Genomic DNA, 57,671 nt, shown 5'->3' with positions numbered 1-57,671 from the left:
CATTGAAAGAAGACAAGTTTGCATATGAGCTCTTACGCTTTGAAAAGGAAGGAACTTACTTTGAGTTTGAAACCAACTCTAAAGAAACGCTTGAGAAGTTTATTTCTATAAAAGCATTTGGGGTGTCACAATCTGATTCTAGCTTTGAGTACACCTTAACTGATGATGAGATCGCTACGTATGCAAAAGAAGCGTATGACAATGCTAAAGCAAAGGCAGAGGCTATCGCAAAGAAAATAAATCGTAAAGTGGGTAAAGCATTATATATCCACGACAATAGTTCAAATAAAATGTCTGAGTCACTTTATTATGGTGCTGATTTCTCAAAAAGAGACTACCAAATTTCGGTTTCTTTTGAATTGCTATAAACCTTTAGTTGGTTGTTTGTAGAGAAGACCTTGCGTACTATTACCGGTATTGTTTTTAGGAAACTTGCGCAAGGTTCTTCTTATTTTTAAAATAAATAGTATGCTATTTTTTATCTTTGAGTTTAAAACTAAAGCATGATTCTATTTTTTGGAACAAGAACAGGAAAAACAATTCAAAGAGAATTGAAAACAAGTTCTTGTACCTTCTGTCAACAGAGAAGCACACTACACTTTTCTGAAAGCAGCACTTATTTTCATCTGTTTTGGATTAAACTTTTCAAGATAGCAACCACAAAAACAATAGCTTGCTCGCACTGTAAAAGAGTGTATTACGAAAATGAATTCTCAGTAGAAATGCAGCAAGAAATTAATTTAAATTAAAAAGCCAAGACTAAGTCTTGGCTTTTTTGTTTTAATCCAAATCAAACCGAAGTCCTAAGGAAATATTATGCTGATCTACAAGTGCATCTTTAAAAATAGGATTTAAATCATACTTTACATATAACTGCGTATTTCCAAAACCTGCATAGGCACTAAGTCCATAAATTAAATTACTGGTATTATAATCTCTTTTTAATTTATCTTTTACGTTCTTCCCATCAACTTCATATTTCAATTTTTGGCGTGTCCCCAAATTAAAACCTCCATATCCCCCAATACCGAAACGGAATTTCTTGTACACATCATATCTTATCGTTTTATCCGTTTTTGTCAATTTAGACGGACCAAATTCAAAATGAATAGGGAATACCAAATTATCCATCCGTAGTTTTGCCTTATCTAAATCGTACTGAAAATCCTCCAGTGTTGTTTGCCCATCATTAACCACAAAATATTGATTATTCTTAGCTTTTAACCCATTGAATTGGAAAGAAAATCCATAATTAAAGCGCATAAAATTGCTATTCTTAAATACACGTGTTCTCCATTGCCAACCCATCTCAAAAAAACGACTCCCTCCTATTTTGTATGGAGAATCTTCTAAAGATTGATCCTCAATAATAGCATTATTTAGACCTACAGCGATAACAAAATCTGAATAGGTACGTCTATCATATTTTAAATCTAACTTTTTCTTATCCGTATCTATGTTGATACCGAACAACCGGTCTTCGCCATCATCCTTTGAACCCCAATTAATTTCCACCATAGAACCACTGGTACCTAAGGAGTCTAAAGCCAATACTTGACCGCCATTACGTTCTAATAGCGCAATTTCATGATCTATAATACTTAATCTATTTTCAATATTCAAAGCACGTTTTTTTGCCGCATCTTCTTTTAATTGCTGGGCTTCTATTTCTGTAATTTCTTTAGCATCTAGCTGCTTCATAATCGAAGCAATTTCTACCTTAAGGGCATGTTTTTCCTGTACTGTTATTTCTGATTTCAACTGATTTAAGGAAACAACTTTGCTCTTATAGTCTTCTTGCCCCAACACGTTTTGTGCCAAAAGACCAAAGTATAATATTGCGATATATAGTATAGTGATTTTCATGTGATGATTATTTTTTTGATTATTAATTAATGAACAAACTCCTCCCTGTTCCTTTTCTAAATACAGCTGATATCAGAAAAGAAAAAATAATATTATAAATAGGTGTTGATTTTTAGTTATTACGATCTGCGACTGCAGTTCTTACTTTAAAAAAGCCATCTTTTAAGGTATCAAACAAGTGATCTCTAAAGGATGTATCCAATTCATTTTCAGCTTCATCCAATAGTGCCATTGCATCTACCTTGTTTGATGTTGATTTAAAAATTTTATCCGCTAATATTTCACGCTCTGCTTTTCTTAATAATGCATCTATCTCTGCATCGGAAACTACCGCATTATTGGATTCTAAAGCATCTACCTGAGCTACAAGATCTTTTATTTTTGAATTGATGATTTCATCTTTATTGAAAACATTTTCATTAACCTCTTTAATACTGTTATCTTCTTTCAATACTGTTTCTGCAATTTCAAGATCGGAAGCAACAACAGTAGTCGTTGACTTATGGAGCGCATTTTTTAATACATCCGCTTCCTTTTCTTCTTCTAAAGCAACTGCATTTAAAGAATTCTCCTTGCTTTTATTCGCTACAGGCGGTAAAGCAAATTGTTCTATTGGCGCTTCAAGATCTTTCCTTTCATCGCTATTTGTGTTTACAATAGTCGTTTCAGGAAGAACTGCATTGTTTTCTGTGCCTATAAAAAAGACAAAAGATGCAATTAGCAACCCAATAAGGCAAGCTGCAACAGCATACCAAGCAAAACCTTTTGATTTTTTTACTGGAGCAGATGCTATCTGTCCAGAAATTTTATCCCAAGCATTTGCAGATGGCGTTATCATACGCTCATCTAACTTTTCTTTTATATGTTCTTCAAATTTAATTGGTGCCATAACTTACTATTTTTTGTTCCTTCATTTGCTCTTGGAGCGTTCTTCTTGCTTTAAATAATTGCGATTTTGAGGTGCTTTCAGAAATATTCAACATTTCCGCAATTTCGCTGTGTTTATAACCTTCTACCGCATACAACACAAAAACCATCTTGTATCCTTCCGGAAGCTTATCAATTAGTAGCTGTATTTGTTCTGCATCTACTTCTGATGAGAACGAAATTTGAGATGTCGTATTTCTCTCAAAAACATCATCATCAAACACTACAAATTGTTTTTTACGTAAATAGGTAATTGATTCTCGAATCATGATTCTACGAATCCAACCCTCAAAACTACCTTCAAATTTAAAAGTGTCTAAATACTTAAAAACTTTTACAAAACCAGTCACCATAACATCCTCTGAAAAAGCAGAATCTTTAACATATTGCCGACAAACACTGAGCATTTTAGGCGCATTCTTCTCATAAATATGCTTCTGAGCTTGCGCGTTTCCAGCTACAGCTTTTTTAATCAGAAGTTTTTCGTTAGTATAAAAAGAAATAATCTTCAACGTGTTATAGTTTTAGTTTCTATAAAGATAGACGAGACAGCTTTGGAAAAGGTTGCCTAGGAATTGAAAAAAAATGAAAAAAAATTCTAAAATACTGATTTACAGCTAAATAAAAATATTATATTTTTCTATCCACTACATAATTCACCATGAGTTGCAGTGAATTTTTATAATCCGAATCTGGATACGTGTCCAATATTGCTAGTGCTTGATCTTTAAACGCTATCATTTTTGTTACCGCATAATCAAGTCCACCGTTATCTTTTACAAAATTGATAACCTCTTTTACGCGTTTTTTATCTTTGTTGTGGTTCTTTATGGAGTTAATGACCCACTTCTTGTCCTTTTTAGAACAGTTATTTAACACATAGATTAAAGGAAGGGTCATCTTTTGCTCTTTAATATCTATACCAGTAGGTTTACCGATAGCGGCATCCCCATAATCAAACAAATCATCTTTTATTTGAAAAGCCATTCCACAATATTCTCCAAACTTCCTAAAAACCTCAACCTCTTCAGAATCGGGTTTTACAGAGCATGCCCCCAAACTACAGCAAGCCGCGATTAAGGTTGCAGTTTTCTGACGGATAATTTCATAATAAATATCTTCGGTAATATCTAAGCGACGGGCTTTTTCTATTTGCAGTAATTCTCCCTCGCTCATCTCACGTACGGCTACAGAAATAATTTTAAGCAAATCAAAATCACCATTATCTATGGAGAGCAATAATCCTTTAGACAGAAGGTAATCCCCAACCAAAACCGCTATTTTATTCTTCCAAAGTGCATTGATAGAGAAAAACCCTCGGCGTTTATTACTTTCGTCTACCACATCATCATGTACCAATGTAGCAGTATGGATCAGCTCAATAACAGAAGCCCCACGATAGGTCCTTTCATTTACCTCGCCATTATTAATCAATTTAGAGGTAAGAAAGACGAACATTGGTCGCATTTGCTTTCCTTTTCTATTAACAATGTAGTGGGTAATTCTATTTAGAAGTGCAACTTTAGAAGTCATGGATTCATAGAACTTCTTTTCAAAAAGTTCCATTTCCTCTATAATGGGTTCTTTTATTTGGTCTACAACTTTCACAAATAATAATCCTGTAATTAGGGTTTGGGTTAGTTCTTTGTAAAATTAGCTAAAAAATACAAGCAGGCTAATCTGCACGGCTTTAATTTATAGAGAAATAAGTCAGAAATGAATTTTAGAACGTCACCCCTGAAATCAGGGGTGAAACTTTCACTAACACTAGGGGGTTGCATAGGGAGTATTATCTTCTATATTTGCCAAAGGAAATAATAATTAAACATTTTAAAATGAAGAAAAAATTTATTGTATCGTTAGCTATTTTATTAGTTGGAGGTTTAAGTGCTACACAAGCTCAGAAATTAAAAAAATTCGGTAGCTCTGTTGAGAAAAAGGTTGGGCCAAAAACTATTAAAGTTCCTTATACCGATGTCATTTCGTATTTAGGATATGCTGAATCTGGCAATGAAGATGAAGTTAAAGACAACAAAAAGTTTTATTACATCTATGTATGGGTTCCTTTAGCTGCTCCAGAATTAGGAGTACGTATGGTTTCGCCAACAGACGGAAAAACTAAAGGTGCTACAGCATCAAAAGAGTATACTGAAAATGCAAGCTCTGAAGATTTCTTTGACACGTATATTACCTTAGAGCGTTCTGATATTATTTCTAGTGACGGACTTACAGATAGCAGTGCAAAAGCAGCTAACTGGGTTACTTTAGCTAGTAATGACGATAGTTCTGAGATGCCTAAGCAACCAAGTGGAAGCAGCTACAACTCACTTTTAAGATACAAAAGTGAAATGAGTAATCCTGCAAAAGCAATTACCGCTGGATTATACAGAGTTGGTTTTACTACGTACAAAACAGGTGAAGTAAAAGGAACATTTATGGCTGAAGTTGCTGCCCCTATTAAATTACCAGGAGTAGTAATGGCTAAAACAATTGAAGAATTAAATGCTAAGATTGCAGAATAATTTAAATTGTTTAAAGTATTAAATAATAAAAAGGGGGTTGTTTTAAAACAACCCCCTTTTTTTATGATTTATTTGCTAATTGACCGCAAGCGGCATCAATATCTTTTCCTCGAGATCTACGTACTGTAACAGCAATATTATGCTGCTCTAAAGTATTCACATACATATCAATAGCGGCATTTGAAGCTTGCTGAAATTCGCCATCATCTATAGGATTATATTCTATTAAATTTACTTTAGAAGGCGCAAACTTGCAAAAATCGACCAAAGCATCAACATCTTTCTGACTGTCATTAATCCCCTTCCAAATTACATATTCGTAAGTAATTCTACTTTTTGTTTTTGCATACCAATATTGTAACGACTGTCTTAAGTCCGTAAGTGTAAAATTAGCATTAAACGGCATGATAGAAGTTCTAATTTCATCAATAGCGGAATGCAATGAAACCGCTAATTTAAATTTAACCTCATCATCTGCCATTTTACGAATCATTTTTGGCACCCCTGAAGTAGAAACCACAATACGCTTCGGAGACACCCCTAATCCTTCGGGAGATGTAATCTTATCTATTGCCTTTAAAACGTTATTGTAGTTCATTAAAGGCTCTCCCATCCCCATGAAAACAATATTACTCAAGGGGCGATTGAAATACAATCTACTTTCATTGTCTATTGCCACTACTTGATCATAAATCTCATCGGGATTTAAGTTACGCATACGCTTTAAGCGTGAGGTAGCACAGAACTTACAATCTAAACTGCACCCTACTTGACTAGACACACAAGCTGTTGTTCTTGTTTTTGTGGGAATTAAAACGGACTCCACAATTAAATCATCATGTAAGCGCACCGCATTTTTTATAGTCCCATCATTACTGCGCTGCATGACATCTACCTTTATATGGTTGATGACAAAATTCTGAGTTAACATGTCTCTAGTTTCTTTAGAAACATTAGTCATTGCTTCAAAAGAGTGCGCCCCTTTTTGCCAAAGCCATTCATAGACTTGATTGCCCCTAAAAGCTTTGTCACCATTGGCAACGAAGAACTCTCGCAATTGCTCTTTGGTTAAGGCACGTATATCTTTTTTTTTAATTGTATCCACGTAATAAAGGTAATTATTTTTAAAAATTGCATTAAAAAATAAATCCCGCCAAGACTAATTAGCTCAAGCGGGATTCATTTAACAAATAAAGGATCGTTATATGATTAACATTGCATCACCATAAGAATAGAATTTATATCCTTCTAAAATAGCTTCTTTATATGCTTTTTTCATTAAATCATGGCCCATAAAAGCAGATACCATCATCAACAAAGTAGATTTTGGTAAATGAAAGTTGGTTACCATACAATTTGCAATACTAAATTCATAAGGAGGGAAAATAAATTTATTTGTCCAACCTTCGTATGTGTTTAATGTATGTTGTGAAGAAACACCGCTCTCTAGACCTCTCATCGCTGTAGTTCCTATTGCACAAATACGTTTTTTATTTTTCTTAGCATTATTAACTATTTCCGTTGTTTTTTCGTCAATAATTAATTCTTCACTATCCATTTTATGTTTCGATAAATCCTCTACCTCAACTGGGTTAAAAGTACCTAATCCTACATGTAATGTTAATTCCGCAAAATCTATTCCTTTAATTTCTAAACGCTTTAATAAATGCTTAGAAAAGTGCAACCCTGCTGTTGGTGCCGCTACTGCCCCTTCATGCTTTGCATAAATAGTTTGGTAACGCTCAGCATCTTCTGCTTCTGTTTCTCTTTTTATATATTTTGGTAATGGAGTATCCCCAAGTTCTTTTAGTTTTCTCCTAAAGTCTGTGTAAGAACCGTCATATAAAAAACGAAGTGTTCTACCTCTAGAGGTTGTATTGTCAATAACTTCTGCTACCAAAGTATCATCATCACCAAAATACAATTTATTACCAATACGAATTTTACGTGCAGGATCTACTAAAACATCCCAAAGACGTTGCTCTTCGTTTAATTCTCTTAATAAAAATACTTCAATACGCGCACCCGTTTTTTCTTTATTCCCGTAAAGTCTTGCCGGAAAAACTTTGGTGTTATTTAATACCATGACATCACCTTCATCGAAGTAATTAATCATATCCTTGAACATTTTATGTTCAATTTTACCTGTTTCTCTATGAATTACCATCAACTTGGATTCGTCTCTATTTTCTGCAGGGTATTCTGCTAATAGCTCCTCTGGTAATTCAAAATTAAATCCGGATAATTTCATGTATCAATTATTTGTTATTGTTAATGCGGCTGCAAAGATACAATCCTGAATAGGGCGTTGTCAAGTAAAACACCTTTTATATTTTCAAATAATGAGTACTAAAGTCTCTTTACTAGTGATTTACTAGTAAAAGCACCAAAAAATTCATCATTTTTTTAATTGTAATGCTTTCTATTGCTCGTGAACACCAATTCCTAAAGTAGCCATGTCTTTCCAAAAATCTGGAAATGACTTAGAAACTACTTCCGAATTGTTAATATAAACAGAAGTTTTTAAGGCTAAAGGGGCAAAAGCCATCGCCATGCGGTGATCGTTATATGTATCAATCGCAACATCCGCATTAATAGTCGTAGCCGTATCTAAAGTTAAAGTTTTATCTGTAACAGAGATCATAGCACCAAGTTTAGACAGTTCTACATCTAAGGCCTCCAATCTATCTGTTTCTTTAATTTTTAATGTATGCAAACCCGTAAGATGACAAGACATTTGCAAAGCGAAACAGGTCACTGCAATTGTTTGGGCAATATCAGGGGCATTAGCTAAATCCCACTCTAAGATTTCAATTTGTGGCTCCTTTACTTTATGAAGTTCAATCTTATTGTTTATAAAAACAGTATCTACACCAAATTTCTTATACACCTCTGCCAAAACACTATCTCCTTGTAGGCTATCTTGTTTATAAGAGGATAATCCAATTTTAGAGCCTATTTCTGACAAGGCAGCGATACTATAAAAATAGGACGCAGAACTCCAATCTGACTCAACTACTAAAGTTTGATTTTCGACCGTTTTTTTTGGAGCTACTTTGATGCTATTTCCTTCAAATGAATTTTCTATCCCCAATTGAGTCAAAAGTGCCAATGTCATTTTTATATAAGGAACAGAGGTAATTTTACCTAGCAACTCTAAGCTTATACCATTTTCTAAACTTGGCGCTGTTAACAGTAGCGCAGAGATGTACTGACTACTAATATTTGCAGGTAAGGAAACTTCATTTTTAGTAATATTTTTTCCTGTAATTTTTATTGGAGGATAACCCTCATTACTCACATAACTTATTTCGGCTCCTAATGCTCTTAAAGCCTCTACCAAAACACCTATTGGGCGCTCCGTCATACGCTTAGACCCAGTTAAAACAACTTCTTTCCCCTCTTGCGTTGCAAAATAAGCAGTTAAAAAACGCATTGCTGTACCCGCATGATGAATATCTACTTCACCACTTTCAATACTTAATCCTTTTGCCATTACTTGGGCATCATCAGAATTAGAAACGTTTTCTATCTTAATATTTGGATACAAAGCTTGTAATAATAAAATACGATTAGACTCACTTTTAGAGCCTGTAACTTTGATATTTCTTAAGATATGATTACTCTCTGGAGGTGTTAAATGTAATTTCAATATAGTATGATTTAGAAATTTTCTAGACTGGAAAAATTAAGCGGTAAAGATACTACTATTTCAATTTTTTATTGTCATGATGTCTATCGTGATCACGCTTTGTTTTGAAATCTAACTTTTTATCAAAAGCTTGTTGCAAATCTATTCCTGTTTGGTTTGCCAAACATAGAACAACAAAGACAACATCGGCTAATTCTTCACCAAGGTCTTTATTTTTATCAGATTCTTTTTCACTTTGCTCACCATATCTACGAGCAATAATACGCGCTACCTCACCAACCTCCTCTGTTAATTGAGCCATATTTGTTAACTCGTTAAAGTAACGAACTCCATGTTCTTTAATCCAAGTATCTACCGCTTTTTGTGAATCTGAAATATTCATGATTTATATATTTATTCTTTATTTTTTGTATCCATACAAATGGTTACCGGACCATCATTCAAAAGTTCCACGTTCATGTCTGCTCCAAAAACTCCCGTTCCAATCTTCTTACTTAAGTCTTGCTCTAGCTTTAAAATAAATTGTTCATAAAGTGGTACCGCAACTTCTGGTCTTGCTGCTTTTGTATACGAGGGGCGATTCCCCTTTTTGGTCGCAGCATGTAGGGTAAACTGACTAACCACCAAAGCATCCCCTTCTACTTCCAAAAGAGACCTATTCATAACACCATCAGGATCATTAAAAATACGAAGATTTGCTATTTTTCTAGAAAGCCATTCTATATCCTCCTTGTTATCTGCGTCTTCAATACCCAAGAGAATAAGTAATCCAGCATTAATCTTAGAAATTAATACCCCATCTACGCTTACACTAGCTTTTGTAACCCTTTGTAATACTGCTCTCACTTTTTCTCTCCGTAAATATCTGTTCTATAATTTTCTTCTTCACCTTTAACCATTTGCACATAACTACGATATCTGCTCCATGCAACTTCATCATTATCTAAAGCATCTTTCACAGCACATTTAGGTTCTTCAATATGCAAACAATTATTAAATTTACATTTTTGTTTTAATGCAAAAAATTCTGGGAAATAATTTCCTATTTCTTCTTTTTCCATATCAACAATACCAAACCCCTTGATTCCAGGTGTATCAATAATTCTAGCACCAAAGTCTAAATCGTACATTTCAGCAAATGTTGTGGTATGTTGCCCTTGAGCATGCTGTACAGATATCTTTTTAGTCTTCAGGTCCAATTTTGGTTCAACCGCATTGACTAAGGTAGATTTCCCAACACCTGAATGGCCCGAAAACATACTGGTTTTACCCACCATGAACTCTTTTACTTTATCAATATTTTTTCCAGTGGTAGAAGAAATACCGATACAGGTATATCCAATACTTCTGTAGAGCGCAGCTAGATATTTAATTTCATCTAACTCCTCGTCTTTATACGTATCTATTTTATTGAATAAAAGAATAGCCGGAATATGATATGCCTCTGCGGTCACTAAAAAACGATCTATAAAACTTGTAGAGGTTGGTGGGTTGTTTAACGTAATCATCAAGAATACTTGATCTAAATTTGCTGCAATTATATGCGTTTGTTTAGATAAGTTTACAGATTTACGAATAATGTAATTTCTACGAGTGGCAATATCGTTAATAATCCCAACAGTTTCATCACCAATAGTTTCCACTTCAAAAGTAACATTATCTCCAACAGAGACTGGATTGGTACTTTTAATTCCTTTTATCCGGAATTTTCCTTTAATTCTGCATTCGTAAAAGCTACCTTCTTCGGTTTTTACAGTGTACCAACTCCCAGTAGATTTATATACGACTCCTTGCATTTACTTCTTTTTCGATTTTGAAACACAAAATAACAACTTTTATGCGTAACACAGCACAAGAAACCAAGTTGCTTTTGCTCTTATCAAATGTAATAAAGATATTTACAAATGCTACTGTTATTCCATTATCCGAACTCTACCCCCGGCAAATGTATTTTTATTTACTTGATCTGGGTTTCCATAAACATCAACATCTCCTCCTGCTTTAATTTTAATATCGATTTTTTTAGAGGCATAAACTTCTGCTTCTCCTGCTGCGGTAATTTTTACCGTTGCCGTTTCTGTTCTTAATTCTCTTCCTTCAAAGATGCCTCCCGTATTTAAAACTATCTCTTGATTTTTCGCCATCCCTGAAGCATTAATACTACCGCCAGTAACGGCACGCACCTTAAGATAATCAACATCTAGCCCCACTTTTATTTGAGCACCTTCTTGAGTCTTAAGCTCAATCATATTCTGCTCTATAGTCGCGTTTGAAGTTATTTTAGCGCCTTCATTCCCATCAATTAAACTCAGGTCTGTATAATACACCTCTACGAATGTATCTTCTCCATGGAATTTTTTTTCCAATTCCATACGAACTTTAAGCACTCCATTGTTATTCACTAATTTAATATCGTCTACATTTTTCCCTTTGATCAACACTTTATTCTCTTCAGATTTTATAAGATTCACCTCAATAAGATCAAAAACCTTTATCTCATGGAAACTCCCCATATCTCTATCTACAATTCGTTGCGAGAAAGCACTAAGGGTCATTATAAAAAAGGAAGCGAGTAGTAAATTTTTCATATCGTGATTATTTTAATTTTTATAAAGACAAGAACTTCTTTCCAATGTTACACTTTTAACACTGAAGTTGTTCAAAATTATTCTATTTCAGCGAAAAGCTTAAATTAATTCCATAAAAAAACCCACTTAAAGAAGTGGGTTTTGATTTTATAACTTGAGTAGCACTTAAGAGTTTATAACTTTCTCTTGGTGATTGATAGATTCTTGATGAATTGCTTTAAACATTTTTAAGACAAACTCTTCACTTAAGCCTTTAGATTCTCCTTCTAGAATCATAGCTCCTAAAATTTGGTTCCATCTGTTTGATTGAAGAACAGCAACGTTTTTTTGTTTTTTCAATCCTCCAATGCCGTCAGAAATTTTCATTCTCTTCCCAAGCATTTCAATTAATTGAGCATCTACAACATCTATCTGAGCTCTTAAATTACTCAATTCGCTATTATATTCTGCTTCAGGATCAGACTCTTTTCTAATTTTCAAATCACGCATGATCTGAATTAATTTTTCTGGAGTCACTTGCTGTGCAGCATCACTCCATGCATTTTCAGGATCAAAATGTGTTTCAACCATCAATCCATCAAAATTAAGATCTAAAGCGGTTTGACAAACATCAAAAATCATTTCTCTATTTCCTGTAATATGAGATGGATCATTAATTAAAGGTAAATCTGGAAATTTATTCTGGAACTCAATCGCTATTTGCCATTCTGGAATATTTCTATATTTTGTTTTCTCATAAGTAGAGAAACCTCTATGAATTGCTCCCAAATTTTTAACACCAGCAGTCTTTAATCTTTCAATACCACCTAACCAAAGCGCTAAATCTGGATTTACCGGATTTTTTACCAATACAATTTTATCCGTTTCTCCTAAAGCATCAGCAATTTCTTGCATGATAAAAGGACTTACAGTAGAACGTGCACCGATCCATAACAAATCAATATCATGTTCTAAAGCTAATTTTACATGTGCTGCATTAGCAACTTCTGTACAAGTTTTCATACCTGTTTCTGCCTTTACTTTTTGTAACCACTTTAAACCTAAAGCTCCTACACCCTCAAACATTCCAGGACGAGTTCTTGGTTTCCAAATACCAGCGCGGTAATAATTTACATCAGTATCTTTTAATTGATGTGCAATTTTCAGTACTTGCTCTTCAGTTTCCGCACTACATGGCCCTGCTATTACTAGAGGATGATCTAGTTTCATATCATCCAACCATGTTCTCATTTGTTTTGAATTCTCCATCTCTTCTTGTTCTATTTTTTATTAAGTGGTATTCCGTTTAATATTTCTTTTATTCTATTGGTACTATTCATTTCATTGTAAATACCTTCAAAATCATCTTCCAAAAGCATTTGCTTAAAGGCTTTCAAATTTTGTATGTACTCTTCTAATGTCTCAACAACATTAGCTTTATTATGTTTAAAAATCGGCGTCCACATTGCCGGTGAACTTTTTGCTAAGCGGACCGTACTTTCAAATCCACTGCCTGCCATATCAAATATATCTCGCTCGTTTTTCTCTTTCTCTATTACCGTTTTTCCCAGCATAAAAGAACTGATATGCGACAAATGTGATACATAGGCAATATGCTTATCATGCGCTTCCGGATTCATATATCGAATTCGCATTCCCAATTGCTGAAAAATAGCCAATGCTCTTTCTTGCAATTTGAAGGCTGTCTTTTCAACCTCGCAAATTATATTTGTTTTCCCACGATACAAATCATTAATTGCTGCCGATGGTCCAGAAAACTCAGTTCCAGCTATAGGATGACATGCTAAAAAATTTCTTCTTTTAGGATGTGATGCTACAGCATTACAAATTAACGCTTTTGTAGAGCCTGCATCCAACACAACTGCGTCATCATTTACGACATCCAACACTTTAGGAAGCTCCAAAACCATAACGTCTACAGGCACTGAGACGATTACGATATCCGCTATTGACAAATCATCATAAGTGGCTTTTTTATCAATTAAATGGATTGCCAAAGCTTCTTCGATATGTTTTTCGTTAGTATCGATACCATAAATGACTGCATCAGGATTATCTGCTTTTATATCCTTAGCCATTGATCCACCTATTAATCCGATACCTACAACAAATACATTCATTTTATTCTGATCACTATTTTATTTCGCTCTTACCTTAAAACCGACTAATTGCTTCTTTTATTTTATCCTCAGTTACACAAAGTGAAAAACGAATATACCCTTCTCCATTGCTCCCAAAAATAGTTCCTGGGGTGATGAAAATATTTTTCTTATAAAGTATATCATCAATAAACTCCTCTGCAGAAACTGCTCCTACCGGTAATTTTGCCCAAACGAACATGCCCACCGCATTTTCATCATACGTACACCCTAGCTTATCTGCTAACTGTAACATTAAACGCTTGCGTTTTTCATAAACCTTATTCAATCCATCAAACCAATCTTGACTACTTTTCAATGCTGCTATAGCTCCTTTTTGTATGCCGTAAAACATACCAGAATCCATATTACTTTTCACTTTTAAAACAGCACTAATATGCGCCTCACTCCCTAGAACTACACCTACACGCCATCCAGCCATGTTAAAGGTTTTACTTAAAGAGTTTAGTTCTAAAGCCACATCTTTTGCCCCAGCTATATTTAGAATACTTTCTGGAGTATCATTTAAAACAAAACTATACGGATTATCATTTACCAATAAAATATCATTGTGCTTAGCAAAAGCAACCAGTGCTTCAAATTGTTCTTTGGCAGCTGAAGCCCCTGTAGGCATATGCGGATAAGATACCCACATTACTTTTACTTTAGATAAATCTTGTTTCGCTAAGGCTTCTAAATTTGGAAACCATTTAGAAGCAGCAGTTAAATCATAATATTTTGGCACCGCTCCTACTAACTTAGTCACCGATGTATAGGTAGGATACCCAGGATTTGGTATCAATGCCTCATCTCCAGGATTCAAAAATGCCATGCTAATATGCATGATTCCTTCTTTAGAACCCATTAAAGGAAGTACTTCTGTTGAAGGATTAACTATAACACCGTAGTACTTATTATAAAAATTAACAATAGCCTCACGAAATTCTGGCAATCCTTGGTAACTCTGGTATTGATGTGCACCATCATCCGTTACAGCTTCTTGTATTGCTTTTATGACCTCATTTGAAGGTGTTAAATCTGGACTACCAATGCCCATATTGATAATTGGCTTTCCCTCTGCCATTAATCCCCGAACTTCTCTAAGTTTTTTTGAGAAGTAGTATTCTTCTACGGTATTCAGCCGATCTGCAGTTGTGATCATACTCTAGCGTTTTTGTATTCCCCTAATATTTTAAATTCTTCCGTCATTATCTCTAAAAGCGATTTTGCCTTCGTAAAATCCTGATATCCATCAAAAGTGACGTCCACAAAAAATGCATATTTCCATGGGCGCTCAATAACTGGCAAGGATTGTATTTTGGTTAAATTTAAATTACAATCACTCATCACATTTAACAACGCCGCTAAGCTACCACGTTTATGATCTGCAATAAAACGAATAGAAGCTTTATTAATTTCTTCTGGTGGTAATGCTTTAATTTCTTTATTTAAAATTAAAAAGCGTGTAGAGTTATTTGTAATGGTTTGAATTTCATTCGCTATAATTTCCAAATCATATAACTCCGCTGCGGCTTTAGGAGCAATTGCAGCGATATTCATTAATTTTTTTTCTTGAATTTGCTGCGCAGTTTCTGCTGTATCTACCGCTTCTACCAATTTAATATGTGAGTAGGATTTTAAAAAATCTTTACACTGCAACAGGGCCATAGGATGAGAATGCACTTCCTTGATATCTTCAATTTTCTGACCTGGCAAGACCATTAAATGATGATGAATATTTAAAAAATGCTCTCCAATAACATGTAAGTTGTTATGATGAATTAATGCGTAATTTGGAATAATAGAACCTGCAATAGAATTCTCTATGGCCATAACAGCCTGATCTGCTCTTCCTGATAAGGTTTGACACACCAACTCGTCAAAAGACATGCATTCTACCAATTCAATATTCTCACCAAAGTAATCCTTAGCCACTTGATGGTGGTTAGAACCTTTTACTCCTTGTATGGCTATTTTTAATTTCATACCTAAACTCCTAATTATTTACACATTACAATACCCCCTGACAACTCAAAAAAAATCAAAAAAAAAGCCCCGTTATATACGGGACTTTTTTGAAATATATATTTTGAAATATACTACAACAGTCCCGCACCTCTCTTAAAAAAGAAGTAAAAAAAGAAACCGTTCCAGAAATATTGTTTTGTCATAATTGTAATAAACTTTGGCTAAAGTAATACTTATATTCAAAAATCAAAATATAGTAGGTTCTTTTTTTTAATCTTTTATTTTTTAAAACAATAAGTACCGATACTGTGAGATTATACCCCTTTTGTTATGAATAAATGATATCTAGAAAAGCAATAGTACTCTTTTCTTAACCTAGTGGCGGTTGTGAAGATTCTAAAATCTCATGAATTACCTCATCTAAGACTTCCTGAACATTAGGATTGGTGCAATTAATTAGAATAGAAATAACTATGCTCTGCTCTGGATATACAAAAAAATTAGAGTAGCCTCCTACACCATTACCGATATGGCCATAATAAGATCTTCCCTTAGCATCTTGACTCACTTGCCATCCCAAACCGTAATACGTTAGTTCTTCATGAAGCGACTCACTAGTTATAAATTGTTCTAAAATAGTGTCATCTAACACTTTCTTATCTAAATAAGCTTGCCCTAACTTAGTAATATCTGTTGCCGTTGCTAAATACCCACCCCCTGCTAACTTATAATAATTATTAGCAGCTACTGCAGGTTTAAAGCCTATGGCACGCTTAGAATAAAAAGTGGTAAGCGCTAATTCATTCGTTTCAATCCGATCTATTCCGGAAGGATCTGCAGGGAAAATACTTTTAAGCCCAAGAGGTTGCAATACCTTTTTAAAAACATAATCCTCAAATGGTATTCCGCTGGCTTCTTGCATCGCCAATGAAATTAATACCCAATCGTAACTATTGTAATGATATCCTGTTCCTGGCTCAAAAAGTAAATCTGAATCTTTAAACACCGCAATACTTTCTTTAATAGAATGGGGTTTATTCAAGGCATATTCTTTCCCTAAATACCCTCTAATGCCTGCCGTATGGCTCGCTAGTTGACGGATTGTAAAATCCCATTTCTTTTTTGGATAATAGGGTACATACTTATAAAATGATGCATCTAAATCTATACCCCCTTCTGAAACCATATGCGCTAGAGCAGTTGCCGCGATAGGTTTAGAAACACTCGCAATCCTAAAAACCGACGTTTTAGGTTGTATTCTTATCTTTTCTTCAAGATCTGCAAACCCGTATCCCTTTTGAAAAAATACCACTCCATTTTTCAATACAGAAATGGCTAAACCTGGAACTTTTTGGGAAGCAATTAACGTAGACAGCAAATCATCTGCTTTAGCCAAACCTCGTACCTGAACATCATCTCCAACCACACGCTTGAAAGCAAAAAAATCTTTAAAATAAGATAGTAAAGGCTTTTTCAATATTAGTTTCTATAAATAAGTTCCCCTTTATACAATTCCTCAACTTCAACAACCGCTGGTTTGCTATAACTTATAACATCACCAGTACTTAGTAATTTTCCTTTTAAGGATTCTTGCGGATTTACCAACATATCATTAGACCCTCTATGGTTTATATTGACATTGTTTGCTATTAAATTTTCTGCCTCTAATCTAGAGTCTCCTGCGGCAAAGACCACGCTTAAATTATTTGTAACCCCAGAAACCTTAAAAAATGCAATACCGTTAGAAACAATATTAACCGAAGTATTATTCACTTCAATATCAAATTCGCCATCTGTAGTTTCGGCTTCCGGTACACCAAAACTTTCGGACAATAACGATAATGATGGGTATTCTAATGCCCCATCACTTTTAATTAAGAAGCCTGTACTACTTCTAATCTCAGAAATATTTGGTGAAGAAACATACAGTGTGGTTAGTCCATAATCGCGCACTAGATTACAGCTGTTATCATTATACGCCACTAATCTGTTATCAATTACTTCTACACGAATATCATTAATTAAATTCTCACCGGTTTCTAAAACAACCTTTTGTTCATCAGCCTGTTTGATTACTAATTTTACCCCTTCAAAAATAGTTATTTGAGAAAAATCTTCTAAAGACAATTCCTCCTGAATGATATCTCCTGATTTTTGGAAACAATCCGATGCGTTTTCACTATTACACCCTAATAGCAGTGAAAATACCAAAAACAATATGCTATACTTTTTTATCATTTAATTTTCTATAATCGAATCCCAATACCAAATTCTACCGCTTCGGCCTTTGCTCCGTGTGACTTTAAACTTAAAACACCATACATCTTATCTCCAAAATAGCGCTTTAAACCCATTCTATTATACATTCTTCCTTCAAAATCAAAAGGATAATACACGTAATATCCTAACTGACTGATGACAGACATTTTATTGATAAACAATTCATGCCCAATAAAAACACCTACACGCCTATAATCATCGTCAGCATTCACATTATTCTCAGGGAAAGCAATGGACTGGTATTTAATAAGCTCTTTTAAAAATTTAGAAAAATATACATCTGCCCCTACTTGAATGGCGCTTAGATCTGACACACGTTTATCTGCATAGCCAGAAAAAATATAAAACGGATACTGACCTAAATTAATAACATCACTCTCATTAACTCCTGTTCTAAAGGCTAAATTATACTTTAAAGGTTCTGTTATTTTTTGTTTTTCCCCTTTCAAATACGGTTCCTCTTCTCCTGCATATAAATCATAGGTGATCCCCGCATTTAAAGCAAAAGTATTGGTAGAAGTATTGGGTGCTTTTACATTCGCATTAGAATAATGCATTACTGAAAATCCCGCTTTGAAACCAACACCTTTTACAATATTTTCCTTATGAAAATTCAACATTAGATACGTAGTACTCAAAAACTGAGAACCGAAAGCATTGTTTCTAAAATTAGTCTCTTTATCATACGGATTGGTCATATATGCTAATCCTTGACCAATTCTAAATTGCAAATTGCGATTTAAAAAATAGAAATTATAATGCGCATAGGCAGCATAACTTTTCCCTAAGGTCTCATTATTATAATCCTGATAAATAAACGAATATCCTAGATCCGGATAATTATAACGTTGTTGCCAGTATTCTTCTCCGTAAGTTTTACGGTTTAGACTAAGAATAACACCTCCGGGATGCGAATCTATGAGGTGCGTAATGTCTGGATTATGCCGTAATATTGTACCGTAAAACTGACTAGCATCTAGTGTATATTTTTTATTCTCCTCTACATTTTGAGCATAGCACCCTAGAGTTAAAAAAATAAAGTAAACAGAAAATTTTAATTTCATTGGTTGGTATAATGGGTTCAAATGTAAGAATTCACTTTAAACCCATAGCTAATTTAAAGCGTATAATTAAAAAACTTCTTTTGCTATCGCTCTTATATTATTAGATTTTCCCATAGAATAATAATGCAAAACAGGAATCCCAGCAGCTTTTAATTCTTTTGATTGTTGAATTGCCCATTCCACTCCAACTTGTCTTACCTCAGCATTATTTTTACAAGCTTCAACAGCCTCTACTAAATCGTGTGGTAAATCTAAACTGAATATTTGTGGCAATAATTGCAAATGACGCTTCACAGCTATTGGTTTAATCCCTGGAATAATAGGTACGTTGATCCCAATTTCTCTTGCCGCTTCTACAAATTGAAAGTACTTCTGATTATCAAAAAACATTTGTGTTACTACATAATCTGCACCAGCATCTACCTTTTGTTTTAATCTAATTAAATCCGATTTAAAAGATGGAGCCTCTAGATGCTTCTCTGGATATCCTGCAACACCAATACAAAAATTAGACCTGTCTTCTCCCTGCACATCATCATGAAGGTACCGTCCTTGGTTTAGGTTCTGGATCTGACTTACCAGTTCTGAAGCAAAGCAATTTCCGTCTTCCGTAGGCTTAAAATATTTCTCCTCTTTCATGGCATCACCACGCAAGGCCATCACATTATCAATCCCTAAATAATGACAATCAATTAACATATACTCCGTTTCTGCTTTGGTAAAACCGCCACAAATTACATGCGGAATAGTATCTACATCAAACTTATGTTTTATAGACGCACAAATACCAACTGTACCCGGTCGCATACGTGTAATTTTCTTATCGTAAAGTCCGGCTTTATCCACATAAATATATTCTTCCCTTGAGGTGGTCACATCAATAAATGGAGGATTAAATTCCATCAAAGGCTCAATATTAGCATATAATTCTTGAATACTATTCCCTTTTACTGGTGGAACAATTTCGAATGAAAACAAGGTGTTTCCTTTGGCATTTTTTATGTGGTCTGTTACTTTCATAATCCCCTCCTGTCCTCCCCAAAGGGGACTTCACTTTTAATATTAATATTCTTAATCTGGGCGTTTTAACAGGCTATCCGCTGTATCTTTTCTTGCATTTTCAAGCAAAAAAGGATGCCGCTTCTATCCTTAACGCAGCTTATCTCAAGCTTAACAATTTTTCTTTTACCGCAGTATAATCTTCTTCATATTCCCAATAGATCCAACGTCCATCTACATAATCCGTCAAGATATATTTCTCGCTTAACGATTTTATTCTGTTTACCGCCACCAGCTTTTTGGCAAAACCTTGAACCGTACAATGTGCTTCTATTTCCGTATTATTTTCATCATACCCATGACTAATCATAAAACTACCTAAGCTAAGTTCTATAAAATTTTCCATGCTAATCGTCTGCTATATTTGTTGCCAACCAACGTGAAGCATCTTCTAAAGGAATTCCCTTCCTTTTCGCGAAATCTGCCACTTGGTCTTCTTTTATTTTTCCAAGGCCAAAATAACGTGCTTCAGGATTAGCAAAATAATAACCACTAACGCTTGATGCTGGCCACATAGCTAAACTCTCCGTTAATTTTACTCCTATTTTATTTTCCACATCAAGCAATTCCCAAATGGTTAATTTCTCTAAGTGATCTGGACAAGCAGGATACCCAGGAGCAGGACGAATCCCTTTGTAAGTTTCATTAATTAAATCTTCGTTACTTAAAGTTTCATCTGAGGCATAACCCCAATGTTTTATTCGCACTTCTTTATGCAAGTATTCCGCATAGGCTTCTGCCAAACGATCTGCTAATGCTTTTACCAAAATGGAATTATAATCGTCTAGGTTATCTTTATAGGCATCTGCCATTTCATCAGCTCCAAAACCTGTGCTTACACAAAAGCAACCCATATAATCTTGTATTCCTGAATCTTTAGGGGCTATAAAATCGGCCAAAGCATAATCAGGCACCCCTTCTCTTCGTTTTAATTGCTGACGAAGGGTTCTAAAAATCCTCCTCTGCGCTTCGGGCATCTCCTCCGAAGGAGAAGAAGAAACAACTTCAATATCATCATCGTTGATAGAATTAACAGGAAATAATCCGAAGATACCTTTTGCTGTTAGGCGTTTTTCTGAGAATATTTTTTTCAACATCTTCTGAGCATCTGCAAAAAGCTCTACTGCTTGTTCACCTACCACATCATCTGTTAATATATCTGGGTACTTACCATGCAGTTCCCATCCTCTAAAAAATGGAGACCAATCTATAAAAGGTTCTAATTTCTCTAACGCTACTTCTTCAAAAACCTGAATTCCCAATTGATTAGGCTTTGTGATTTTAGCAGTCTCCCATGCTATTTGAAACTTATTTTCACGGGCCTGAGCTATGGTTTTATATTCTTTCTTTTTTGTTCTGCTTAAAAACTTATCTCTGAATGATTCGTAATCAAGTTTTATATCTTGTTTATAATTAGATGCTGTTTCTTTCTTCAATAAATCTCCTACAACCGTAACTGCTCTAGAAGCATCGTTTACATGAACCACTGCTTGGCTATATTGCGTATCTATTTTTACTGCAGTATGGGCCTTACTCGTTGTTGCTCCACCAATTAATAAAGGCACTTTAAAATTTTGGCGTTCCATTTCTTTCGCTAGAAAAACCATTTCATCTAAAGACGGAGTTATCAATCCGCTTAAACCAATAATATCAACATCATGTTCTATAGCTGCATTGATAATTTTTTCTGGCGGCACCATAACCCCCAAATCAACAATCTCGTAATTATTGCAGGCTAGAACTACACTTACAATATTTTTTCCAATATCATGAACATCTCCTTTTACGGTGGCCATTAATATTTTTCCAGCTCCTTTATCGTCTCCCTCTTGCGGGTTTAGTAGTTTTTCTTCTTCAATATACGGCAGTAAATAAGCCACTGCTTTTTTCATTACTCGGGCAGATTTTACTACTTGTGGTAAAAACATTTTTCCGCTCCCGAATAAATCTCCAACAACATTCATTCCTGTCATTAAATTTCCTTCAATAACCTCAATAGGCTTATCGGCAGCTACACGAGCTTCTTCTATATCTTCAAGAATATATTGATCAATACCTTTTACCAAAGCACGCGTAATTCTATTTTGCAAAGGTTCTTCCCTCCAAGATAAATCTACTTTACTTTCTTTTGCCGTACCTACTACGGTTTCTGCAAAATCTAAAAGCCGCTCTGTAGCATCATCTCTTTTATTAAGAATAACATCTTCTACCCGTTCTAATAGATCTTTAGGGATATCATCATAAACACCCAATAAACTAGGATTTACAATCCCCATATTCATCCCTGCCTGGATCGCATGGTATAAAAACACCGAGTGCATAGCTTCACGAACAGGATCGTTACCTCTAAAACTAAAGGAAACGTTACTTACCCCACCACTCACACTACAATGAGGCAGGTTTTCTCGCACCCATTTTGTAGCCTTTATAAAATCGATAGCATTCAATTTATGCTCATCCATTCCTGTGGCTACGGGAAATATATTTAAATCGAAAATGATATCTTCAGGCGCGAAATTTACTTCATTTACCAGAATATCATAAGAACGTTTTGAAATCTCTAATCTGCGTTCGTAGTTATCTGCCTGACCAGTTTCATCAAAAGCCATGACGATAACTGCGGCACCATACCGCTTAATTAATTTTGCATGATGTTTAAACTGCTCTTCTCCTTCTTTAAGACTAATGGAGTTCACCACACATTTACCTTGTACTACTTGTAAACCCGCCTCAATAATCTCCCATTTAGAGCTATCAATCATGATAGGCACTCTAGAAATATCTGGCTCTGCTATCACTAAATTTAAAAACTTAACCATGGCTTCTTTACCATCGATAAGTCCGTCATCCATATTAATATCAATGATCTGCGCACCACCATCTACCTGATCACGAGCCACACTTAAAGCCTCTTCAAATTTCTCCTCTTTAATTAATCGAAGGAATTTTTTTGAACCTGCTACGTTTGTACGCTCACCAACATTTACAAAATTTGTATTTTCCGAAAGCACTAAAGGCTCTAAACCTGAAAGCTTCAGGTACCGTTTTGGTTGTCGATTGTTAGTTGATGGTTGTTTGCTCTCTTCTATCATAATTACAACCCTTTGTAATATTTTATAAATCCGTTTAATAGCTTTTTACTGCTACAAATCTGATTCATTTTTATTTAAAAATTATCTTCCTCTATATATTCTTGATCCAGCGCTAAAAACACAACAATCAATTATTGACCTGCAACAATTCTAGGTTTTATATCTTTCACTACATTAGCAATAGCAGAAATATGTTCGGGTGTGGTACCACAACAACCCCCAACTATATTTACTAGGTTCTTTTCTACATATTCTTTTATTTGCGAGGCCATTTGCGCTGGCGTTTCATCATACTCACCAAAAGCATTCGGCAAACCTGCATTTGGATGTGCAGATACCGCAAAACCTGTTTTAGCAGATAACACTTCTAAATGTGGCACAAGCTGACTGGCTCCTAAAGCACAATTAAAGCCTACTGATAAAATTGGAATATGTGAAATAGAAATTAAAAAAGCTTCTGCTGTTTGGCCTGATAAAGTTCTACCAGAGGCATCTGTAATAGTACCACTGACCATGATAGGAATATCAATACCGCGTTCATCTTTCACTTCTTCAATTGCAAATAGGGCTGCTTTCGCATTTAGGGTATCAAAAATGGTTTCTACCATTAGTAAATCAGAACCACCATCAATCAAAGCCTCAACCTGTTGCTTGTACGCTATTCTTAATTCATCAAATGATACCGCTCTATATCCTGGATCGTTTACATCTGGAGACATACTTGCCGTTTTGTTTGTTGGTCCAATACTGCCTACTACAAAACGAGGCTTATGTGGCTCTTTTGCTGTAAACTCATCAGCTACTTGCTTTGCAATCTTTGCAGATTCATAATTTAATTCATACACCAAGTCTTCCATATAATAATCTGCCATGGCGATTGTTGTACTCGAGAATGTATTGGTTTCAACAATATCTGCTCCTGCGGCAAAATATTGGCGGTGAACATCTGCAATTGCTTCTGGTTGCGTTAATGACAACAAATCATTATTACCCTGTAATGGGTGTTCCCAATCTTTAAAACGCTCCCCTCTAAAATCTTCTTCTGTGAATTTATGACGCTGAAGCATAGTCCCCATAGCTCCATCTAGCACTAAGATTCTCTCTTTAAGTATCTCTTTTATGTTCTTCATTTCTCTTTTCTAAAAAACTGCTCTGCATTAGTGATAGCAGCGACATCCTTTTTTACTTACGCAAGTAAAAAAGATATAGCGGATAGCACGGTCATTTGCCTTTTTTTTTGCAAATGAAATGCTCTAATATTAAAATATCAAGTAAAGTAAAAACTAAGACGAAATGTTTCGCTTTTGTTATCTATTTCAAAAATGAATCTACTTTTGAATAGAACTTAGCACCTTCTTTTTAAGTAAATCTACTTTCAAAAGGGTTGCCAAGGCTTCATAGGGTCTAGTCCCTCCACCTTTCTTGATAACTATTTTTCAATGTTGCAATGAACTGTTTGAATTGATTACAAAGAAACACCACATCACAATTAAAACCAAATAAACTAAACAATAAAAGCCTTCTAACAGTAAAGTAAGAAGGCTTTTAATATATGAAAAGGTTTAAAATTTAAGAGATACTTTGTATCACTTCTTTTTTGGCTTCTTTTTTAGTACCGTCAAATCCTTCTACACCACCAACAGTAGTATATTTCATGACATAACGTTTTCCTGGATTGACAATTTGATATGCGAATTGACACATAACAGCTGCCTCATGGAATCCTGAAAGAATTAATTTCAATTTACCTTCGTAGGTGTTTACATCGCCAATAGCAAAAACTCCTGGGATATTTGTTTGATAATCTTTAGCGTTATTTACTTTGATTGCATTTTTATGAATTTCCAAGCCCCAATCGCCTATAGGACCTAATTTTGGAGAAAGACCAAATAATGGAATAAAATTATCTACCTCTAAATTGGTTTCTCCTTTTTCCTTATCGTTATGTTTGATTATTACAGATTCAATTTTACCATCTCCAGCAACACCAATAACCTCAGCTTCTGTAAATAATTTAATTTTACCAAGCTTTGCTAATTCTGATGCTTTTTCTACTGAATCTAACGCACCTCTAAATTCATTTCTTCTGTGTACTAAAGAAACTTCTGATGCAACATCTGCTAAGAAAATAGCCCAATCTAAAGCAGAATCTCCACCGCCAGCAATCACTACCTTTTTACCACGATATACTTCTGGATCTTTAATAAAGTAATTTACTCCTTTATCTTCAAAGTCGATAATATTTGGAATCAAAGGCTTCCTTGGTTCAAAAGAACCTAAACCACCCGCAATAACTACTACAGGGGCATGGTGCTTCGTACCTTTGTTCGTGGTTACAATAAAAGAACCATCTTCTTGCTTATCTAAGGTTTCTGCACGTTCACCTAGCGTATAACCCGCCTCAAAAGGTTTAATTTGCTCCATAAGATTATCTACCAATGTTCCTGCTAAAATTTCTGGAAAAGCTGGAATATCGTAAATTGGTTTCTTTGGATATATCTCTGAACACTGCCCGCCTGTTTGTGGCAATGCATCAATTAAATGGCATTTTAATTTTAATAATCCTGCTTCAAAAACGGTGAACAAGCCTGTAGGTCCTGCTCCAATAATTAAAATATCTGTTTTTATCATCTCTCTACTAATTCAAAAAATTCTTGTGTTGAAATACCTCTAAAATACTACTGCAAATTTACGACAGTAAAATAAATTAATCATGCACTTCGCTTACTTGTTTATACGATTCTATTGCACTTGAAAGCGCTTTTCTATGGTTAACTACTGCCCCAATTATTATAATTGCCGGATTTGCTAATTGTTGTTTATCGACTTCTGATTGAATAGTCGAAATAGTTGCTATTCCTATCTTTTCATCTTCTCTTGTACCATTCTGGATGATAGCGATTGGCGTTTCTGCCTTTCCTTCTTTCTCAAACAAAGCTACTATTGCGGGTAATTTTGACATTCCCATTAAGATCACTACGGTAGCATTTGATTTGGCTGCCAAAGCTACATCTGAAGAAAGCTTATGCTCTTTTGTAGTCCCTGTAATGACCCAAAAACTTTCTGCAGCTCCTCTTTTCGTTACTGGAATGTTTTGAGATGCCGGTACCGCCACAGCTGACGATATACCCGGAACCATAGCTACCTTTAAACCATGGGTTGCCGCATATTCCATTTCTTCTGCACCACGACCAAAAATAAAAGGATCTCCTCCTTTTAAACGAACGACATGTTGTGATTGACCACGTTGCACGATAAGCTCATTGATCTGCTCTTGTTGATACGCGTAACACCCTTTGCGCTTCCCTACAAAGATGAGCTCTGCATTTTCTGCATAGCCTAACAATTCAGGATTCACCAGGGCATCATACAAAACAACATCTGCTGCCTGCAATGCTTTTATAGCCTTCAGCGTAATTAAATCCGGATCGCCAGGACCCGCACCAATTACTGTAAGCAAACCCAAGTTGCTAGCATTAGTATGTTTTGTATTCTTAATCATGATTAATTTACTTTTGCTAGTTCAGCATTTCTATACTCTTGAACCTTTCCTAAAAATACTTTCGTATCCTTTAAGTAGTCCTTAGCAAATACTTCTGTAGGTTCGTTTTTATTGATTTGAAGAATAAATTCTTCAAAACCTTTATTCAAAGCGATGGTACCATTCGCAACGAATTTTTCATCAAAATCCTTAATGATTCCCGCATGCGTATTCGTTTTCTGATTTTCTGAAGTAAGGATTGCTTTAGCGGTATTTACCATAGAAGAATAGGAGTGATAAATACTAGCGGCCCATTTCCCTTCATTAAAGGTAGTTTCTGCCGTTTGTATTTTCTCTTCACTCTCAAATAATAATGTGGCAATCAAATCAATTACTACCCCTGCACACTCACCTACTCCAATAGCTTGAATATATTCTTCAGAATTACCCCAATCGATAAAATCATCAGGCGTTAAATTTTCAACATCTGTTAAATCTTTCAAGAAATCATAGAAGTACATTTGCTCTTTTTCTGCATAGTACTCTGGAAATGATAATCCATTACCATTAGCATCAAAATCATTTAAGATCAAACGCAACGCTTCAGGACCTCTTTTACTTGGTATTTTCACTACTTTATCTGCAAACCTACCTTCACCATTACCCATATTACCACCTCCTAAAAGCACTTGTAATGCCGGAGCTACTAATTTTGATTTGGTACGCACAGACATTCCTTGAAAACCAATATTTGCCATATTATGCTGTCCACATGCATTCATACACCCACTAATTTTAATCACCACATCTGGGTTATTAATATAGTCAGGATATTCTTCCTTCATTACACGCTCTAACTCTTCTGCAATACCTGTACTACTTGCAATCCCTAAATTACAGGTATCTGTACCTGGGCAAGCGGTAATATCTATGGCCTTATTATAGCCAGCTTCTGTAAAGCCTAATTTTTTTAATTCTGAATAAAAGAAAGGAATTAGTTCTTCTTTTACATAAGGAATTACAATATTCTGACGCAGGCTTAAACGAATTTCGTCTGCTGCATATTTTTCTATTAAATCTGCTAAGGCACGTGCTTCTTTAAGATAAAAATCTCCTAATAAAACTTTTACTCCTATAGCCACATAGCCCTCTTGTTTTTGAGGAATTATGTTGGTAGATTTCCAAGCATCGAAAGCTACCTGATCCTCAATAACTACATTTGGAACAGCAACTTCTGCTATTTGAGTTTTAGGATAGGCATCTGCATCAATCGGAAATGATTTCATTGGAACCGCAGTTTGCTCTTCTTCCAATAATTTTTTGAATCCGTCTAATCCTAAATCTTTCAATAGGAATTTTAAACGTGCTTTTGCTCTACTCTTACGTTCTCCGTATCTATCAAAAACACGAACAACACCTTCCATTAAAGGAATAATTTTATCCGTTGGCAAGAAATCATACAACAACTCTGCATGACGGGGTTGTGATCCTAAACCACCACCTAACATTACCTTAAACCCTTTTACACCCTCTTCAATTTTGGCAATAAAACCTAAATCGTGCATGTATGAAAGTCCTGTATCTGCATCACTAGAAGAGAAAGACACTTTAAACTTACGTCCAAGCTCTTGACTTATCGGGTTTCTTAAAAAATACTGAAACAAAGCATGTGCGTAAGGAGAAACATCAAAAGGCTCTTCTACATCTATACCAGCAGTTTCACTAGCCGTTACATTACGAACGGTATTACCACAAGCTTCACGAAGTGTAATATCTGATTTTTCAAGTTCTGCCCATAACTCAGGCGTTCTGTTCAAATCTACGTAGTGAATCTGAATATCTTGACGCGTAGTGATGTGCAAGCGACCGATAGAGTACTCTTCAGAAACATCAGAAATGGTTCTTAATTGCTCAGAAGAAACTTTACCATATGGCAATTTAATACGAATCATTTGTACGCCTTCTTGACGCTGACCGTAAACACCACGTGCTAAACGTAGGCTACGAAACTTTTCTTCGTCTAGTTTGCCATTATGGAACATATCAATTTTGTTTGCCAAATCGATAATATCTTTTTCTACAACTGGATTTTCTATTTCTGTTCTAAAACTTTGCATATGTCTTTCCCTCCTAACCTCCCCAAGGGAAGGAATTCTTACTCGGTTGAAATAAGAATATTGTTATTAATTTTTTATCTACCTTCTTACTTACGCCTACTTTGGTCGCCAGAAAGATTTACTGGATAAATCCAGCTCCTACGGTACTATTGGTTTTGGTATCGATGATGATAAACGAACCATTTGTTCTGTGATCTTTAAAAGCATCAAAGAAAATTGGCTTGTTTAATTTAAACGTAACCCTAGCAATATCATTCATCCCTAAACCATCAACATTCTCTTCAATTCCAGAGTAATCAGGATTTATTTTATGGTGAATTTTATCAACTTTAGCTAATACTTTATTCACACCATGTTGAATCACATATTTACCTCCAGTTTTTAATTGATCAGAATCCATCCAAGAAATATTAGCCGTAAACTGCTTATCTATTTGAGGTAAATCTCCCACCTTTACAATCATATCTCCACGACTTACATTAATCTCATCTTCTAATGTGATGGTAACCGACGAACGTCTTGATGCTGTTTGATATTTTTTATCGTAAGCGTAAATTTCTTTTATTCTTGATTTTGTTTGAGACGGTAAGGCCACAACCTCATCACCAACACTTAACTCCCCACCATAAACTTTACCTGCGAATCCTCTAAAATCATGAAAATCTTCTGTTTTAGGACGGATTACATATTGTACTGGAAAACGAGGTGTTCCTGCATTGAAAATATCTTTTCTATCTAAGTTTTCTAAATGTTCTAATAACGTCTGACCAGTATACCACGGGGTATGCTCCGATTTATTTACTACGTTATCGCCTTTTAAAGCACTCACAGGAATAAAAGTGATTTTCTGATCTTGGTAATCTCTCTTAGCCATTAATTCAGAAAAATCTGCTTTAATCTCATTGTATCTTTCTTCAGAGAAATCAACTAAATCCATCTTATTTACCGCAACAATAACATCTTTTACACGCAATAAATTATTGATAAAGAAATGACGGTTTGTTTGTTCAATAACTCCTTTACGTGCATCTATTAAAATAATAGCTGCTTGTGATGTAGAAGCTCCAGTAACCATGTTTCTCGTATACTCAACATGACCCGGAGTATCTGCTATAATGTAACTTTTCTTTGCTGTTGAAAAATAGATATGTGCGACATCAATAGTAATCCCTTGCTCACGCTCCGCTACCAATCCGTCTGTTGCTAAAGAAAAATCTAAATAATCGTATCCTTTTTGCTTACTTGTTTTTTCGATAGCCTCTAACTTATCACTAGTAAGAGATTTTGTATCGTATAGTATTCTACCAATTAAGGTACTCTTACCATCATCTACACTACCTGCTGTTGCTATTTTTAGTACTTCCATCCCATCCTAACCTTCCCAAAGAGAAGGATTTTTTTTTAATTTGTATATTCTATTATCGCTCACATTTCCCCTTCAGGGACTAAGAGGTCTCTAGAAATATCCTTGTTGTTTTCTTTTTTCCATCGCAGCCTCAGAACGCTTATCATCAATACGTGCTCCACGCTCAGAGATACTAGAATCTCTAATTTCACTGACTACTTTATCAATACTAACTGCATCAGAAAGTACTGCTGCAGTACAAGACATATCTCCTACCGTACGGAAACGCACTAAACGTTCTTGAACCACCTCATCTTCATCACGGAAAACAATATCGTCTTCAGCAGACCAAATCATTCCGTCTCTTATAAAAGTCTTACGCTGATGTGCAAAATAGATAGAAGGGATTTCAATTTCTTCTTTTTGGATGTAAGACCAAACATCTAATTCTGTCCAGTTAGAAATAGGAAAACAACGTACGTTCTGACCTAATTCTATTTGACCGTTTAACATATCAAACAATTCAGGACGTTGGCTTTTTTCATCCCATTGACCAAAATCATCACGAACAGAAAAAATACGTTCTTTAGCTCTTGCTTTTTCTTCATCTCTACGTGCACCACCGATACAAGCATCAAATTTAAATTCCTCAATAGCATCTAATAATGTGGTGGTCTGCAAAGAATTTCTACTTGCGTATCTCCCAGATTCTTCTTTTACTTTACCTTCATCAATAGAATCTTGCACATTACGAACAATAAGCTCTAAACCTAGTTCTTTTACCAATCTATCTCTAAATTCAATAGTTTCAGGAAAATTATGCCCGGTATCAATATGCATTAAAGGGAAAGGAATTTTTGCTGGCCAAAAGGCTTTCTGTGCCAAACGCACTAAGGTTATAGAATCTTTACCACCAGAGAATAATAAAACTGGCTTTTCAAATTGAGCAGCCACCTCTCTAATAATGTAAATTGCTTCGTTTTCTAATGGATTTATATCTGATGTATCTTTCATGTTACTTTTTAAGTGTCAAGGTTATTTCTGCACTGCTAAACAACCCTATTTACTACTAATTTTATGATGCTTACTTGGTTATTATATTAAGTATGCAAACCACACTCACGGTTTTCTAACACCTTGGTTGGATCAAAATATTTATGTTCGTTTGGCAATTTGTTCTCCTTTAAATACGTATCTAATTGTTCGTCTGACCAATGATAAAAAGGACTTACCTTTAAAACACCATCTTTACTTACACTAAAAATATCTAAAGAGTTACGCAACGCCGTTTGCCCTTTTCTAAGGTTGGTAAACCAAACTTCTGGTTTATGTTCTGCCATTGCTCTACCAAAAGGCTCCAATTTAACCTGCGCTGTAAAAATCGCATGGTTAGGATCCTCAATTCCTGGTATACCCATAACCGCATCTCTATGTGATGATGTTTGTTTAGGCACGTATAATTTCACATTAAGATTTAAACTTTTAATTAAATCTTCTGCATGTTTGTACGTATTTGGCGTATTGTACCCTGTATCACACCAAATAACTTTAATATCATTAGCTACAGCCGTAACTGCATGTAAAATATTCACCTCGTAAGGTCTGAAATTAGTAGTCACTACAGCATTTGAATTTTGCTTTAGCACAAATGCTACAATTTCTGCTGGACTTGCCGAAGCAAACTCAGTATTCCATTTTTGTATATCGTTTTCTGTAAAAGCCATATGCTTATTTATTTTCCCCATTTAATCTTATTCCACATTCTCTCATGGAAAAAATATAATATCATTTTCGTAAAAAGCTCCACAACACCTATTGAAAAAGCTAGTTTTAAAGTTCCTGTCACAACCCAAGAAATAATTACGGTATCTATGGTACCAATAATTCTCCAACTAATAGACTTAACGATGCTCCTTCTAGGATCCTCAGATTTGCTATCTTCCTTATACGTTGTTTTTGTATTTCCCTTATCTAAAATCAATTGATCTGCAATCATGTGATTAATTTTTCTATTACCCTATCGATTTAATAGAGTAAGCAAAAATAAAAATATTTTGCTAAGTAAGTCGGCTAAAGATTATAAAAATTACCTTTACCCTATAGTTTTAGTAGATTTTTAAAAAAAGAAGGAAATTGTTATCAATTTGATAATGAAAAAGGAGTAGTACTAAAATTAAGCTATTAAATCTGCTAAGCTTGTATTTCTATATACTTCAAGGTTACTATCCCGCACTTGTAGCATTAATTTGTGCACTCCACATGCTGCTTCATCAGGACAATCATCACATTTCTCATAGAAATTGAGACTCACACAAGGCACCATAGAAATAGGTCCTTCTAAAACGCGCATCACAGAAGCCATTTGTATTTCTGCTGGATCTTTTATTAAATAATACCCGCCACCTTTACCTTTTTTACTTCCTAAAAAGCCAGTTTTTCGTAGCGATAATAGGATTGTTTCTAAAAACTTTTGAGAGATGTTTTCAGCATTTGCTATTTCAGAAATCTGTACCGGTTGCCTATCTACTTGTTGCGCCAAGAAGGTAAGTGCCTTTAATCCGTATTTTGTCTTTTTTGATAGCATGGCTGCTAAGATAAATAAAATTAAAGAATGTTGTAATTCTAATTTAACTCCTATTAATTAAACCATTTTCACATTAAGCGACTTAAAAATAAAATTTCACTGAGAGAAAACGGTCATTCACTGAATAGCCCAAAAACAATAAAATTTAATATCCACTTTTGAGTTTGATATGAAACGAACATTAATACTTAAGAAGATGATAAAAAAAAGAAAGTATGTAAATTTTTTATTTCAAACATTGCTAGTAGCAACATTGATAACTTTTAGCGCTTGTAGCAGCGATAGTGAAACCAGCTCTTCCTCTACAGATGAAGAAACCTCTGAAGAAGAATCTATTGATACCAATTCTTATATTTTGGTAGCCGACACAAATAGCAATGGTGCTTATTTAATAAACCATGACGGAGACCAATTATTTAGCTGGGAATTTGATAGGAGTTTAGGTAATGACGTAAATCTTTTAGACGACGGTAGTTTAGTTGTTTGCCTTAAAGCCGATAATGCCGGAATAACTTTTGGGGGATATGGCGGTATGTTTAGAAAAATAAATGCTGATCAATCTATTGACTGGGAAGTTTCCTATACTTCTGGTGATGATTACATGGCTCATCATGATGTGGAATACCTATCTAATGGGAATATCATTTTTCCTGTTTGGGAAAAAGTAACCGCGAGTGAAGCCGCTGAGTTAGGCTTTTCTGAAAATAACGATATTTTCCCTGATGCCATTGTAGAAATGAATCCGTTGACGGAAGAGATTATTTGGGAATGGCATGTAACAGATCATTTAGTTCAAAACTACGATGACACAAAAGCCAACTTTGGCGTCGTAGTAGATAACCCTAATAAGGTTGACATTAATTACAATAGCAGTCAAACAAATGGAGATCTAATGCATTTTAATGGTCTTACGCTAGATGAAACTAATGATATCCTATACATTACTGTAAATAATTATAGTGAAGTTTGGGTTTTAGATCATAGCACAACTACAGAAGAAGCTAGCGCTAGTACTGGCGGAAATTATAATTTAGGAGGAGATTTAGTCTATCGTTTTGGCAACCCTCTTGCGTATGACAATGTGGGAGAGGTAACTTTAAAAAATGTACACTACCCTAATCTAATAGCAACTGGAAATATGATTGTGTATGCTAATGATATTTATGACAACCAGTCTGAAGTAGTGGAATATGAATTGAATCCTCCTTATGAACTTGTTGCTGGAGAAGATAACGAACCTGAGGTTGTGTGGAGTTTTACGGATGCCGAATTATATAGTTCAGGCCTAGGTAGTGGCGTACGCATGAGTAATGGAAACACTTTAATCGCCGAAGGGAGAGATGGTACTATTTGGGAAGTAACTGATAGTGGCGAAGTGTTATGGCAAAATACAGATTATACAACTGTTTGGAGAGCCTATGCTTACGAAATTGATGACCCCGCAGTAGTAGCTTTGGGTTTATAAACCCCAAATAAACAATTTTAAAGAGCCTCAATAATTTTAATTATTGAGGCTCTTTTAGGTCAGCCACTTTATAGTACAATACAACCTTTCTACCATCCGTGACTATTTAAGCCTATAGAAACATAGAAGACACCTACGATACTTAAAAATCACCTTCGATTTAATAAATCTAATCCGCATATACTTTTTAGTTTTTAGATTCGTTGTACCTTACAATCAACTAATTATAAAAATTAATTATGATTAATAAATATTTAGTATCAATTCTGGCCGTTTTTACGCTACTCATCACTGCTTGTTCAGATGACAATGATAACCCCGTAATAGCTACAAATGCCTCTTTTGTTGGCATCTGGAATCTTACAGCTGTTGAAACCAACAATGGAACATCAACGTACTCTTTGGATGGTGAATCTATAGTCACTGAGTTTGAAGCAGTCGGTAAAGATTTTGACGCTACTGTTCTTTTTTCTGAAAACCCCAACACCATTATTAGTGAAGGATCTTACACTACTGTTTTAACAACCAACACCTTGGGAGAAACCAACACTGAAGAGCAAGAAGGTGAAAATTATTTTGACGCTAGTGAATGGCGAGCAGAAGGCAATACGTTATATTTTGGATCAGGTGATGAAGAAGTAAGTTTCACGATTACCTCGCTAACGGATACAAAAATTAATTTAAGCTTCGAAATGAATACTACTCAAGATTTTTTTGGAGCAGATATCCATACGGTAGCAACATATTATATGACACTTACAAAATAAAAAAGCGCCTTAATGCCAAGGCGCTTTTTTTGTGTTTAAAATTTGCTACTATGATTCTAAGGCTTGCTTTATATCTGAAATAATATCATCAATATGTTCTAAACCAACGGAAACACGTACGGTACCATCGGTTATATTTACTGCTTCACGTTCTACTGTGGTTAATTTACTGTGTGTTGTAGATGCTGGGTGCGTTACAATACTTCTAGAATCTCCTAAATTCGCAGAGAGTGATAACAATTTAATCGAATCAAAAAACTTTCTTCCTGCTTCTAATCCGCCGTTAACTTCAAAAGCAACTATGCTACCCCCTGCTTTCATTTGCTTTTTAGCAACTTCATACATGGGATGCGATTTTAAAAAAGGGTATTTTACCCAATTTACTTTTGGATGATTTTCAAGAAACTCAGCCAATTTTAAGGCATTTTCACAATGACGATCTACACGAACAGCTAAGGTTTCTAAACTTTTCGAAATTACCCAGGCATTAAAGGGTGATAGTGCAGGTCCCGTAATGCGAGAAAAACGATAAACCTTATCTATTAATTCTGCACTTCCTACAGTAATTCCTGCCAAAACACGTCCTTGACCATCCATTAATTTTGTTCCTGAGTGAATCACCAAATCCGCACCAAATTTAATAGGTTGCTGTAAGTAAGGCGTTGCAAAACAGTTATCGATAATTAAAAGTACATTATGCTTTTTAGCAATTTTACCCAACTTTTCTAGATCTAAAACATCTACTCCCGGATTGGTAGGCGATTCTGCATAGATAAATTTTGTCGTGGGTTTTATCAATTTATCGATACCCTCTAAGTCATCAATTTCAAAATAATCTGAGGTGATATTCCATTTGGGTAAAAAGTTCATAAATAAACTATGCGTAGAACCAAAAATATTCCGTGCAGATACCACATGATCTCCACTATCTAAAAGAGAGGCAAAAGTAGAAAACACTGCAGCCATACCAGATGCAAAAGCAAAACCAGCTTCTGCTCCTTCCATTTTACATACTTTTTCTATAAATTCATTGGTATTCGGGTTAGAATATCTAGAATAAATATTACGTTCTTTTTCTTCACTAAACGAAGCGCGCATATCTTCAGCGTCCTCAAATACAAAGCTGGATGTTACATACATTGGCGTAGAATGCTCCAAAAATTGTGAGCGCTCTGTTTGCGTTCTTATAGCTTCTGTTTCAAATTTGTTTTTCATAATCATCATGTTAATCAGAGATTCCTCTACTGATTCTTCGTATCTATTTACCTTTTTCTATAATCCTCAATATATCTCCAAAAACACCACGAGCTGTTACTGCTGCACCTGCTCCCGCGCCTTGGATAACTAACGGGTTCTCACCGTATGATTCCGTATATATTTCTATAATAGAATCTGAACCTTTCACTTGCCCTAAAGCACTTTCTTTAGGTACTGAAACTAATTTTACTTCTAAATTACCTTTTTCTTTTTGTAAATCTCCAGACAAATCACCTACATAACGAAGTACATGGTTTGGTTTCTGATCTTTTTTAATCTTTTCAAAAATGGAATCTAGTGAGCTTAGTTTACTTTTAAATTCATCAACCGTTACATCATGTAATGCTTCCGGAATTAAGTTCTGAATACTAATATCCGAAAACTCATTACTTAAATCTAGTTCTCTAGCTAAGATTAAAAGTTTTCTCCCTACATCATTCCCAGAAAGATCTTCCCGAGCATCTGGCTCTGTAAATCCTTTTTCCATGGCTTCTTTTAAGATGGATGAAAAGGACCTATCTACCTCTGAAAAGGTATTAAATATATAACTCAATGACCCCGAAAACACCCCTTTAATACGCGTAATATTCTCGCCTGATAAATGCAGCAACTTGATGGTATCTATAAGTGGAAGCCCTGCTCCTACATTCGTTTCATACAAATATTGTTTCTGACTTCGTTCTAATTCGGTCCTTAGGTTCTGATAAAAATCAAAACTCAAGGTATTTGCGATTTTGTTTGAAGACACCAAATCAAAACCATTTTCGATCATATTTAAATAAGATGCTACAAAGGTTTTGCTTGCCGTATTATCTACGGCAATTAAATTTTCTAAATGGTGTGCTTTTGCAAAATCGAAAATGGCATCTAATTCAAATGGCTCGCCATTTTTATCTAAATCAGCTTTCCAATTTTCTGTAATTCCGTTTTTATTAAGCACTACTTTTTTAGAATTCGCGACTGCAAAAACCTTTAATTGAATCCCTTTACGCTCCTCTATGTTTTGTGCCGATTTTAATATTTGATCGATTAGTGTTCCTCCAACATTTCCGTGTCCAAATATAGCAAGATTCACTTTTTTACTAATTCCAAAAACTTGACCATGCATTACGTTCAAAGCCTTGTACAAGTCGTTACGTCTTACCACTAAACTTACATTTTTACCGGTAACGGTATTGTTAAATAACAAGGGTACAATTTGGTTTTTAATCAGCTCATTAAAGGGTTTATGAAACGAACTTAAATCTTGTCCAACGATTGAGATTACCGATACATCTTTGGTCACCGTAATCATGTTCACATCTTTCGTTTGAAAATCTGAACTAAATTCATCAATCAACACCTCTTTCGCTTTTTCTGCTTTATCCGCATCAACCACAAAACCAAGACCACGTTCTGAAGATCCTTGCGATATGATGTTCACACTTATATTATTTGCTCCTAAAGTTTTAAATACACGTGCATCTACTCCTACTTTCCCTAACAACCCACGTCCTTCAAAATTAACTAAGGCTACATTTTCAATTACAGAAAGTGATTTTATCCCCTCCTTACTGGTCTTAGCGCTAATTAAAGTCCCTTCATTATCTCCATTAAATGTATTTAATATTCGCAATGGAATATTCTTTTCAATTAAAGGAATAATTGTTTTGGCATGTAATATGGTTGCTCCAAAATTTGCCAGCTCATTGGCTTCCCCATAAGATAGTTCCGCAATACGCTTTGCATCAGCTACATAATCAGGATTTGCGGTATAAATTCCATCTACATGGGTATAATTTTGCAATTCTGCCGCATCTAAAAAGTTTGCAATTAATGCTGCTGAATAGTTACTGCCATTTCTTCCTAAAGTAGTCGTTTCGTTTCCTTTATTCGACCCAATAAACCCAGTAATAACGGGAACTACATTCGCATCTAATTTAGAAATAACCTCTAAAACATTTTCTTTTGACAAGGCCTCATATACCTGAGCATCCCCAAAATTACTATCTGTTTTTATCAATTCACGGGAATCGATAAATTTAGCTTTTATGCCAAGATCATTCAACAATTGAGTTGTTACTTTTCCTGAAATTAATTCACCAAAAGACAACACTTGATCTTTTATTTTCGCACTGTAATCTCCTAATAAAGAGACTCCCTCAAACAGCTTTTCTAAATCTGAAAATTCTTTAGATAGCGCTATATTAAAATCAGATTGTTGATATTCTTTAAAAGCTTCAAAATCTTTTGAATATTCTTTTCCTTTAGACGCTCTCTTAAGTATCGTTTCTAATTGATCAGTAGCTTTACCACGTGCAGATAAAACAATACCAATATTTTCACCTCTATTGACTTTAGTCGCTACAAGCTCTAAAACTCGGTCTAAACCATCTCCATTCGCCAAAGACTTACCTCCGAATTTTAATATCTTGATCCGTTTATTTTGTCCATTTTGATCAAATATTCCTTTTAGCAATTGTTCCATTTGTTGAAACTCAATTAAAAAAGCATCATGCCCATGTAGTGACCGTATCTCACCATAGGTAACATTACTGTTTACCTGCGCCAATTGCTTAAAAGTGTCTCTATTTTCTTTTGCTGTAAAAAATAAATCAGAATCAACGCCTATAATATGAATGTTCGTTGCACTTTTTTCAATCGTTGAAAAAGCATCTTTATTATCTCTAGTAATATCTATAGTTTTCAAGAGCTGATTCATCAACTTATACGCAGACAATTGAAAACGCTCTTGCAGTTTTGCACCATGATGTGTTAACCAACTTTCTACATTAAACACATGTAATTCTTCATTCGTGCTTCGCTTAAACCGCTCTTTAAAAGATTCTGGCGTTCTATAACATAACATAGCATGCATACGGGCATCATGTACAGGCTGACTAGAATTCAATAAAAATTGCTCTTGAATTTGACAATTAGCAATCAGCCAATCTGTAGATTTCCAATCTGATGCTACAGGAATTAAATTCTCCGTTAGATTAGGCTCTAAAGCGATCATTTCCCAGGCAATACCGCCACCCATAGAACCTCCAATAAGGGCAAAAAGACGATTCACTTCTAGTTTTTTAAGTCCTATCAGAAATAGCTTTGCGATATCTTGGGCTACAAAATCTTTATAGTTTTCAACCACAAAACCATCATGACCATTCCCTGGCACATTGAATACTAAAATGGTGTATTTCTGTGTATCGATACATTTTCCATCCCCAATTAATGCAGACCACCAACCATTTTCGCCTGCCACATCAGAGCTACCCGTTAAGGCATGATTTACCAAAATAATTGGTGCAGTGTGTAATTCAGGTCCAAATAGCTGGTAGGATAAATTAATATCTTGAGTAGTACCGCCGTGATTGGTATAATTAGGTATCGTTAAATGCTGTAGCATAGTATATTTTTAATCAATCAAGCCTAAAAAGGCCAAATAAAATGTGTAATTAAAGTAAGCTCTGCGAAAATTAAAGCGATTCAAAAGCCTGAACTAAATCTGCTTTTAAATCTTCAATATCTTCCAAACCAACAGACAAACGTACTAGGTCTTGCGGTACTCCCGCTGCTTCTTGTTGCGCTGCTGTTAATTGTTGGTGGGTTGTACTTGCTGGATGAATAATTAATGATTTTGTATCCCCAATATTAGCTAATAACGAGAATATTTTAGTGGCATCAGTTACTTTCTGAGCCGCTTCAAAACCTCCTTTAATTCCGAAGGTAACTAAGCCGCTTTGTCCTTTAGGTAAATATTCTTTTGCTAAACTATAGTACTTACTACTTTTTAATCCAGGATAGTTTACCCAAGCAACTTCTTCTCTACCTTCTAACCACGTAGCTAACGCTAATGCATTTGCACTATGTTGTTTGATACGTACTGGTAAGGTTTCTAGTCCTTGAATAATTTGAAATGCATTAAACGGACTCAAAGCACCACCAAAATCACGTAAGCCTTCTAAAATTAGCTTAAACGTAAATGCAGCTGCTCCTAAAGCTTCGCTATAGACCAACCCATGATACCCTGCAGAAGGTTCTGTAAATTCAGGGAATTTTCCATTCGTCCAATCAAAGGTACCTGCATCCACAATAGCGCCTCCTAAAGAAGTTCCATGGCCTCCAATATATTTTGTCAAGGAATGAATCACAAGATCTGCACCGTGTTCAATAGGATTTAATAATACGGGAGAAGCTACGGTATTATCTACAATAAAAGGCACTTGTGCCGCTTTAGCATGTTTTGAAATTGCTTTCAAATCTAAAACATCCAATTTTGGATTTCCTAGAGATTCTACAAAAAAAACTCGTGTATTATCTTGTACTGCCTTACCAAAATTATCCGGATCAGATGCATCTACAAAGGTGGTTGTAATCCCTAATCTAGGTAAGGTTACATTCAATAAATTAAACGTCCCCCCATATAAACTGCTCGAAGCAACAATATGATCACCTGCTTTTAATAAAGTTAACAAACCTGTTGAAATTGCTGCGGTACCTGAAGCAAAAACTACTGCCCCCACTCCACCTTCTACAGCTGCTAATCTATCTTGTAGAATTTGATTGGTAGGATTATTTAAACGCGTATAGATAAACCCTAATTCCCCTAAAGAAAATAATTTTGCAGCATGATCTGTATCTCTAAAAACATAAGATGATGTTTGATAGATAGGCACTGCTCTTGTTCCTCCAGTTTGTGTAGTATCATGCCCTGCATGTAAAGCGTTTGTTGCTAATTTTTGTGTACTCATGATCTTTTTGTTTTTTAAATTTGTTATAAAATAAAAAGCCAAACTCTAGTAGCAGACGTATACGACTGGCATAGATAAAAATCAAAAAGTTATTAAGAAGAAATATTCAATTGCTAAGAATAGCAATTAATTTTTTCGTTATCTGCCGCCAATGCATAAAGCAATTTTTGGTAGAATTTAGCACCTTCATTGTTCTAGAAAAAGAACAAAGGGTTGCTAAGGTTTCAAAGGGTCTATTCCCTCCACCTTTCTTGATAACTATTCAATACGTGTTTGAACTTGTGCGGTGCAAATATAACGTCGGAACTTTTTAAATTCCTAATTATTCACCAATAATTATAAAATGTCACTTTTTTGTTAAGTTTCTAGCGATCTAATGTCACTACTAATATTGACCGCTAGAAACTTTCAAAAATTTATATTCCAAATGCTGCTTTTACTTCATCAAGCATGTCTAATTTCTCCCAAGTAAATAACTCCACTTCTTTCTCAACTCTACCGTTGTAAGGTGATTCAAAAGTTTTTGTTACTGTTATTGGTTCTTTCCCCATGTGACCATAGGCTGCTGTTTCTAAATAAATAGGGTTACGTAATTTTAAACGGGCTTCTATTGCGAACGGACGCATGTCAAACAATTCTGCTACTTTTTTAGCTATTTGACCATCGTTCAAATTCACTTTTGAAGTTCCATAAGTATCTACATAAATAGAGGTCGGCTCCACTACTCCAATAGCATAACTAACTTGAACTAAAATTTCATCAGCCACTCCTGCAGCTACTAAATTTTTAGCAGCATGACGCGCAGCATACGCCGCACTTCTATCTACTTTACTTGGATCTTTACCACTAAAAGCGCCACCACCATGAGCACCTTTACCACCATAAGTATCTACAATAATCTTACGACCTGTTAAACCCGTATCTCCATGAGGGCCACCGATAACAAATTTTCCTGTTGGATTTATATGGTACGTAATTGCATCATCAAACAAAGCCTGAATATGTACTGGCAATTGTTCTTTTACTTTAGGAATTAAAATAGAAATAATATCTGTTTTAATTTTTGCTAACATTTTTTCATCATCAGCATCAAATGCATCGTGTTGAGTAGATACTACAATAGTGTCTATACGTTGCGGCACATTTTCATCACTATACTCTATAGTTACTTGTGCTTTTGCATCTGGTCTTAAATATGAAATCTCTTTACCTTCTCTTCTTAAGTCTGCTAAGATCTGTAATATTTTATGCGAAATATCTAAAGCCAAAGGCATATAGTTTTCCGTTTCTTTGGTCGCATACCCAAACATCATCCCTTGGTCTCCTGCACCTTGCTCTTCTTTAGAACCACGATCTACACCTTGACTAATATCTTGAGATTGCTCATGAATTAAAGAAATAACACCACAAGAATCTCCACTAAATTGATATTCTCCTTTAGTATATCCAATCTTATTAATAACATCTCTTGCTATTTGCTGAACATCTAAATAGGTATCACTCTTAACTTCCCCAGCCAATACAACCTGACCTGTAGTTACTAATGTTTCGCATGCTACTTTGCTTTCTGGATCAAAAGCCAAAAAATTATCTAAAAGCGCATCACTTATTTGGTCTGCTACTTTATCTGGGTGCCCTTCACTAACAGATTCTGATGTGAATAAATAAGCCATAAATGGTTTTATTTTCTAGAATAGACTTGACAGAAAGGTTAAAAGAAGTTTATGAACCGAAAAGAAATTTCAGTCACAACTGCTTTAGCATTTTTTACGAGGTTGCAATCAGTCAAATCCGTCCTCAATTAATAATAGCGCAAAAGTAAAATAAAAGATGGGATCTGAAAAATGGTTTAACAACAAATTGCAATTTTACAGATCATACTTAATTTTAAACATTACATATCGTGGTTGTACCACATACGAGGAGGTTCTATAAAACAGCTCATTAAAGCTATCTTGATTTAACTCTGTATTATTAAGTAAATTGGTTACTTCTACACTATACTCCCACTTACTATCTTTTTTTTGGTAGGATATACTGGTATCTAAATTTCCATATTCATTATTAATTGAGTCCGCCTTATCACGATAATGGTAGTAATCTAGATCCGCAAGAAAAATAAAACTTTTTAAGAAAGCTGCATCAACTTTAAGAAAAGGTGTATCTGTATAATACGTAGATGAATTTCCTCCGTTATCATAATTATTAACCGCATAATTATACCCTACCTCAACATTAGGCGCATCTTTAAAACTCGTAGCTAATGAAGCTCTATAACTCTGTGTTAGCGACTCAGAAACACTAGGACTATCATTGACAATATTATTTAAATTGGAATAAGAAAGCGACCCTCTTGAACTTACCTTTATTTTTCCAAATGTTCTTTGAAAATTGGCAGAACCAGATAATACTTCATCTTCCAAATTAGAATTAATGGTTGAACTCACCTGATTAATTCCGATAATAGAACTATTATTTTTAAATGCATCTACACGCTTACTATAATTAATATTAGCAAAAATGTTTTGCATATTGAACATACTAAAACTGAAGAAATTAAGTGATAAATTATGAAACAACGCACTTTCTAAATCACGATTTCCTTGATACATGGAGTTGTAATTACTAAAAATATACGCTCTAGAAAATTTATCTATATCTGAAAACTGACGATTTACAGTATAATTAAAACGAATGCTTTCTGATTGCTTTAATTGAAGATTTACAAAAAGATCTGGAACAACATTGAATAAATCATCTGTAACCGAAGTAGCCAATTGTGTGTTCTTAGCCTTATAGTCATGCACTTTAAAACCAGGGTTAAACGTAAATTTCCCTACAATTAATTTATAATGAAACCCAAAGAAAATATCAGAAAAATTATATTCCACATCATTCACTAAATCAGCATCCGTGAATTGCAATTCTGAATTGCCATCTAAAATTTGAAAGATGTTTGAATTGAATTCCTGACTACTTTGCGTAGTACCTAAAGTGAAATTAATATTACTTTTAGCTCCCGTAATAAAATAGTAATCGGTCTTAAAATCAAACTTATTTGTTTTTATTTTTCGATCTTGATTGATGTTGTAATTAGATTGATTTTCATCTAAAGGAAGAATACTCTCAAAAGGTTGGATTTCACGAATTGCATTATAAAAAGGATCTTCGTTTTGTATTAAATATTGCGCTTCAAAAGCCAATATATTCTTTTCATCTACGGTATAATACGCATTTGCATTTTGATTAAAACTAGAAGGTGTTTGCTGTTTATTCTCGAAAATCTGATCTGTAACATCCGCAACAGACAAAATAGCTACATCTTCATTTTCATCAGAAAATTTTGCTAGTGCATCATATTCTACTTGTAAATTTGCACTAGGTTTATATGCCGCACTTAATTTAAACAACCCTAAATTAGACGTTTGTTCTGTACCTGTTGTGGTTATTTCTTGTTGATTACTACTAATATAGGTACGCGTTGCTACTGTTTGCAAGTCTGTATTGGCATAGGAATAAATTGCGAAGCCACTTAAATCTAATTTTTCTGTTGGTGCATAACTAAAATTCACTGCACCAAACCTTGTATTTATTTCTTTAGCACGGTTATTTTGGAGCTGAGATAAGCCCAAACCACCATCTCCAACACTAAAACTAGTTCCTGTATTTCCTGTTCTACTCCTAAAGCCACCCGTAAAATTTCTATAATCTCTTGACGTAAAAGGCAATTGACCAATATTATTAAGATCCGTTAAGATATTGATACTGTATTTAGGACTATAAAAAAACAATTTAGGGTGCGCTAAATACCGATCATCCAATCCTAGGCCCGCCGTTATTTCACCAAACCAAAACTTCTCTTTTCCTGATTTAAGCTTAATATTTAAAGCTACATTATCTTGATTGTTTGTGACTCCACTTAATTGTGAAACTTCACTGTAGTTTCTAAGAACTTCTATCTTATCAAGGGCATTTGCGGGAATATTTTTTGCGGCTAATTTAGAGTCTCCGTCAAAAAAATCTTTTCCATTGACCATTACTTTGGTAACGGTTTTTCCTTCTACCTCAATTTCTCCATCCTCATTAATTTCTACTCCGGGAAGTTTACTCAGTACATCTTCTAATTTTTTTTCGGTTCCAGTAACAAAAGAGTCTGTATTGTACACAATAGTATCCCCCTTAACTACAACTGGCATTTCATAAACCACCTCAACCTCATCTAAACTTTCTGCTTGCTCCTCTAAAACTATATCGCGTTGAAGATCCTCTTCTTTTGTTTCAATTAGAAACTCTCTAGGTTGAAAACCTATATAGCTAAACTTTAAACTATACGTGCTATTCTGATTAACATTGACTTTATATTTACCATTAGGATCCGTAATTCCGAATCCATCCAAGCTTTTCGTTTCTTGATTTACAGCAACCACATTTGCCATTTCTAAAGGGCTCCCTGAAGCATCTTTCAAAATTCCCGTTATGGTTATTTTTTGAGCATTGACAACCCCAACAAAGGTTATAAGAAAAAGAAGTAGTAAGGTCTGCTTTTTTATAAATAAATTTCTCATTAGTTTCTTCCTCTATTTGAGTTACCACCTGAACCTCTATTTCCACCTCTGAAACGCTCAGACATTTCTTCCATTTTAACCAGAAGAGTTTCATTGTATTCTTGTTGAGAAACCACCTTTCCTTTTGTTGGTGCTTTTATTTCTGTTTTTTCATCTGCATTAAGAACTATCTTAGTACAAAGGAGTACTGTATTCCCTGCATTAACTTCTAGAATTAACCCCGGCAAACCCCAATATTCTCCTGGACCTTGACTTACAGGTATTTCAGGTGTAAACCAAGCTGTAATTTCAATTTCTTTTGGCTCTTCTTTGTCCTTAAACATGCTGACATTATTTTTTGTAGAATCCTTTTTCACAGCATTATCAGAATCTTCTTTTTTTCTATCGCGATCTCTTTTTCTTCTTAAACTATCAAAATTTGTAGAATCAATAGCTTTTATGGCCGTTGCTTTATAACAGGTATAGTTGCCTATTTTTTTTGTTTCAGAACCCATGGTCCAATTTAACTGCTGCAGCTCATCTTTAATTAAGAATACTTTCCCGAACATTTCCGATTCTTTGGAATAATTTTGGTCTTTGATGTTTTTATACAATTTACCCCCAGAAAAATCTCCAAATCTGAATCTACCTCTTCCTCCACTGTCTTGACCAGGAGTTTCTAATTTTTCTTCTTCCTCATAAATCGCCGCTGCTTTATCAAATGTGAGAACAAATGTTTTCTCAGACTGCTCTTTCATGCGCTCCATAAATCTTTTCTTTTGTTCTTCTGATACTTGGCGTCCTCCAAAATTAAAGTCGGCCACAGAGGTTTTAGAGAGGTAAATTGCCTTCCCTTGAAAGTCTTGAGCCTGTATGCTTGAGAAGTGAATAAAACAGGCAAAAATAAATAGCAGTATGTTTTTCATGATTGTATCGGGTTATTGTTCCTATGTGACTAAAAAAAAAGGAAAAGGTTTAAAGGTGATGCCTAAAATAAAATCACATTCCAATATTGATTTAAAAAAAAGGATAAAAAACATTTATGCATTTCAGCAACTATTTTTCCTACTACCCAAGAATCGTTGTATATTGTGTGCCCCTTAGAAATTAAAAACCATTAAACACAAATTATACTATGCATGTTGCTGTTGCGGGAAATATTGGTGCTGGAAAAACAACATTAACCAAATTACTTTCAAAACACTTTAATTGGGAACCTCATTTTGAAGATGTAGTTGACAACCCTTATCTTGATGATTTTTACAATCAAATGGAACGTTGGAGTTTTAACCTTCAAATTTATTTTTTGAATAGCAGATTTCGGCAAATTCTAGAAATTAGAGAAACGGGGAAAAATATTATTCAAGACCGTACCATTTATGAGGATGCCTATATTTTTGCTCCGAACTTACATGCTATGGGCCTATTGACCAATAGAGATTTCAATAATTATTCTAGCCTTTTTGAATTAATGCAAGAATTGGTACAACCACCAGATTTATTAATATATCTACGGAGTTCTATTCCTAATTTAGTAAAACAAATACACAAAAGAGGTCGTGATTACGAGAATACCATTTCTATTGATTATTTAAGCAGACTTAACGAGCGCTATGAAGCATGGAGCCAGAGTTATGAAAAAGGTAAGCTTTTAATTATTGATGTAGACAATTTAGATTTTGTGGATAATCCTGAAGATTTAGGAACAATTATTAACAGAATTGACGCAGAAATTAATGGCTTATTTTAAGCCATTAATTTCTGTAATCGTTTCCTTAAAAAGCTACTCCATTAATTTACCAATAGCTTAAAACTCTTTAAAGTTTTACCTAACTTTTCACGGACAACTATTAAATACATTCCATCAGCTAGTCCAAGTGTTTCTAAAGTAAAGGAATCTGAATCACTTACCAATTCACTTCCTATAAACTTACCATCTAAGCCATAAATAGCGATAACAACATCTTCACCTATCCCCGTAACTTGAGGATTTATTCCTGTAGTGGGGTTTGGTGAAATAGCCAATGCTTCTTCAGAATCATCCCCTTTATCTATACTTACTGAATCAGAAACTGAGTTAACCCCATAACCACCAATTATTACCTTAACATCTGTAGGAAAGGTACATTGGATTGTGGAAGAATGATCGCCCACATCATCATACGCAAAAGCATATGTTTTAGAATCGTAACTTATTTCATCGTCATGAAAATACTTCACATATTCATTAAAAGGACTATAAATAAAATAACGAGAATCGTCATGAGAATACTGAACCGTATCATCTGTAATATTTGTATAAATAGCATGCCTAGTAATTGCTGCAGATATTTGTGCCTGAATCATTAAATCTTCATTATACGCCTCAACATCTATGCTTGCATCATAAGGTGTATATGCCAAAGAACCTGAACCTTCTAATGCATTAACAGTTGTTGGTTTCCAATAAATAGTTGCTGTACTACCATCGGCGGGATCCGTAAATTTAAACGCGCCATCTTCATTAATAGTGCCAACCCAAGTGCCCCTATCTCCTATATTGATATTTAAATTATATTGACTATAAACACTCCATATTTCATCAATATAATCTTCTAAAACGTCCTTTGGAAATTCTGCAACTTTTGAAGGTTGTTCAATTATTGGACCCCCATCATAAGAATGCTTTTTAACAGTTTTAGCCACCAAATAAGCCTCACTAACTTCTTCATCCCATTTAGCAAGAATGTCTTCATGAGACAAAAGCTCTCCTATTTTCTTAAACGCTACTGTTCCATCTCCATTTATAGCATTTGCATAAGATTCAGAGTAATTTGCACCTGTTAAACCTCCAGAAAAACCATTAACCTCTAAAGCCATCGGATACTGATAGGCATCTACCCGGCTGGTATTTGTCCATAAACCAGAATCCCCCCAAGTTAATTCTACCAATTCCCAACGAATACCATCATTTGGATCGGTGTCTGAATTTAAATTCGCTCCAGCGTATCCTCCCGTTTCATGAAAACGCAAATACATTGGAGATTGAAATGAAATAAAAATTCTACAAGCATATAAACCTTGTGGAATTTGTATCGTTTTATCAGCAACATCACTCAATTTAGTAAAAATATCAGGATACAACCAATCAGATGGTGTGCTCCATTCTGGTCCTGAAATGGTATTGTATGATGGATCCATTTCCTGAATAGTACTATTCGTAAGCTCCATCCACACATCACCAGTTGATTCTATTTTACCAACTAATCCAATATAAATTTCATCATCACGATATCCTGAATTATTCTCAAAAGTATAGGGAATAGTCAATTGTGCGATTAGTTGATAGCTTACAAAACTCAATAGGCAGCAGAGCCTAATTTTTACCATATTCATAGCTTTTAATTTCTAAAATTATATATTCAAAAAAATAAATCGCAAAAGTATTCTCGGTACATTTCACACTGTTATAACACAAATGCTATGAAATAATTTTCTCATTTCATGAACACAGTAATCATAACTTTAACTTTATAGATTTATTGTTTAAATAGCATTTTGAAGTAGACCGCTAAATAAATCCCATTTTTTTTGCGTGTGCAACTGCTTGATCACTATTTTCTACAAATAAAATAGGTGTTGTTTTATAGTCATCAAACAAGCTTTTTACGCGAATCATTCTTTTTTTATGATTAACACTCCTAAGATAGATTGCTAAAATCCGGTCCGGGAATAGCTCCGCAACCTCTTTATAAATATCTGCATCGCGCTCGCCACTATCTCCTATTAAAATTATTGGCAATTCTGGGTACGTATTTAAAATACCGAAAATCTCTATTTGCTTTTGTGGCTTATGACCATCTTTCTTTCTTTTAAAAAAAGAATTAAAACTACGCAAGAGAATAGGCCCTTTCGGAAAATTGTTCTGCTTTAAAAATAATTCTAGGTAGCGGTATAAATTCCAAGGACTATGACTCACATAAAATATTGGGTTAGAACTTTTACCAGATTTTCCGCGATGTAGTTGATTATAAAGATCCGGAGCACCTTTTAATGGCAAACGTTTTTTTACCGTTTTAAATACCGTATTAAATAACACCCTCCATTTTAAAGTAGATACCACTCCTGTATGTAAAATGGTATCATCAATATCAGTGATAACTCCAAAAACTGCTTTTTTAGAGGGAATTAAAATTTTACCAGGAAATCTATTTTCATTAGTAATTCTACGTTTTATATTGGGATTTGAATACGAAACTTCAAAATTTACCCAGTCCTCCTCATTAATTAATTTTTGCAAATCACGAATTTCTGTCTCTACTTTAAAATACCCGTGATTATCTGTTGAGGTTTGCAAAACTTGACCATTTGGCAAGGTTATATCAAGATTTGTATGCTTAACCTCGTCTGTTTCTAAACGCTTCCACGTGTTCAACATAAGGTTAAACCACCCTTTATCGTCTAAGTTAATAGACTCATCTTCAAGCGCTCTTCCTCTTAAATAGAAATGAGAATCGGTGCCATAAGCATCAAATGTAATTATTTGTAAAGGATCTTTCTTAAATAACATCACACTAAAATACCATAAAAAAACCTGCTAATAATAGTTATTAGCAGGTTTAAAAATAAAATTTTAAAATCTATTTTACAATGGCTGCTTTTCAATCTCAACTTCTATTTCAGAATCATTAGAATTAACGCTTATCTCCTTAAAAGCTTCTACTTGTGCTTTCACTTCTTCTGGCGTTCCGCTAAATATCTTTTCATCAGTTTTAGACACTCCATTTATAATAGTTGTGTACACTATTGTAGCTTCTGCCAAGTCCGTATTGGTAGCATTTACCTCTATATTTATTTCTTCTTGAACCTTAGTAACACCTTCTTCTGCATGGCCGCCTAATATTGGAGCAATTACTAAACCTATTAAACAAGTAAGTTTAATTAGAATATTCATAGAAGGTCCTGAGGTATCTTTAAAAGGATCACCCACAGTATCACCAGTAACAGCCGCCTTATGCGCCTCACTGCCTTTAAATGTCATCTCCCCATTGATTTCAACACCCGCTTCAAAAGATTTTTTAGCATTATCCCAAGCACCACCTGCATTATTTTGGAATATTGCCCAGAGTACACCAGAAACGGTAACTCCTGCCATATACCCACCTAACATCTCTGCGATTGCCAAATTATTCATTCCAAAAATCATTGGAATAAAGGCTATTGCCAAAGGAAAACCTATGGTTAATACTCCAGGTAACATCATTTCTTTTAGAGACGCCTTTGTAGAAATTGCCACACACTTATCGTATTCCGGTTTTCCAGTACCTTCCATAATGCCTGGTATTTCCCTAAATTGTCTACGAACTTCTTCCACCATTTCCATAGCGGCTTTACCTACTGCATTCATGGCTAAAGCAGAAAAAACTACGGGCACCATACCTCCAACAAAAAGCATTGCCAAAACAGGTGCTTTAAAAATGTTAATTCCATGTATACCGGTAAAAGTTACATAAGCCGCAAAAAGTGCTAATGACGTTAATGCTGCCGAAGCAATAGCAAAACCTTTACCTGTTGCCGCTGTAGTGTTCCCTACAGAATCTAAAATATCTGTACGCTCTCTAACTATTGGCTCCTGCTCACTCATTTCTGCAATACCACCAGCATTATCAGAGATAGGACCAAAAGCATCAATTGCTAATTGCATTGCGGTTGTAGCCATCATTGCAGAAGCTGCTAATGATACTCCATAAAAGCCCGCAAAAGCATAGGAAGACCAAATTGCTGCTGCGAATAATAATACAGAAGGAAAGGTAGAAATCATACCTGTTGCTAAACCTGCTATAATATTAGTTCCTGCACCTGTACTAGACTGTTGTACAATTTTAAGGATTGGTTTTTTACCTAAACCTGTATAATATTCCGTCACTGATGATATTACCGCACCCACAATTAAACCAACCAATGTTGCGTAAAATACACGCATAGATGATATTTGTTGCAAACCTTCACCAAAAAATTCCATGGTCATCGTTTCTGGCAACATCCAAGTAACTAAACCAAAACAAGAAACTGCTACTAAAACAATAGCCGTCCAATTACCTATATTTAAAGCTCCCATAACTTGGGACTCTTTAGCTTCATTATTTTTAATTTTCACAAGCATGGTACCTATTATAGATATAATAATACCAACTCCTGCAACTGCCATAGGTAATAAAATTGGTCCTATGCCTCCAAAGCCATCTTGGATAGCACCGCCCATATCCTTTATCACATAATTCCCTAATACCATTGCGGCCAAAACCGTGGCCACATAGGAACCGAAAAGATCTGCTCCCATACCTGCTACATCGCCAACATTATCACCCACGTTATCTGCTATTGTCGCAGGATTACGAGGATCATCTTCTGGGATACCTGCTTCTACTTTACCAACTAAATCTGCTCCTACATCTGCCGCTTTCGTATAAATACCACCGCCAACACGAGCAAATAGCGCTATTGATTCTGCCCCTAGAGAAAAACCTGCTAATGTTTCAAGCACAATAGTCATATCCATGGTATTCGTCCAAACTCCTCCCATAAAAAAATAAAAAAATCCTATAAAAAAAGCGGTTAATCCCAAGACTGCTAAACCGGCTACACCAAGTCCCATAACGGTACCGCCACCAAATGAAATTTTCAAAGCATTTGGCAAACTTGTTCTTGCAGCTTGCGTTGTTCTCACATTGGTCTTGGTTGCAATTTTCATTCCTATATTCCCAGCAAAAGCAGAAAATATAGCTCCAAAAATAAACGCTATTACAATTAACCAGTGCGTTGTTGGCACAATAAAAGAAACAATAGAAAGCAACACACTAACCACTACTACAAAAATTGCCAAAAGCTTGTACTCTGCATTTAAAAAAGCAAGGGCGCCTTCATAAATATGGTCTGAGATTTCTTTCATCTTCCCATCTCCTGCATCTTGCTTTAATACCCACGATTTCTTGATAAGCATATAAAGTAAGCCTATGATCGCCATTACTATTGGCATATAGATTATCATTGATTTCATAAATTAGTCCGTTAATTATTAATTATTTCTCAAAAAAACGCATAAAATTTAAACATAACAAAAAAAGTCATGCTTTTTAATGGCATGACTTTTTTTAATTGTATTAAAATAGAATATTATATCGTAAAAGTGCGTTTCTTTTTATGATCACTTTCATCGTAACGCTCTACACATTGCTCATAAATTTCAATAGCTTCTTTTGCGTCTCCCCAACCACCAACATCAACTTTTTTCTTTTCTAAATCTTTATAGACTCTAAAAAAGTGTTCAATTTCTTTTAACCTGTGTGGATTAAGATCACTAATGTCATGATTATTTCCCCAGATAGGATCTGAAACTGGTACACAAATGATTTTTTCATCTGGTCCTTTTTCATCAGTCATATGAAATACGCCAATTGGCCTAACTTCCATAACCACCATAGGATATGTTGGCTCATGACCTAAAACTAGTACATCTAATGGATCACTATCCAACGCAAGAGTTTCTGGAATGAATCCATAATCACCAGGATACATCATTGATGAAAAAAGCATTCTATCAAATCTTATTTTGTGTAATGTAAAGTCGTATTCGTATTTATTTCTACTTCCTTTTGGAATTTCGATTAGAACATCGAAAGTTATTTCTAAATTTTCGCTCATAATAATACTGTGATTTGTATACAAAGATACTTGAATAATTTATTTTACCCTGAATATTGATTGAAATATCTAAGGTTTTAGTAGAGAATGTCAGGTATTGTATTACGAAAACGGTGTAGTAAATTTATAATTTTTAATTAGAAATTAAAGCCAAATGATCCAGTTACACTAAAAGGCCTTGCCTCTGGACTGTCTAAATAATTTCCTCTAAAATTAAAATCAATTCTTAAAATCTTAAATATATTACCTACCCCGAATGAATATTCCCAATACATATTATCGCTTGGCGCTTGCAAAGGAATGTTTGTAGGACTATTTATTAAGATATTTCCATCGGAAAGATCCCCCCAAACTCCTCTTAAGCCAACTATCTCTCTTAAATTCCACTTTTTTATTATTGGAATTCTAGAAAATAAACGACCGTTAAAATTTTGCTCTAAATGCACGGAAGCATAAGTATCTGTCACAAACTCATAAAAATCAAGGTTAGGAAAAGTCCCATAAATAGAGAATAAGGTCTGATTTCCTGGAATAACATTCAATAAACCTAAAGGAACTTCCCCAAAGGTTTTACCTAATTCAACAGTACTCAACAACCTACCAAAGCCTCCAATTTGCCACGGTTGGGTATAAGAAAATTGAATTTTCTCGTAATCAAAATCACTCTCTAAAAAGTCTTTTACCCCTTTAGTATAGGTCAAAAACAAGGTACTATAATTATCATTAATCTTTCTTCGCTCTACGCCATACCCAATGGTTCTTTTTCCCGGAGTATATATTAAAGTGGTATTAAAATCAAACTGCTTTAATTCTGAAGAAATCCCAGTTGCAGATTCAGGATCTAAGTAATCTAAACTAAACGCACCTGGCAATGCAGAACTCAAAGTACGCAAAGAACCACCTACTCTAAAAACAAAATTATGTAAAGGCTCTGCTTCCACCTGAAAAGTAGATAGATTTATATTTGTCAAACGATCATTAGAACCCACCGAAAATAGTGAAGATGAGGCCGCACTCCTCCCTAAAACATCTGTAGTCGCCGTAAGGCTTAAACCTAATTGCTCAATATCTCGCCTATTCCCACCTGAAATAATTAAACGCGACTTCTTATCCAATAAAAACTTACCTGAAATACCGTGTTTAAATTTATGATCATCAAAACCATAGGCTGTATACGCTTCAATTCGCCAAGGATCGTTTTGTCCAAAATAGGTACGCGCACCTGCACGAACCCGAATACCTTCAGCATCATTATATCCAAAAGTACTATATACATCTCCGATATCTAAGTTCCATTTATCAATCTCAACATACCCTGAGCCTAATATACTTGCTATATTGTAAAAACTTTTAAATTTAGGCACTGTCTTTAGCGTATCCAACAACTTATAGACTCCAGATTCGTCTTTATTAAGAGCTTCTAGTCTATTATTTTTCCAAAAGGTAGTATCCCGTTCTACAATTCCTGAGTTAAACTGATTGGATAGATTTTTATAAAACTTGGGATCCTTATATTGATCAAAAACATAATTGTTGTAAACAGTGGTACGCTTTCCATAGACTCCCTTAGATTCCTCTTTCTTATTTAAACTAAAATCACTTAACATGTAATCTCTTTTCAAAAGAAAAACCGAATCATTAAGTACCTCAAAATCTTGCTCTATATAAATTTCTTTTACCCAGTTTATATTTGCACTTTTTGTTACTTCTAAATTTATTTTCTTGATCGCATAGGTAGAATCATTCACCCAAAAGTTCCCTTTAAAAGTCAATTCATTCTTCCTTCTTGGATAGTAAATAATATTATAACACCACTTATTATCAATAAAACTACTATCGGCTAATACGTAATTGTATACATCTATACCTGTTTTAGATAATGGGCTGGTAAAACTTTTATCAAAAAACTTTAAATAATTATTATAGATATCATAATCGGAATATAAATCTTCAACAAATGCAGTTAATGCTTGATTGTTGCTAAAACCTGAATTCTTGGTCCCCAACAACTCTTCTTTTTCTTCACCTTTTAAATTATCACCATAAACTTTAGAAAACGTTTCATTTAAAAAGATAGGTAAATACGTTTTCCCTGTAATTCTTGAAGTATCGAGATCTTGAAAAACAAATTCTAAGCCTTTAAATATTTTACTTTTAATGAGCGCACTATCAATTGTATTTAAATCGAATTCTACTTTTTCATATTTATCATAATTGTATTGCTTGTAATGCTTTACTCCATTACTACGCTTACGTTCCCAAATTTTTCGAAGAATGTCTATTGCCGGATTATTCTTTTTTGATTGTTTCCCAAAATAAATAACAACCTCTCTTAGCTGCTCTCCGCCTTCCACAAGTACGACCTTCATTTCGTAGTTTACCTTCTTATCCAAAAATATATCCTTGGTTTCATATCCCACGAAAGACACTTGAAGTGTCTCATAGGTATTGTCCGATTCCATATAAAAAACTCCATCGTCGTTGGTGATTGTACCCTCCGAAGATCCTTTGAAAATTATATTTGCAAAAGCAACAGGAATACCCATTTCATCAATTACGACACCACTAACTTTTGTTTGAGCTAGCAATGCAAATGAATATAGCGAGAAGAAAAATAGAAGTAATTTTTTCATTAAAAGATGGGGTGCTACAATTACACTATGTTATACAAAAAAACCAAAAAAGCTTTACCGACCGGGTTAGTCAGTAAAGCTACTTTAATCTTACAAAATATATTTTATTTATATAATACTTTCTTTACTGATTTAATTACATCCGTATAATTTGGCAACCATTCTGCCAATAAAACTGGAGAATAAGGTGCTGGCGTATCAGCTGTATTAATTTTTTCAATTGGAGCATCTAAAAAGTCAAATGCATTGGATTGAATATGATATATAATTTCTGATGCAACATTACCATAAGGCCATGCTTCTTCAAGAATTACTACTCTATTTGTTTTCTTTACAGATTTAAGAATTGCTTCATAATCTAAAGGCTTCACGGTACGTAAGTCAATAATCTCACAACTAATACCTTCTTTCTGCAACTCATCTGCAGCTTTGTAAGCTTCCTTGATAATTTTACCAAAAGAAATAATAGTAACGTCTGTACCTTCTCTTTTAATATCAGCAACACCTAATGGAATTAAATATTCTCCTTCAGGCACCTCCGCTTTATCGCCATACATTTGTTCCGATTCCATAAAAATCACTGGATCGTTATCACGTATTGCTGCTTTTAGTAATCCTTTAGCATCCGCTGGATTCGAAGGAACCACAACTTTTAACCCAGGACAGTTTGCAAACCAGCTTTCAAAAGCCTGTGAATGCGTTGCACCTAATTGACCTGCAGAGCCCGTAGGTCCTCTAAAAACTATAGGACAATTAAACTGACCTCCAGACATTTGACGAATCTTCGCAGCATTGTTTATAATTTGATCAATCCCTACTAATGCAAAGTTGAACGTCATAAATTCAATGATAGGTCTGTTTCCATTCATTGCAGAGCCAACTCCAATTCCTGCAAAACCAAGTTCGGATATAGGAGTGTCAATTACTCGGTCTGCACCAAATTCATCAAGCATTCCTTTTGAGGCTTTGTAAGCTCCGTTGTACTCAGCGACTTCTTCACCCATTAAATAGATGGATTCATCTCTTCTCATTTCTTCGGACATTGCCTCACAAATAGCTTCTCTAAATTGTATTGTTTTCATTAAAACGGCGTTTCTTTATAATTGTATTCCCAAAAGGATAGCAAAAATAGGAAATTATCCGTCATAATAAACGTTGTATTTCGCAAAAAAAGTTATAAAATTTACTATGCACGCATAGTAAATTTGAAAAATATTGGCTATCTTAGCATTCTTTAGAAACATAAAATTCCATAAATAATGAAAATATTAGTTTGTATAAGTAATGTTCCAGACACTACGTCTAAAATAAACTTTACGGATAACGATACAAAATTTGACACTGCTGGTGTTCAATTTGTAATTAACCCTAATGATGAGTTTGGCTTAACTAGAGCCATGTGGTTTAAAGAAAAACAAAGTGCTACGGTACATATTGTTACCGTTGGAGATGCAACAGTAGAACCAACAATGCGAAAAGCTCTTGCCATTGGCGCAGATGAAGCTATACGTGTAAACGCAGTACCTACAGATGGTTTTTTTGTTGCACAACAATTGGCTAACATCGTTAAAGAAGGAGCATATGATTTAGTAATTGCTGGAAGAGAATCTATTGATTACAATGGAGGAATGGTTCCTGGAATTATGGCTAGTCTTTTAGATATGAACTTTGTAAATACGTGCATTAGCTTAGATGTTGATGGAACTAGCGCTACCGCATTGCGTGAAATTGACGGAGGAAAAGAAAAATTAGCGACTAGCCTACCTTTAATTATTGGAGGTCAAAAAGGACTTGTAGAAGAGAGTGATTTGAGAATTCCAAACATGAGAGGAATCATGATGGCACGTCAAAAAAAATTAACCGTAATTGAACCCGTTGACGCAATAAATGCTACTCAAGACACTAAATT

At 34.7% G+C, this 57,671-nt stretch carries 49 protein-coding genes and 2 riboswitches (2 of these 51 cut by a window edge); of the genes, 7 read left to right on the top strand and 42 right to left on the bottom strand.

Annotated elements, in window-relative coordinates; all coding sequences use genetic code 11:
- Nucleotides 1–368: the 3' portion of an SIMPL domain-containing protein gene (locus tag GQR94_RS11760; protein WP_158975683.1), read on the top strand. The gene continues 238 nt to the left of window position 1, outside the view; only the last 368 of its 606 coding nucleotides appear in the window; the start codon falls outside the window, past its left edge; it ends in the stop codon at nucleotides 366–368.
- A 135-nt stretch (nucleotides 369–503) separates the two neighbouring features.
- Nucleotides 504–749, top strand: a complete 246-nt coding sequence (locus GQR94_RS11755) for a zinc-ribbon domain-containing protein (RefSeq protein WP_158975682.1) — start codon at nucleotides 504–506, stop codon at nucleotides 747–749.
- 31 nt (nucleotides 750–780) lie between these two features.
- Here GQR94_RS11755 and GQR94_RS11750 read toward each other — a convergent pair whose 3' ends face one another.
- From GQR94_RS11750 to GQR94_RS11735, 4 genes are all read right to left on the bottom strand, one after another.
- Nucleotides 781–1,866 carry a hypothetical protein gene (locus GQR94_RS11750; protein ID WP_158975681.1) on the bottom strand — a complete coding sequence of 362 codons (1,086 nt, stop codon included), beginning with the start codon at nucleotides 1,864–1,866 and terminating at the stop codon, nucleotides 781–783.
- A 112-nt stretch (nucleotides 1,867–1,978) separates the two neighbouring features.
- A complete protein-coding gene (locus GQR94_RS11745) occupies nucleotides 1,979–2,755 on the bottom strand; it encodes a hypothetical protein (RefSeq protein WP_158975680.1) in 777 nt (258 codons plus the stop codon).
- Nucleotides 2,742–3,305 (bottom strand): RNA polymerase sigma factor, encoded by a 564-nt coding sequence (locus GQR94_RS11740; RefSeq protein WP_158975679.1) that lies wholly within the window; start codon nucleotides 3,303–3,305, stop codon nucleotides 2,742–2,744. Before GQR94_RS11740 ends, GQR94_RS11745 begins: the two co-directional genes overlap by 14 nt.
- Before the next feature lie 118 nt (nucleotides 3,306–3,423).
- Nucleotides 3,424–4,401 (bottom strand): polyprenyl synthetase family protein, encoded by a 978-nt coding sequence (locus tag GQR94_RS11735; protein WP_158975678.1) that lies wholly within the window; start codon nucleotides 4,399–4,401, stop codon nucleotides 3,424–3,426.
- Nucleotides 4,402–4,628: 227 nt separating this feature from the next.
- Here GQR94_RS11735 and GQR94_RS11730 point away from each other — a divergent pair, with 227 nt between their 5' ends.
- Entirely contained in the window at nucleotides 4,629–5,315 is a 687-nt protein-coding gene (locus tag GQR94_RS11730; RefSeq protein WP_158975677.1) for a Lipl32 family lipoprotein, read from the top strand.
- Between the two features lie 61 nt (nucleotides 5,316–5,376).
- Here GQR94_RS11730 and rlmN read toward each other — a convergent pair whose 3' ends face one another.
- The 26 genes from rlmN to GQR94_RS11600 all read right to left on the bottom strand — a co-directional run bounded on the left by rlmN (nucleotide 5,377) and on the right by GQR94_RS11600 (nucleotide 32,683).
- The gene (rlmN, locus tag GQR94_RS11725) at nucleotides 5,377–6,420 is read right to left on the bottom strand and encodes a 23S rRNA (adenine(2503)-C(2))-methyltransferase RlmN (RefSeq protein WP_158975676.1); all 1,044 of its coding nucleotides are present in this window, start codon (nucleotides 6,418–6,420) and stop codon (nucleotides 5,377–5,379) included.
- A 96-nt stretch (nucleotides 6,421–6,516) separates the two neighbouring features.
- Nucleotides 6,517–7,566, bottom strand: coding sequence for a tRNA preQ1(34) S-adenosylmethionine ribosyltransferase-isomerase QueA (queA, locus tag GQR94_RS11720; RefSeq protein WP_158975675.1), 1,050 nt, complete (start codon nucleotides 7,564–7,566; stop codon nucleotides 6,517–6,519).
- A 171-nt stretch (nucleotides 7,567–7,737) separates the two neighbouring features.
- Nucleotides 7,738–8,967, bottom strand: a complete 1,230-nt coding sequence (aroA, locus tag GQR94_RS11715) for a 3-phosphoshikimate 1-carboxyvinyltransferase (protein WP_158975674.1) — start codon at nucleotides 8,965–8,967, stop codon at nucleotides 7,738–7,740.
- Between the two features lie 55 nt (nucleotides 8,968–9,022).
- Nucleotides 9,023–9,349 carry a nucleotide pyrophosphohydrolase gene (locus GQR94_RS11710; RefSeq protein WP_158975673.1) on the bottom strand — a complete coding sequence of 109 codons (327 nt, stop codon included), beginning with the start codon at nucleotides 9,347–9,349 and terminating at the stop codon, nucleotides 9,023–9,025.
- A gap of 11 nt (nucleotides 9,350–9,360) precedes the next feature.
- Entirely contained in the window at nucleotides 9,361–9,813 is a 453-nt protein-coding gene (dtd, locus tag GQR94_RS11705) for a D-aminoacyl-tRNA deacylase (protein WP_158975672.1), read from the bottom strand.
- Nucleotides 9,810–10,763, bottom strand: coding sequence for a ribosome small subunit-dependent GTPase A (gene rsgA, locus GQR94_RS11700; RefSeq protein WP_158975671.1), 954 nt, complete (start codon nucleotides 10,761–10,763; stop codon nucleotides 9,810–9,812). Before rsgA ends, dtd begins: the two co-directional genes overlap by 4 nt.
- 117 nt (nucleotides 10,764–10,880) lie before the next feature.
- On the bottom strand, nucleotides 10,881–11,555 hold the full coding sequence (locus tag GQR94_RS11695) for a head GIN domain-containing protein (protein WP_158975670.1): 675 nt from the start codon (nucleotides 11,553–11,555) through the stop codon (nucleotides 10,881–10,883).
- 165 nt (nucleotides 11,556–11,720) lie between these two features.
- Nucleotides 11,721–12,803: a bifunctional 3-deoxy-7-phosphoheptulonate synthase/chorismate mutase type II gene (locus tag GQR94_RS11690; protein WP_013550954.1), complete on the bottom strand. Its 1,083-nt coding sequence runs from the start codon at nucleotides 12,801–12,803 to the stop codon at nucleotides 11,721–11,723.
- An 11-nt stretch (nucleotides 12,804–12,814) separates the two neighbouring features.
- Entirely contained in the window at nucleotides 12,815–13,675 is an 861-nt protein-coding gene (locus GQR94_RS11685; protein WP_158975669.1) for a prephenate dehydrogenase, read from the bottom strand.
- Nucleotides 13,676–13,709: 34 nt separating this feature from the next.
- On the bottom strand, nucleotides 13,710–14,855 hold the full coding sequence (locus GQR94_RS11680) for a pyridoxal phosphate-dependent aminotransferase (RefSeq protein ID WP_158975668.1): 1,146 nt from the start codon (nucleotides 14,853–14,855) through the stop codon (nucleotides 13,710–13,712).
- Nucleotides 14,852–15,679 (bottom strand): prephenate dehydratase, encoded by an 828-nt coding sequence (locus GQR94_RS11675; RefSeq protein WP_158975667.1) that lies wholly within the window; start codon nucleotides 15,677–15,679, stop codon nucleotides 14,852–14,854. Before GQR94_RS11675 ends, GQR94_RS11680 begins: the two co-directional genes overlap by 4 nt.
- Before the next feature lie 352 nt (nucleotides 15,680–16,031).
- Nucleotides 16,032–17,138 (bottom strand): serine hydrolase, encoded by a 1,107-nt coding sequence (locus GQR94_RS11670; RefSeq protein ID WP_158975666.1) that lies wholly within the window; start codon nucleotides 17,136–17,138, stop codon nucleotides 16,032–16,034.
- A gap of 2 nt (nucleotides 17,139–17,140) precedes the next feature.
- On the bottom strand, nucleotides 17,141–17,899 hold the full coding sequence (locus tag GQR94_RS11665; protein WP_158975665.1) for a head GIN domain-containing protein: 759 nt from the start codon (nucleotides 17,897–17,899) through the stop codon (nucleotides 17,141–17,143).
- Nucleotides 17,900–17,907: 8 nt separating this feature from the next.
- Complete coding sequence (locus GQR94_RS11660; RefSeq protein ID WP_158975664.1) at nucleotides 17,908–19,005, bottom strand: acyloxyacyl hydrolase; 1,098 nt, start codon at nucleotides 19,003–19,005, stop codon at nucleotides 17,908–17,910.
- A gap of 66 nt (nucleotides 19,006–19,071) precedes the next feature.
- On the bottom strand, nucleotides 19,072–20,025 hold the full coding sequence (gene metF, locus GQR94_RS11655) for a methylenetetrahydrofolate reductase [NAD(P)H] (protein WP_158975663.1): 954 nt from the start codon (nucleotides 20,023–20,025) through the stop codon (nucleotides 19,072–19,074).
- 139 nt (nucleotides 20,026–20,164) lie between these two features.
- On the bottom strand, nucleotides 20,165–20,410 hold the full coding sequence (locus tag GQR94_RS11650; RefSeq protein ID WP_158975662.1) for a hypothetical protein: 246 nt from the start codon (nucleotides 20,408–20,410) through the stop codon (nucleotides 20,165–20,167).
- 1 nt (nucleotide 20,411) lies between these two features.
- Complete coding sequence (gene metH / locus GQR94_RS11645; RefSeq protein ID WP_158975661.1) at nucleotides 20,412–23,156, bottom strand: methionine synthase; 2,745 nt, start codon at nucleotides 23,154–23,156, stop codon at nucleotides 20,412–20,414.
- Nucleotides 23,157–23,287: 131 nt separating this feature from the next.
- Nucleotides 23,288–24,286 carry a homocysteine S-methyltransferase family protein gene (locus GQR94_RS11640; RefSeq protein WP_158975660.1) on the bottom strand — a complete coding sequence of 333 codons (999 nt, stop codon included), beginning with the start codon at nucleotides 24,284–24,286 and terminating at the stop codon, nucleotides 23,288–23,290.
- Nucleotides 24,287–24,460: 174 nt separating this feature from the next.
- Nucleotides 24,461–24,588, bottom strand: a riboswitch (SAM riboswitch).
- 137 nt (nucleotides 24,589–24,725) lie between these two features.
- On the bottom strand, nucleotides 24,726–25,787 hold the full coding sequence (locus GQR94_RS11635; RefSeq protein WP_158975659.1) for an NAD(P)/FAD-dependent oxidoreductase: 1,062 nt from the start codon (nucleotides 25,785–25,787) through the stop codon (nucleotides 24,726–24,728).
- A 76-nt stretch (nucleotides 25,788–25,863) separates the two neighbouring features.
- Nucleotides 25,864–26,658 (bottom strand): uroporphyrinogen-III C-methyltransferase, encoded by a 795-nt coding sequence (cobA, locus tag GQR94_RS11630; RefSeq protein ID WP_158975658.1) that lies wholly within the window; start codon nucleotides 26,656–26,658, stop codon nucleotides 25,864–25,866.
- A gap of 2 nt (nucleotides 26,659–26,660) precedes the next feature.
- Nucleotides 26,661–28,754: a HEPN domain-containing protein gene (locus GQR94_RS11625; protein WP_158975657.1), complete on the bottom strand. Its 2,094-nt coding sequence runs from the start codon at nucleotides 28,752–28,754 to the stop codon at nucleotides 26,661–26,663.
- A 118-nt stretch (nucleotides 28,755–28,872) separates the two neighbouring features.
- Nucleotides 28,873–30,120, bottom strand: a complete 1,248-nt coding sequence (locus GQR94_RS11620) for a sulfate adenylyltransferase subunit 1 (protein WP_158975656.1) — start codon at nucleotides 30,118–30,120, stop codon at nucleotides 28,873–28,875.
- Between the two features lie 90 nt (nucleotides 30,121–30,210).
- Nucleotides 30,211–31,113 (bottom strand): sulfate adenylyltransferase subunit CysD, encoded by a 903-nt coding sequence (gene cysD / locus GQR94_RS11615; protein WP_158975655.1) that lies wholly within the window; start codon nucleotides 31,111–31,113, stop codon nucleotides 30,211–30,213.
- Between the two features lie 86 nt (nucleotides 31,114–31,199).
- The gene (locus tag GQR94_RS11610) at nucleotides 31,200–31,844 is read right to left on the bottom strand and encodes a phosphoadenosine phosphosulfate reductase family protein (RefSeq protein ID WP_370458251.1); all 645 of its coding nucleotides are present in this window, start codon (nucleotides 31,842–31,844) and stop codon (nucleotides 31,200–31,202) included.
- On the bottom strand, nucleotides 31,832–32,095 hold the full coding sequence (locus tag GQR94_RS11605; protein ID WP_158975654.1) for a DUF2061 domain-containing protein: 264 nt from the start codon (nucleotides 32,093–32,095) through the stop codon (nucleotides 31,832–31,834). The genes GQR94_RS11610 and GQR94_RS11605 overlap by 13 nt, the downstream gene beginning before the upstream one ends.
- Nucleotides 32,096–32,272: 177 nt before the next feature.
- Entirely contained in the window at nucleotides 32,273–32,683 is a 411-nt protein-coding gene (locus tag GQR94_RS11600; protein ID WP_158975653.1) for an Rrf2 family transcriptional regulator, read from the bottom strand.
- Nucleotides 32,684–32,879: 196 nt separating this feature from the next.
- Between GQR94_RS11600 and GQR94_RS11595 the strand changes: the two genes are divergently transcribed.
- Together GQR94_RS11595 and GQR94_RS11590 are read left to right on the top strand one after the other, a co-directional pair.
- A complete protein-coding gene (locus GQR94_RS11595) occupies nucleotides 32,880–34,148 on the top strand; it encodes an arylsulfotransferase family protein (RefSeq protein WP_158975652.1) in 1,269 nt (422 codons plus the stop codon).
- Between the two features lie 239 nt (nucleotides 34,149–34,387).
- Nucleotides 34,388–34,915 (top strand): hypothetical protein, encoded by a 528-nt coding sequence (locus GQR94_RS11590; protein ID WP_158975651.1) that lies wholly within the window; start codon nucleotides 34,388–34,390, stop codon nucleotides 34,913–34,915.
- 48 nt (nucleotides 34,916–34,963) lie between these two features.
- Here the strand turns inward: GQR94_RS11590 and GQR94_RS11585 are convergent, their stop codons facing one another.
- The 6 genes from GQR94_RS11585 to GQR94_RS11560 all read right to left on the bottom strand — a co-directional run bounded on the left by GQR94_RS11585 (nucleotide 34,964) and on the right by GQR94_RS11560 (nucleotide 46,375).
- Nucleotides 34,964–36,130 (bottom strand): PLP-dependent aspartate aminotransferase family protein, encoded by a 1,167-nt coding sequence (locus GQR94_RS11585; protein ID WP_199271478.1) that lies wholly within the window; start codon nucleotides 36,128–36,130, stop codon nucleotides 34,964–34,966.
- Nucleotides 36,131–36,173: 43 nt separating this feature from the next.
- A complete protein-coding gene (gene thrA, locus GQR94_RS11580; RefSeq protein WP_158975650.1) occupies nucleotides 36,174–39,560 on the bottom strand; it encodes a bifunctional aspartate kinase/homoserine dehydrogenase I in 3,387 nt (1,128 codons plus the stop codon).
- A gap of 70 nt (nucleotides 39,561–39,630) precedes the next feature.
- Complete coding sequence (locus GQR94_RS11575) at nucleotides 39,631–40,905, bottom strand: O-acetylhomoserine aminocarboxypropyltransferase/cysteine synthase family protein (protein WP_158975649.1); 1,275 nt, start codon at nucleotides 40,903–40,905, stop codon at nucleotides 39,631–39,633.
- Between the two features lie 135 nt (nucleotides 40,906–41,040).
- Nucleotides 41,041–41,166: riboswitch (SAM riboswitch) on the bottom strand.
- Between the two features lie 155 nt (nucleotides 41,167–41,321).
- On the bottom strand, nucleotides 41,322–42,578 hold the full coding sequence (gene metK, locus GQR94_RS11570; protein WP_158975648.1) for a methionine adenosyltransferase: 1,257 nt from the start codon (nucleotides 42,576–42,578) through the stop codon (nucleotides 41,322–41,324).
- Between the two features lie 195 nt (nucleotides 42,579–42,773).
- Nucleotides 42,774–45,470 (bottom strand): outer membrane beta-barrel protein, encoded by a 2,697-nt coding sequence (locus tag GQR94_RS11565; protein WP_158975647.1) that lies wholly within the window; start codon nucleotides 45,468–45,470, stop codon nucleotides 42,774–42,776.
- Nucleotides 45,470–46,375, bottom strand: coding sequence for a GLPGLI family protein (locus GQR94_RS11560; RefSeq protein ID WP_158975646.1), 906 nt, complete (start codon nucleotides 46,373–46,375; stop codon nucleotides 45,470–45,472). The genes GQR94_RS11565 and GQR94_RS11560 overlap by 1 nt, the downstream gene beginning before the upstream one ends.
- A gap of 209 nt (nucleotides 46,376–46,584) precedes the next feature.
- Here GQR94_RS11560 and GQR94_RS11555 point away from each other — a divergent pair, with 209 nt between their 5' ends.
- Nucleotides 46,585–47,199 carry a deoxynucleoside kinase gene (locus tag GQR94_RS11555; protein WP_158975645.1) on the top strand — a complete coding sequence of 205 codons (615 nt, stop codon included), beginning with the start codon at nucleotides 46,585–46,587 and terminating at the stop codon, nucleotides 47,197–47,199.
- 41 nt (nucleotides 47,200–47,240) lie between these two features.
- Here the strand turns inward: GQR94_RS11555 and GQR94_RS11550 are convergent, their stop codons facing one another.
- The 6 genes from GQR94_RS11550 to GQR94_RS11525 form a co-directional block, all read right to left on the bottom strand.
- Nucleotides 47,241–48,818, bottom strand: coding sequence for a beta-1,3-glucanase family protein (locus GQR94_RS11550; protein ID WP_158975644.1), 1,578 nt, complete (start codon nucleotides 48,816–48,818; stop codon nucleotides 47,241–47,243).
- A 181-nt stretch (nucleotides 48,819–48,999) separates the two neighbouring features.
- Entirely contained in the window at nucleotides 49,000–49,998 is a 999-nt protein-coding gene (locus GQR94_RS11545) for an App1 family protein (RefSeq protein WP_158975643.1), read from the bottom strand.
- A 75-nt stretch (nucleotides 49,999–50,073) separates the two neighbouring features.
- On the bottom strand, nucleotides 50,074–52,485 hold the full coding sequence (locus GQR94_RS11540) for a sodium-translocating pyrophosphatase (protein ID WP_158975642.1): 2,412 nt from the start codon (nucleotides 52,483–52,485) through the stop codon (nucleotides 50,074–50,076).
- Nucleotides 52,486–52,601: 116 nt separating this feature from the next.
- Complete coding sequence (locus GQR94_RS11535) at nucleotides 52,602–53,129, bottom strand: inorganic diphosphatase (RefSeq protein ID WP_158975641.1); 528 nt, start codon at nucleotides 53,127–53,129, stop codon at nucleotides 52,602–52,604.
- Nucleotides 53,130–53,266: 137 nt separating this feature from the next.
- Nucleotides 53,267–55,762 carry a DUF5686 family protein gene (locus tag GQR94_RS11530; RefSeq protein WP_158975640.1) on the bottom strand — a complete coding sequence of 832 codons (2,496 nt, stop codon included), beginning with the start codon at nucleotides 55,760–55,762 and terminating at the stop codon, nucleotides 53,267–53,269.
- 104 nt (nucleotides 55,763–55,866) lie between these two features.
- Nucleotides 55,867–56,844 carry a pyruvate dehydrogenase complex E1 component subunit beta gene (locus tag GQR94_RS11525; RefSeq protein ID WP_013550923.1) on the bottom strand — a complete coding sequence of 326 codons (978 nt, stop codon included), beginning with the start codon at nucleotides 56,842–56,844 and terminating at the stop codon, nucleotides 55,867–55,869.
- A gap of 177 nt (nucleotides 56,845–57,021) precedes the next feature.
- On the opposite strand from GQR94_RS11525, the gene GQR94_RS11520 reads away from it, so the two are divergent.
- On the top strand, nucleotides 57,022–57,671 hold the 5' portion of the coding sequence (locus tag GQR94_RS11520; RefSeq protein ID WP_158975639.1) for an electron transfer flavoprotein subunit beta/FixA family protein. Its footprint extends 91 nt past the window's final position; only the first 650 of its 741 coding nucleotides appear in the window; it begins with the start codon at nucleotides 57,022–57,024; its stop codon lies beyond the right edge, outside the window.

It is taken from the genome of Cellulophaga sp. L1A9 (assembly GCF_009797025.1).
GTDB lineage: Bacteria > Bacteroidota > Bacteroidia > Flavobacteriales > Flavobacteriaceae > Cellulophaga.
Note: the sequence above shows the minus strand (reverse complement) of the source record. Positions and strands in the feature narration are given on the sequence as shown.

Excerpts from the sequence above, each read along its gene's own strand:
- GQR94_RS11745 (WP_158975680.1), bottom strand. The coding sequence starts at position 2,755 with ATGGCACCAATTAAATTTGAAGAACATATAAAAGAAAAGTTAGATGAG.
- GQR94_RS11680 (WP_158975668.1), bottom strand. The coding sequence starts at position 14,855 with ATGATCACAACTGCAGATCGGCTGAATACCGTAGAAGAATACTACTTC.
- GQR94_RS11675 (WP_158975667.1), bottom strand. The coding sequence starts at position 15,679 with ATGAAATTAAAAATAGCCATACAAGGAGTAAAAGGTTCTAACCACCAT.
- GQR94_RS11585 (WP_199271478.1), bottom strand. The coding sequence starts at position 36,130 with ATGAAAAACAAATTTGAAACAGAAGCTATAAGAACGCAAACAGAGCGC.
- GQR94_RS11540 (WP_158975642.1), bottom strand. The coding sequence starts at position 52,485 with ATGAAATCAATGATAATCTATATGCCAATAGTAATGGCGATCATAGGC.
- GQR94_RS11660 (WP_158975664.1), bottom strand. The coding sequence starts at position 19,005 with ATGAAATTAAAATTTTCTGTTTACTTTATTTTTTTAACTCTAGGGTGC.
- GQR94_RS11665 (WP_158975665.1), bottom strand. The coding sequence starts at position 17,899 with ATGATAAAAAAGTATAGCATATTGTTTTTGGTATTTTCACTGCTATTA.
- GQR94_RS11550 (WP_158975644.1), bottom strand. The coding sequence starts at position 48,818 with ATGGTAAAAATTAGGCTCTGCTGCCTATTGAGTTTTGTAAGCTATCAA.
- GQR94_RS11635 (WP_158975659.1), bottom strand. The coding sequence starts at position 25,787 with ATGATAAAAACAGATATTTTAATTATTGGAGCAGGACCTACAGGCTTG.
- GQR94_RS11605 (WP_158975654.1), bottom strand. The coding sequence starts at position 32,095 with ATGATTGCAGATCAATTGATTTTAGATAAGGGAAATACAAAAACAACG.
- GQR94_RS11755 (WP_158975682.1), top strand. The coding sequence starts at position 504 with ATGATTCTATTTTTTGGAACAAGAACAGGAAAAACAATTCAAAGAGAA.
- cobA (WP_158975658.1), bottom strand. The coding sequence starts at position 26,658 with ATGATTAAGAATACAAAACATACTAATGCTAGCAACTTGGGTTTGCTT.
- GQR94_RS11535 (WP_158975641.1), bottom strand. The coding sequence starts at position 53,129 with ATGAGCGAAAATTTAGAAATAACTTTCGATGTTCTAATCGAAATTCCA.
- GQR94_RS11610 (WP_370458251.1), bottom strand. The coding sequence starts at position 31,844 with ATGGGGAAAATAAATAAGCATATGGCTTTTACAGAAAACGATATACAA.
- GQR94_RS11530 (WP_158975640.1), bottom strand. The coding sequence starts at position 55,762 with ATGAAAAAATTACTTCTATTTTTCTTCTCGCTATATTCATTTGCATTG.
- GQR94_RS11525 (WP_013550923.1), bottom strand. The coding sequence starts at position 56,844 with ATGAAAACAATACAATTTAGAGAAGCTATTTGTGAGGCAATGTCCGAA.
- GQR94_RS11600 (WP_158975653.1), bottom strand. The coding sequence starts at position 32,683 with ATGCTATCAAAAAAGACAAAATACGGATTAAAGGCACTTACCTTCTTG.
- GQR94_RS11640 (WP_158975660.1), bottom strand. The coding sequence starts at position 24,286 with ATGAAGAACATAAAAGAGATACTTAAAGAGAGAATCTTAGTGCTAGAT.
- rsgA (WP_158975671.1), bottom strand. The coding sequence starts at position 10,763 with ATGCAAGGAGTCGTATATAAATCTACTGGGAGTTGGTACACTGTAAAA.
- GQR94_RS11545 (WP_158975643.1), bottom strand. The coding sequence starts at position 49,998 with ATGTTATTTAAGAAAGATCCTTTACAAATAATTACATTTGATGCTTAT.
- GQR94_RS11695 (WP_158975670.1), bottom strand. The coding sequence starts at position 11,555 with ATGAAAAATTTACTACTCGCTTCCTTTTTTATAATGACCCTTAGTGCT.
- GQR94_RS11750 (WP_158975681.1), bottom strand. The coding sequence starts at position 1,866 with ATGAAAATCACTATACTATATATCGCAATATTATACTTTGGTCTTTTG.
- metH (WP_158975661.1), bottom strand. The coding sequence starts at position 23,156 with ATGATAGAAGAGAGCAAACAACCATCAACTAACAATCGACAACCAAAA.
- GQR94_RS11555 (WP_158975645.1), top strand. The coding sequence starts at position 46,585 with ATGCATGTTGCTGTTGCGGGAAATATTGGTGCTGGAAAAACAACATTA.
- GQR94_RS11730 (WP_158975677.1), top strand. The coding sequence starts at position 4,629 with ATGAAGAAAAAATTTATTGTATCGTTAGCTATTTTATTAGTTGGAGGT.
- GQR94_RS11575 (WP_158975649.1), bottom strand. The coding sequence starts at position 40,905 with ATGAGTACACAAAAATTAGCAACAAACGCTTTACATGCAGGGCATGAT.
- GQR94_RS11685 (WP_158975669.1), bottom strand. The coding sequence starts at position 13,675 with ATGAATGTATTTGTTGTAGGTATCGGATTAATAGGTGGATCAATGGCT.
- metF (WP_158975663.1), bottom strand. The coding sequence starts at position 20,025 with ATGAAAGTAACAGACCACATAAAAAATGCCAAAGGAAACACCTTGTTT.
- queA (WP_158975675.1), bottom strand. The coding sequence starts at position 7,566 with ATGAAATTATCCGGATTTAATTTTGAATTACCAGAGGAGCTATTAGCA.
- thrA (WP_158975650.1), bottom strand. The coding sequence starts at position 39,560 with ATGCTACAGCATTTAACGATACCTAATTATACCAATCACGGCGGTACT.
- GQR94_RS11650 (WP_158975662.1), bottom strand. The coding sequence starts at position 20,410 with ATGGAAAATTTTATAGAACTTAGCTTAGGTAGTTTTATGATTAGTCAT.
- GQR94_RS11620 (WP_158975656.1), bottom strand. The coding sequence starts at position 30,120 with ATGGAAGTACTAAAAATAGCAACAGCAGGTAGTGTAGATGATGGTAAG.
- metK (WP_158975648.1), bottom strand. The coding sequence starts at position 42,578 with ATGGCTTATTTATTCACATCAGAATCTGTTAGTGAAGGGCACCCAGAT.
- GQR94_RS11595 (WP_158975652.1), top strand. The coding sequence starts at position 32,880 with ATGATAAAAAAAAGAAAGTATGTAAATTTTTTATTTCAAACATTGCTA.
- GQR94_RS11625 (WP_158975657.1), bottom strand. The coding sequence starts at position 28,754 with ATGCAAAGTTTTAGAACAGAAATAGAAAATCCAGTTGTAGAAAAAGAT.
- GQR94_RS11565 (WP_158975647.1), bottom strand. The coding sequence starts at position 45,470 with ATGAGAAATTTATTTATAAAAAAGCAGACCTTACTACTTCTTTTTCTT.
- GQR94_RS11710 (WP_158975673.1), bottom strand. The coding sequence starts at position 9,349 with ATGAATATTTCAGATTCACAAAAAGCGGTAGATACTTGGATTAAAGAA.
- GQR94_RS11690 (WP_013550954.1), bottom strand. The coding sequence starts at position 12,803 with ATGGAGAATTCAAAACAAATGAGAACATGGTTGGATGATATGAAACTA.
- GQR94_RS11590 (WP_158975651.1), top strand. The coding sequence starts at position 34,388 with ATGATTAATAAATATTTAGTATCAATTCTGGCCGTTTTTACGCTACTC.
- cysD (WP_158975655.1), bottom strand. The coding sequence starts at position 31,113 with ATGAAAGATACATCAGATATAAATCCATTAGAAAACGAAGCAATTTAC.
- GQR94_RS11560 (WP_158975646.1), bottom strand. The coding sequence starts at position 46,375 with ATGAAAAACATACTGCTATTTATTTTTGCCTGTTTTATTCACTTCTCA.